Here is a 57671-nt window from a genome sequence, read left to right on the forward strand (position 1 = left end):
CTGAGCTGGGTGTGGTCGCAGAGACCAGAGAGAAGCGACTGTTTACTAAAAACACAGGTCCGTGCGAAGTCGTAAGACGATGTATACGGACTGACGCCTGCCCGGTGCTGGAAGGTTAAGAGGACCGGTTAATCACTTCGGTGGTGAAGCTGAGAATTTAAGCCCCAGTAAACGGCGGTGGTAACTATAACCATCCTAAGGTAGCGAAATTCCTTGTCGGGTAAGTTCCGACCTGCACGAATGGCGTAACGACTTCTCTGCTGTCTCAACCACAGACTCGGCGAAATTGCATTACGAGTAAAGATGCTCGTTACGCGCGGCAGGACGAAAAGACCCCGGGACCTTCACTATAGCTTGGTATTGTTGTTCGGTTCGGTTTGTGTAGGATAGGTGGGAGACTGTGATACATGCACGCCAGTGTGTGTGGAGTCGTTGTTGAAATACCACTCTGATCGTATTGGACATCTAACTTCGGACCATGATCTGGTTCAGGGACAGTGCCTGGTGGGTAGTTTAACTGGGGCGGTTGCCTCCTAAAATGTAACGGAGGCGCCCAAAGGTTCCCTCAGCCTGGTTGGCAATCAGGTGTTGAGTGTAAGTGCACAAGGGAGCTTGACTGTGAGACGTACATGTCGAGCAGGGACGAAAGTCGGGACTAGTGATCCGGCACCGGCAAGTGGAAGCGGTGTCGCTCAACGGATAAAAGGTACCCCGGGGATAACAGGCTGATCTTCCCCAAGAGTCCATATCGACGGGATGGTTTGGCACCTCGATGTCGGCTCGTCGCATCCTGGGGCTGGAGTAGGTCCCAAGGGTTGGGCTGTTCGCCCATTAAAGCGGCACGCGAGCTGGGTTTAGAACGTCGTGAGACAGTTCGGTCTCTATCCGCCGCGCGCGTAAGAAACTTGAGGAAACCTGTCCCTAGTACGAGAGGACCGGGACGGACGAACCTCTGGTGTGCCAGTTGTCCTACCAAGGGCACCGCTGGTTAGCTACGTTCGGAAGGGATAACCGCTGAAAGCATCTAAGCGGGAAGCCTGTTCCAAGATGAGGTTTCTCACCCTCTTAGCAGGGTTAAGGCCCCCTACAGACCATGGGGTAGATAGGCCAGAACTGGAAGCCCGGTAACGGGTGCAGGTGACTGGTACTAATCGGCCGAGGACTTACAACCAAAACAAACAAAGTTTGTCACGCATCCACTGTGCAATATCTGAAACAACACACAAACAAACAAATGATCAGCACTAATCATTGACTTGATTTGTGACGATGGTTGTTTCACATTGTTACGGCGGCTATAGCGGTAGGGAAACGCCCGGTCCCATTCCGAACCCGGAAGCTAAGCCTACCAGCGCCGATGGTACTGCACCCTAATCAGTGTGGGAGAGTAGGACACCGCCGAACACAATTTGCGAATACCCTGTATTCGATTCCAGTAATGGACTCGAATACAGGGTATTTTGCTATGTCCAGACCAGTTTGGTACATGAACTTGATGGGTGGCCGGCTACTGTGCTGTGGGGCTCGACGATCGTGATAGGTGCACGTTGGCCTTGCGAGAGCTCCTACCTCGCAACACATTTCGTCGGTGTTGTGTTGTCGGATGTGGGCATTGCCGGAGCAAATCGGCAGGCGACTGGCGGCTGGGTGCGGTAGCAGCATAGGGTGCGGAGAGACTTGGACGACTACAGGGGAATTGGTGGGGGCTTGATGCGGCGACTGTTGGCTATCGTGACCGGATTTATCGCGTTGATCGGAGTGTCCGGGATGACCGCCACAACCGCCAGTGCGGCCCCGCCCGTGGGGCTCGGTGGTGGTGCCGGGATTGTCATCGCAGACAACGCCGTGTGCACGCTGACCACCATCGGGCATGACCGCGCGGGACGGCTGGTGGGTCTGACCGCCGGTCACTGCGGCGGACGCGGGAGCGCGGTCAAGGCAGAGAAGAGCATGGGCTCGGGCGTACTCGGCGTGATCACGGAGTCCAACTTCCGCTGGGACTATGCCGTCATCGAGTTCGACAAGTCCAAGGTCACGCCCCAGCGCAGCTACCGGGGACTGACCATATCGGGTACCGGCCCTCGGCCGGTTTTCGGCCAGTCGGCCTGCAAGGCCGGCCGCACCACCGGCACCACGTGCGGCATCGTGTGGGGCAATGACCCGCAGGTACCGACATTCACCCTGAGCCAGGTCTGTTCCAACCACGGTGATTCCGGCGCGCCGATCGTGGTGGGGGACAAGGTCGTCGGATTGCTCAACGGTGGTCGCGTCATCCGCAACATCGGCGGCACCGGCCTCGAGATCGACGTGCCCTGCACCAACCCGAACTTCCCGATCCACAACCCCGCCATCAGCACGCCGATGACGACGATTCTGGACGACCTGAACGGCCGGAATATCGTGGGCAGCGGCTTCCGGTCGATCTGACGGTCAGGTCCGTTTCACCACGGCGGCGATGCCGGCGATCACGACGGCGATGCCGGCGAACAACGTGAGCCACAGGCCGAAACCGACCTCGAAACCCAACCCCCAGGTGTTCTCGGCGTCGAGGACGTCAAAGATGTCGATGACCGCGATCAAGGTGATCAGGGCGCCGGCCACAACAGCGATGATGCCGGCGGTGAGGTGTAGGCCCGAGCGCTTGGCGATCGCCGCACTGACCACCCCGAAGATCCCGGCGACCACACCGAGGGTCGCGGTCAGAACGCCATCGGTGGCCCCGGTATCTGAATCACCGATGCCGTTGACACTTACGGTGCCGGAGATCCACGGCAGGAACGCGGCGATGACGGCGAGGACCGCAAACCCTGCGATCGCCCAGCCGATGACGCGGACCGTGGAAGACACCGGTCCTGCCGAATCCGCCTGGGGCTGTGCGTACTGGGGCGCCTGTCCGTACTGAGGCCCCTGTCCGTACTGAGGTGTCGGCCCGGACTGCGGTTGGGCGCCGTAGGGATTCTGTCCGTATTGCGGCGCGGGTGGCCGTGATTGTTGTCCGTACGGCGGTGCCTGTCCGGGCTGGGATTGCCACGCCTGTGGCGGCCCGCCGTATTGCGGCTGTGGTGCGCCGTAGGGTTGCTGCGGCGGGGGCCCACCATACTGCGCAGGGCCCTGGCCCGATCCTGAATCGGCGGGCGGCGGAGTGGGTGGCGCCGAGGCGGGCCTGATGCGGGTCTGGTCGTAGGGGTCTGGCTGCCCGGGCGATTGCGTCATTGGATTTACCTTTTTCAGCTGATCGGATTCCTCACGGTAAACCCGTTCGGACCCTCATAACAGCATTATCTCCGCCGTTCGAGCGACACCAGACCTGCTTTTCATGCGGCTGATCGACACCCGGGAACACTGCTCACCCTGACGCCGTCACGGGGTGTCGGAATCGGAGGCCAGAGAACTCGGCAGTTGCCTCAGGATCAGATCGAGCACCCGAACGGCGCCGGCCTTGTCCAGCGGATCGTTGCCGTTCCCGCATTTTGGGGACTGCACACATGACGGACAACCCGATTCACAAGCGCAGTGCGACACGGCATCTCGCGTCGCGCGGATCCAGATCTCGAAAGCTTCGTGACCGCGGTCGGCGAATCCTGCCCCGCCGGGATACCCGTCGTAGACGAACACCGTCGGCAGTCCGGTATCGGGATGGAGGTTCGTCGACAGTCCGCCGATGTCCCACCGGTCGCAGGTCGCGACCAGCGGCAACAGTCCGATGGCAGCATGTTCGGCGGCGTGCAGGGCGCCGGGGAACATACCCACGGTGACGCCGACCGCCTCGAGGGCGTCGGGTTCGATCGTGTACATCACCGCCCGGGTCGAAAGGGTTTGGGCCGGCATGTCCAATTCGACCGAATCGAGGATCTCTCCGGTGTGCAGTTTGCGCAGATATCCGACGACCTGGTGGGTCACGTCGACCCTGACCAGGGCCACCGTCAGCGATCCGAACGTATTGGTCTCCATCACGTCGGTGATCTCGACCAGAGTGGTCTCTCGCGCGCTGGTGGTCCAGTCCGGTTCTTCCGGGTGAACCAGCGCCAGACCGTCTTCGAGGTCGAGCTCGTCGACGACGTAGCTCTCGCCGCGATGGATGTGAACCGCTCCCGGGTGCACAGTCGACATCGCCCGGCCCGAGTCGACGGTCCCGAGTAGCTGGGCAGTGGTCTCGTCGACGATCATCACCTGTCCACCGATACCGCCGCGGATGTCGACGTCGGCGTGCGGCTCGACGCCAGGGGCGACGTACCACCCCGCCTTGCGGTGCCGGATGAGCCCGCGGACGGCCAGGTCCTCGAGTAGTTCGCGTGCGCCGAAGGCATCGACCTCCGATTCTTTGAGCGGCATTTCTGCTGCGGCACAGAGCAATTGCGGTCCCAGGACGTAGGGATTGGTCGGGTCTGTGACCGTGGCTTCAACGGGCTTGTCCAACAGCGCTTCCGGATGATTGACGAGATAGGTGTCGAGCGGGTCGTCGCGGGCGACGAGCACCACCAAGGATCCCTCGCCGCGACGTCCGGCCCGGCCCGCCTGTTGCCAGAAGGAGGCGACCGTACCCGGAAACCCGGCCACCACAATGGCATCGAGTCCGCTGATGTCGACGCCGAGCTCCAGTGCGTTGGTGGTGGCGACCCCGAGAAGCTTCCCGTCGGCCAGATCGCGTTCAAGTGTCCGGCGATCGTCGGCCAGGTAACCCGCCCGGTATGCGGCCACTCGCGGAGCCAACTCCGGGTCGACCTGTTCCAGAATGCGTTTGGCCGACAACGCGGTGAGTTCGACGCCCCGCCGGCTGCGCACGAAGCAGAGCGTCCGTGCACCTTCGAGCACGAGGTCGGCGAGGATGCGCGCGGCTTCGGCGCCTGCTTGCCTGCGGACTGGGGCACCGTTCTCGCCGCTGATCCCGGGGATGAACGCGGGCTCCCACAGTGCGACGGTGCGCGCGCCGTGGGGTGAACCGTCCTCGGTGATCTCGGCACAGTCGGCTCCGATCATGCGGCTCATCGCGGCGCCCGGACTGCCGGAGGTGGCACTTGCGCCGATCACCACGGGGTCGGCCCCGGCCGCGCGGGCGATCCGTAACAGGCGTCGTATGACCAGTGCGGTATGTGAGCCGAATACGCCACGGTAATGGTGGCATTCGTCGACGACGATGAAGGCCAAACCTCTCATGAAATGCCGCCAACGGGCGTGTGAAGAGAGGATTCCGATATGGAGCATGTCCGGATTCGTGAATATCCATCGGGAATGTTCTCGAGCCCATTGCCGAATGGCCGGTTCGGTGTCGCCGTCGTATGCACAGGGCTGAAGATGTAAGAACTCTTTACGACCGGCCAGTAGCGAACTCACCGAACGCAACTGGTCGGAGCCGAGTGCTTTGGTGGGGGAAAGATAGAGAGCAGTTGCTCGCGGGTCTTCCAGGAGCCGGGTGAGGATCGGCACCTGGTACGCAAGGGATTTGCCTGAGGCGGTGCCGGTTGCCAGGACCACATGGCGTCCGGCGCGGGCGTGTTCCGCGGCGGCGACCTGATGGGACCACGGTCGGCGAATACCGGCATCGATCAATGCCTGCCGGACCGGGTCGCCGACCCAGGTCGGCCATTCGGTGAAACTGGCTGTCCTGCTGGGGATCAGGGCCTTGTGGGTCAAGGGTGATTCGTCAGGTCCGACGCCCGCCAGCGTGCGGGCGAGCAGTTGGGAGCCGAAGTCGGAGCTAGTCATCGATCCAGTTCATCACCTCGTAATATTACCTACTGTGAAGTGTCGATTGCGAAGTCGACCATGATTTGAATCAGTTTGACTTCCTGACTGTTGTGTACGCCCAGAACATGATTGACTTGTTGTGGTCGCAGCTTCTGGGGGGCGGTTCAAGATAACGGCCAGTCTCTTGGGATCGTGTTGCGAGCGTGGTACTGAAGGTCAGTGTGCGGGGGGCACCCGTAAACGGCGCCAGAAGGTATGGCGGTCGGAACCGGCCCGACGTGGGTAACTCCCCGTCGTATCCGGTGAAAGAAAAGGAATACAAGAATGGCACAGGGAACTGTGAAGTGGTTCAACGCGGAAAAGGGCTTCGGCTTCATTGCGCCAGATGACGGACCCGACGATGTGTTTGTCCACTACTCCGAGATCCAGGGATCCGGTTTCCGCACTCTCGAGGAGAACCAGCGGGTCGAGTTCGAGGTCGGTCAGGGAACGAAAGGTCCGCAGGCCACGGGTGTTCGAGGGTTGTAGCGGCACCCTTCATCAGATCGCCCCTCGTGGGCACTCCATCGAGGACCTTCGCATTGCGTGAAGTACCTCTGATTCATCTCCGGCACCACAACCCGGTGTCGGCGTCTTACCCCCGGTTTGTCGTGAAACGGCGTCGGGGGTCAGTCGTTTTCGGGTGAAAATACCGTACGGTTCTAACGTGGGTCAGCTGTCGATGTTCTCCGCGGAGACCGACGAGCCGTCGATTGACGATCTCGCCGGGATCTTGGCGACCGCCGGCCAGATCTCGGTGAACCCTCAGGGCGCACGTCTGTCGGTGGTGGTTCCCGATGACTGGCGTGCCCGGGCCCTGGCCGACGAGTTCGAGCGCTGCGGCGTCGCTGCGGAGATCTCGCTGTCGTCTGAGGGTTCCCCCCTCGTGGGGACGGTCACGACCCCCGAACTCGAGGATCTCTATCGCGCCTGGACGAAGGGTGCGATCAAAACGATGCCCCCGAACTGGGTACCCGGACCCCGCGCGCTGCGGCTGTGGGTCATCGCGGCCGGTCGTCGCGACGCCGAGCGGTACGTACTGGGCCTTGATCCGCACGCTCCCGACTCACACGGTTCTCTGGCGACTGCGGTGATGCGGGCGGGGATCGCGCCGACGCTGGTGGGCACACGCGGCGCCAATCCCTCGTTGCGGATCGCCGGAAAACGGCGTCTGACGCGTCTGATCGAATCGGTCGGTGAACCACCGGACATTCCGGGCGCGGCGGCACATTGGCCATTAATTTGATCAAATTTCTCGCAATTCACTATCTGAACTGCGAATACACCCTGTTCAAAGCTGGGGTGCCGACGGCCTGATCAGGCTCTTCTCGGGTGCCAGGCGGCATACTCGGATGCCACTACCGCTATACATAAGGTACAAACGGCCAGAAGAACCATGAAAGGTGCAGGCAACTACGGTGGCGGATTCAGATACAGCAGCTCGCGGGACAGGTAAGGCAGTGCGCCGTCTCGTGATCGTCGAGTCCCCGACGAAGGCCCGCAAGATCTCGTCGTATCTCGGCCCGAACTACGTGGTCGAGTCCTCGCGCGGTCACATTCGTGACCTGCCGCGCGGCGCGGCCGATGTGCCCGCCAAATACAAGGGACAGCCGTGGGCTCGGCTCGGGGTGAACGTCGACGAGAACTTCGAACCGTTGTACGTGGTCTCGCCGGACAAGAAGTCGACCGTCACCGAGCTGAAGGCTCTGTTGAAGGACGTCGACGAGCTCTACCTCGCGACAGACGGTGACCGCGAGGGTGAAGCCATCGCGTGGCATCTGCTCGAAACGCTCAAGCCCAAGGTCCCGGTCAAACGGATGGTCTTCCACGAGATCACCGAGTCGGCGATCCGTGCTGCCGCCGAAAGCCCCCGCGACCTGGACGAAGACCTGGTCGATGCGCAGGAAACCCGACGCATCCTCGACCGTCTCTACGGTTATGAGGTCTCGCCGGTCCTGTGGAAGAAGGTCATGCCGAAGCTGTCGGCGGGCCGGGTGCAGTCGGTGGCCACGCGGATCATCGTCGAACGCGAACGCGAGCGGATGGCGTTCCGGTCGGCCGAGTACTGGGATATCGCCGCCACGCTCGACGCCGGAGAATCGGCGAAGCCACGTAGTTTCGGTGCCCGACTGGTCAGTGTCGATGGGGCCCGGGTGGCCAGCGGCCGTGACTTCGATTCGACGGGTGGCCTGAAGAAGGACGACGTCACCGTTCTCGATGAAGCCCGCGCGGTGGCGCTGGCCTCGGGTCTGCAGGGTGCATCGCTCTCGGTGGCCTCGGTGGAGGAGAAGCCCTACACCCGCAAGCCGTATGCGCCGTTCATGACCTCGACCCTGCAGCAGGAGGCCGGCCGCAAGCTGCGGTTCACCTCCGATCGCACCATGCGGGTGGCGCAGCGGTTGTATGAAAACGGCTACATCACCTATATGCGTACCGACTCGACGACACTGTCGGAATCGGCGATCATCGCGGCGCGGAACCAGGCCCGGGACCTCTATGGTGCAGACTTCGTGCATCCGACCCCGCGGCAGTACACCCGCAAGGTCAAGAACGCGCAGGAGGCGCACGAGGCCATCCGTCCGGCCGGTGAATCGTTCCGGACCCCCGGTCAGGTTGCCTCCGCGCTGCAGTCCGACGAGTTCAAGCTCTACGAGTTGATCTGGCAGCGTACGGTCGCCTCGCAGATGGCCGACGCGCGCGGTACCACCATGAGTCTGCGGATCAGTGGCAACGCCAATACCGGCGAGACGTGTACCTTTGCCGCGTCCGGTCGCACCATCACGTTCCCCGGATTCTTGTCCGCCTACGTGGAGACCGTCGACGAACAGACCGGCGGCACCGCCGACGATGCCGAGAGCCGTCTGCCGAATCTTGTTCAGGGCCAGTCGCTCACCGCGACGGAGCTCAAGCCGGACGGACACACCACCAATCCACCGGCGCGCTACACCGAGGCCTCTCTGGTGAAGACGTTGGAGGAGTTGGGGATTGGCCGTCCGTCGACGTACGCGTCGATCATCGGCACCATCCAGGACCGCGGATACGTGCACAAGAAGGGGTCGGCCCTGGTGCCGTCCTGGATTGCGTTTGCGGTGGTCGGTCTGCTCGAGGCGTACTTCAAACGCCTTGTCGACTACGACTTCACGGCCACCCTCGAAGATGATCTGGATCAGATCGCCCAGGGCGCCGAGAATCGCACGGATTGGTTGACCGGCTTCTATTTCGGAAAAGAAGGCGCCGAAGGCCAAGAAGGTACCGGCCTCAAAAAGCTCGTCGGTGTGAACCTCGAAGAAATCGACGCGCGTGAGGTCAACTCGATCCGCTTGTTCGACGACGAACAGGGCCGCCCGGTGTACGTGCGGGTGGGCCGGTTCGGTCCCTACCTCGAACGCACGGTCACGCCCGAGGACGGGGGAGAGCCGGAGTCGCAGCGCGCCAATCTGCCTGACGACATCACCCCGGATGAGCTGACACTGGATCTGGCCGAAAAGCTCTTCAGCACACCGCAAGAGGGCCGTGTACTCGGCGTCGATCCGCTCTCCGGCAACGAAATCGTTGCCAAGGAGGGTCGTTTCGGGCCGTACGTCACCGAGATCATGCCGGAGCCCGAAGACGAAGGCCCAGAAGGCGGCACAGTGCCTGCCCTGACCCCGCCGCCGGCGCCGACTCCGCTCGACGAGGGCGTCACGCCGCTGGACGCACCCGGCGACACGTTGACCGCCACCGCAACCAAGAAGGCGACGGCCAAGAAGACTGCCAAGAAGGCAGCGAAGAAGGCCGGGCCGAAGCCCCGTACCGGGTCGCTGTTCAAGTCGATGGACATCGCGACGGTCACCCTCGACGATGCGCTGAAGTTGCTGTCGTTGCCTCGAATCGTCGGCAAGGACGAAGAAGGTCAGGAGATCACCGCGCAAAACGGTCGCTACGGGCCGTACCTCAAGCGCGGCACCGACTCTCGTTCGTTGACCTCGGAAGACCAGATCTTCGACATCACCCTCGAAGAGGCGTTGAAGATCTATTCCGAGCCGAAGCGTCGGGGGCGGGCAGCTGCCGCGCCGCCGCTGCGTGAACTCGGTACCGACCCCGTGTCGGAGCAGCCGATGGTGATCAAGGACGGCCGGTTCGGTCCGTACGTCACCGACGGTGAGACCAACGCCAGCCTGCGCAAGGACGACGACGTCGCGTCGATCACCGACGAACGTGCATCGGAATTGTTGGCCGACCGGCGCGCTCGTGGTCCGGCGAAGAAGGCCGCCAAGAAGACCGCCAAGAAGGCCGCGAAGAAGGCTCCGGCCAAGAAGGCCGCAGCAAAGAAGACGGCGGCCAAGAAGGCCACCGCCAAGAAGGCCCCGGCGAAAAAGGCCGCGGCCAAGAAGGCTGCACCCGAGTCGGATTGACGCCAGGAATGTCCCGCAGGCGGGTGTCGAGGGAGTATTCCCGTCGGCGTCCGCCTGCGGGACGAACTTGGAATCTAATAGTTGATGGCGTAGTTCGGTCTGGCCAAGCGGGTCTCGATCCCACGGCCGCGCAATTCGATGCCCTCGCCGATGTCCCAGTGTGCGGCCTCGGCGGCGGAGGCGAGATACACCGCGCGGGCTGATCCCAGGACCCGGCTCGGCTCGTATTTGGCCAGCTCGGTCAGCCGGGCGGCCTCGTTCACCGGGTCGCCGATCACGGTGTATTCGAAGCGTTGGCTCGAACCGATGTGTCCGGCGATGGCCTTGCCCGCCGAGACCCCGATACCGATGTCGGTGTCACCGAGGGCGGCGTCGAGTTCCTTGCGCAGGATGCGGGCGGCCGCAAGAGCTTGCCCGGCGAAGTCCTCCATGTCGAGCGGTGCGCCGAAAATGGCCAGCGCCGCGTCACCCTGGAACTTGTTGACGAAGCCGCCGTGCCGTCCGACCACATCGACGATCACCCGGAAGAACTCGTTGAGCAGGTCCACGACCTCCCGCGGAGGCAGGTTGACGGCCAGGCTGGTCGAACCGACGATGTCGACGAACAGCACGCCCACGTAGCGTTCTTCACCACCGAGCTCGGTGCCGCTTTCGATGGCCCGTCGGGCGACGTCCTCGCCCACGTAGCGGCCGAACAGGTTGCGCAGTTCCTGGCGTTCGCGAACGTCGGCGACCATCTCGTTGAAGCCGGCCTGCAGCAGGCCCAGATCGCTGCCGTCGTAGATGCGCACGGAGGTGTCGAGGTTGCCCTCACGCACCTCGTGCTGCGCGAGGGTCAGCTGCTTGATCGGGTCGGCAATCGCCGAGACGACACGCACCACGCCGATCGATCCGAACACCAGGGCGGCGCCGGCCATCCACAGGATGGGCCGTTGCAGGCCTTCGGCGTCGGTGTCGATGATGCCGGTCTTCTGGCCGACGACCAGCGCGATGATCACTGCCAGCGGGGCGGCCACGCTGATCACCCAGAACAAGATGATGCGCTGGGTGACGCTGGGCGCGGTGGCGGCCTCGGGATTGTTGGCCATCGCCGCGACGGTGATCGGGCGCAGGATCTTCTCGGACTGCATGTACCCCAGCACCGAGGTCACCAGGGCGCCGACAAACGACCCCAGGGCCACCACGATCGCGGTGCGACCCGACTGGGACAGGCTCAGTAACGAGAACACCACGCCGCCGACAAGCCACAGCCCGCCGTGGACGAGCATCAGGAGCAGCGGCAGTCGAAGTGCGCGCCGCCGGGCGGCTTCGTTGTCGGGACGGGATCGTCGCCGATGCCAGACCAGCACCGGCAGGGAGAGCCGAATCGTGGCGTAGGCACTGACCATGCCGGCCAGGACGAGATAGACGACGAAGACCAACTGGCCGACGCCGCTGATCTGGGAGAGGCTGACCGAGGTCTGTTCGGGGAGTCCGAAACGGAGAAAAGCAAAGGTGAACAGGGCTCCGGCGATGTTCGCCCGAAGCATGTCCAGCGCCAGCACCGGCCAAGGTGTGCGCACCAGCCAGCGCAACATGTGCCACGCATGTTGCAGCTGTGACTGTCTCTGTACCACGTGCATACGGTAGCTGGCCGCTTGCAGGAGTTAAGCATCGCTGTCCGGCCTTCGAGATAGGGTTGACCTGTGACAACAGTGTTCGATCGGCTCGTCGGCCAGCATGCGGTCGTGGGCGAACTCACATCTGCGGCCATCGCCGCAGCCCAGCTGGCTGCGATACGTGAGCGCGAGTCTCACGGTGAAGTTGCGGTCACGGACCACGATGGACCGCGACACGGCTCGTCGGCGATGACCCACGCCTGGCTCTTCACCGGCCCTCCAGGGTCGGGACGATCGATCGCCGCGCAGTGTTTTGCCGCGGCCTTGCAGTGCGAGCGAATCGATGCGCCCGGGTGCGGCCAATGTCATGCGTGTACGACGGTGATGGCCGGTACGCACTCCGATGTCCGGCGGATCGTGCCGGAGGGCCTCTCGATCGGTGTCAAGGGCATGCGGGACATCGTCCAGACCGCGGCGCGGCGGCCGAGTGTCGGTCGGTGGCAGGTGGTTCTCATCGAGGACGCCGACCGGCTCACCGAGGCGGCGGGCAACGCGTTGCTCAAGGCCGTGGAAGAGCCGCCACCGCGGACCGTGTTCCTGTTGTGCGCGCCGAGCATCGACCCCGAGGACATCTCGGTCACCCTGCGTTCGCGTAGTCGGCACGTGCCGCTGGTGATGCCCAGCGCGGCAGCCATCAGCGAGGTCCTCATCGCGCAGGACTCCATCGAGCCCTCTCTCGCGCAGTGGGCGGCCTCGGTGTGTGGTGGTCACGTCGGCCGGGCCCGTCGTCTGGCCACCGATCAACAGTCGCGCGACGAGCGCACGCAGGCCTTGGGGTTGGCCCGGGCCGCGACATCGAATGCGCGGGCATATCAGGCCGCCGAAGAGCTCGTGAAGTCAGCCGAGGCCGCCGCCAAGTCGATCAGCGCCAAGTTGGACGAGGCCGAGACCGAGGAAATGCGGATGGCACTGGGTGCCGGCGGCACCGGCAAGGGCGCGGCCGGGGCGTTGCGTGGCTCGGCGGGCATCCTGAAAGACCTCGAGAAGCGACAGAAGTCGCGGCAGACGCGTACCAGTCGCGATCTCCTCGACCGGGCGTTGGTGGATCTGGCCGCGCTGTTCCGCGATGCGCTCGCCGCGTCCTACGGGGCCGCAGTGGTTGCGATGCATCCCGACATGGCCGAACAGACCCAGGGGATGGCGCGGTATGCGACCCGCGAAGAGTTGCTGACCTGCGTCGAGGCGGTGCTCGAATGCCGGGAGGTGCTCGCGTTCAACGTGAAACCCAAGTTTGCCGTCGACGCGATGGTCGCCAAGATCGGGATGGCTCTGCGGCATTGATCGTTCGGGGGCAGTGACGCGCGCCGGCGCTCAGATGAATCGACTGAGTGCGTCGAAGAGCATGCCGTGATTCTCGATTGTGACGGCCTTCTTGACGGGGTCGTACTGCGTGATCTGTTGTACCCGACCGCCGTACCAGAAAAAGGTGTGGGGGCTGATGCTGCCGCCGGGTGCGTCGGCGGCCTGTCTGTGGGTGGAACCGATGATCTCTCGGAGGGCGAGGGTTGACTGCAGATTGGCGACCGGATGGAGCATCAGGAGATGTCGGTGCGGGACGCTGAAAACGACGCCGTGCTCGGCGCCGCCCAAGACGGTCTCGACCACGTTCTGCATGTTCAGAGCTTTTGACGCGATGAAGAACGACTCGCCCTGAAGTATGGTGATCGCCCTGGTGCCGTCCACCGAGAGCTCTTCGGTGTCAAAGGGTTCGGCGTCGGTGTTGCGCTGGCCGGCCTGGTACAGCAGGTCGAGGTCGCGTGATTCGACGGTGCGGTCGGTCAGCGTTTCGACCGTGGTCGGAAGGTCCCGGCACAGGTACACCACCAGATCGCCGACGAAGGGGCGCGCATAGTTGGTGGTCATCGTGGGGTCGATGGTGGTGTCCGGCTGCAGTCGGGTGCGCACTTCGGAGAGCAAAGCCGGTTCGGTCAGTTCGTCGGCCTGGGGGGAACGCAGCCCCTCGAAGTGCTGTTGGAAATGGAATGCGATGTAGCCGGCCCATTCGTCCTCGGGCAACCGCTGACAGGTGGTGACCACGTTCTGGAGGAAGTATCGCTCGGCGTCGGGGCCGACCAGGAAGACGTCGCCGTACTCGGGGTCGTCGACGGGAGTCACCTCGACACCGAGTTCGGCCAGTGCCGAAATCGACAAGGCCACCACTGTCCGTTCCGTGCTCTCGGTCATCGAACCTCCTCTGACAACCTTACTGATCAGGCCGGACAGCCCTGTTGATCAGGCCGAAGGCGTTCATCGTGGTGGTCGGCGGCTTTACCATCGAAGGAAGTTCACACCCCCGAAGATGCCCTGGAGCCGGCCATGATCGAGCTGCCAACGCCCGACGAATCCACGCTCGGTGACGTCGCTCAGCGGTTGAGAATCGGGCAGTACATCGACCACCGCTCGGAGCCGCTCGAATTCGACGTCGCCGCACCGGGGACGGCCGGTCTGTGGCGGGTTTTCCTTCGCGGCGAGCAGGGGCAGGCGTCGGCGGTGGTCAAGGTGTTACGCCATCCGGCGAAGTGGCCGGTGCTGGCCGAGTTGGCTCCACCGGTTCAAGAGTTCTTCTTGCGCACGTTTCCCTGGTCGCAGGACCCGGACGTGCTGTCAGAGGTGGCGGCACGCTGCCCCGAGGGGTTGCGGACGGTGACACTGTTGGGCACGCAGTGGCACGGTTCGCACATGCGATCGATGTGGCTGGAGGATCTCGGTGATGTCCAACTGTTCTCCACCGCAGGTGAATTCGAGAATGCAGCGCGCCTGTTGGGCGAGCTGTCAGGCAACCGGGCAGCAGCCGGATCGCCATTGTCGCAGGAGTTCGATGACGGGTTTGCGCTGTCGATGATCGCGCGCAGTCGCGTTCAGGAGTCGGACCTGATTCTGCTTGCCGAGATGCTGGCCGAACCCCGCGACACCCCAATCCCGACGGACCTCATCAACGACCTGCTGTGGGTCGGCGATCACATCGAACTCCTCCTTGCCGACCTGAATGAGCTCCCTCAGACGCCGGTGCACGGCGACGCTGCTCCGGACAACCTTGTTGCCGATCCGAGTGGCGGTGGGAGGACCGTGCTCATCGACCTGGCCCAGATGCCACGCCATGCGGTCGGATTCGATCTCGGTCAGTTGGTGTTCGGACGCCACAGTCCCGTGGTGGGGCTGGGGGAGGACGTCATCGAGCGGATCGTCGGCGAATACACCGCCGGGCTGGCCGCCGGGGGCGTGCCGGTCGACGTCTCGACGGTGTGGGCCGGCTTCGTCGGTTCCGCGGTGATCCGAAACGGGTTCGAGGTCGCAGGCGCTACCACCGACCTCGCGGAGAAGATCGCGGCGGCGCAGTATCTGGCCCAAAAGTCCTTTGACCTGGGCTTGGTCCCCCCTCGCGTTCCGGTCACCTGAGCCGGTTTGGTCCTCGGCGTGACCGCTGGATAGACTGGCTGGCGCTGCCTGGTGCAGCACGCCGCCTTAGCTCAGTCGGTAGAGCGCTTCACTCGTAATGAAAAGGTCGCGAGTTCGATTCTCGCAGGCGGCTCCACGAAGAATCCCTTCTCCTGTAGTGACAGGGGAAGGGATTTTTGTTTCGATCGCGGTCGAGTCCATTTCTTGTCGGCAGTCCGGGCCGTCCCCGGGTGGTTATCCGGGGACGGCCGTCATGCCCTGCAAGGCAATGGTCACGTATTTCTCGACGATCTGCGTGCGGGCCTCGGGGGATTCGGGGATGGTGACCAAGAGGGCGTACATGCCGAGTAGGTAGAAGACGCCGTGGTGAAAGACGTCGGTTTCTGGTGGCAGTTCGCCGCGGTCGCGGGCTCGTTCCAGCTCTTCGATCACCGCGATGATCACCGGGTGATGTTCCCACTCTTCCTGGGGCGGTCGAGTGGTCGAGAAGTGCAGTGCCAGAAAATCTTTGAACAACCTGCCGCCCAGTCGCTCTTCGAGGTCCTCGAGCTCGCGGACCATCTGGGTCAACGTGTCTTGAACGGTGTGGGGAGTGTCGAAGAACTTTGCCAAGCTGTCCGCAATCCGAAGTTCTTCGCGCCGTTCGAGTTCGAGCAGGACATGTTCTTTGGTGGGGAAGTGGAAGAAAAACGTCCCGTGTGCCACGCCGGCCGCGGAGACGATGGCACCGATGTCGGCCGATGCCATCCCGTCGCGCTTGAACTCCGTCACCGCTGCTTCCAGCAGACGTTCGCGGGTCGCACGTCGCTTGGCCTCGCGGGCCGACACCTTGTCCGTAACCGAAATGGTCCACCTCCTGCTCGACCCCCGGCACGAGTCTAGCGCATTCACTGACTTGAGTCAGCAAAGCGTGGTTTCCTCGACGCATGCAGTTCCTCGTCGAGGCCGAAGATCTACCGAAGGCGACCAACATCCGGACGCAACTCGTCGCGCTGTGGACGGGACCGGTGTTCGCGGTGGTGATGCTGATTGCATTTGCTGCTTTCCCGGGCTTCTGGCCGCCGATGCCGCCCACCATGCCGGCCGACGAGGTCGCGGCGTTCTATCGCGACAACACAGCCTGGATCCGGTTCAGCATGGTCACCTACAACCTCTGTGGCGTGATGTTGCTGCCGTTTTTCCTGGTGATCGTGGTGCAGATGAAGCGGATGGCGACGCAAAGCCATGTCTTTGCGTACTGCTACCTCACCGCGGCGGTCAGCGGTGCGACCATTTTCGCCCTGTCGAACATCTTCTTCCTGGTCGCAGCGTTCCGGCCGGATCGCAACCCGGAATTGGTCCTGCTTCTCAACGACCTTGCCTGGATCACGTTCATCGCGCCGATCGGCATGGTGGTCGCCCAGTTCTTGCTCCTGGCGATCGCTGTCTACTTCGACAACGGACCCGATCCGGTTTTCCCGCGGTGGGTGGGTCATTACTCGCTTGCGACCGCGATCGCCATGCTTCCCGCCGCCGGTGCGGCAGTGACCAAGACCGGGCCGCTGGCCTGGGACGGTCTGCTGTCGTTCTGGCTGCGCAACGGCGCCGTCGCCGCATTTGTGGTGGTGATGTTCTTCGTGCTCCGCGCAGCGCTGCATCGCCAGGCCGTCGAGGAGGGTGTGGCCCGATGAGCATCCTGTTGTCCAGGCGGGGACCGCCGGGCGCCGGCCGCTCCGAACCGGTGGGCAAGCCGGACGTCTGGATCGTCTACTGGATCTTCCCGGCGTTCTACGCGATCTTCGGGGCGGTGTTCGTACTACTGGCCAGGGTCACCCCGCCGCCGCGCCCTGACGTGAATGATCAACAGGCGGTGGACTTTTTCCGGGCCCACGCCACCACCATCCAGATGGGATTCACGCTGCTGCTGGTGATCCTCGGCGGTGCGGCACTGACCAACGGCCTGATTTTCTATCACATGAAGCGGATGTCGTGCGGGTCGGTTTTCGCTTACGGCTACATGGGTGGCATGGCCGTCGGAGCAGTCCCGGGATTCCTGCTCGTTGCGGTCGTCTTCCTGACTGCAACCTTCCGTGCCGATCGGGATCCGCAGCAGCTGGGGATGCTGTACGACCTCGGTCTGTTGTCGTACAACGGATCATTGGGATGTTTCACGGCCGCCTACTTTGCGCTGGCTGTGGCAATCCTCTACGACAAGAACGAGATCTTCCCCAAATGGTTTGCTTACGTGACCATTTGGCAGATCGTCACCGAGGTCATCGCAACCCAGATGTTTGTCTTCGAATCGGGGCCCTTCGCCTGGAATGGCTCGATCTCATTCTGGTGGGCGGTGGTGGTCTTCAGTGTCTGGCTGGGCGGGATGATCGTGCTGCTGCGGATCGCCACCGCGAAGGAGCCCGTCGATTCTCCGCCGCTGGACTGACAACCAAGGACTTGACCAGTGACAAAACCTCTGTCGCCCACAAAGATCTCCCCGAACGAACGGGACGGACACCTGCCCGGCGATGGCCACATGTGGGTCATGGTGCTCGGCGACATGGTCATCTTCGGTGGCTATTTCATCGTCTTCATGGTGCACCGGTCCATGTCGCCGGATGCCTATCTGGCATCGCAGCAGCATCTCGACATCAACCTCGGTGTGATCAATACGATTGTGCTGCTGACGAGTTCATGGTTCATCGCGCACAGTGTCCACGCCACGCGAGCCGATGATCCGGATCGTGCGATACGGCTGGTCTGTGCCGGTGGCGCTCTCGGGGTCGTATTCGTTGGCATCAAGGCATACGAGTGGTGGTCGAAGATCTCACAGGGTTACACCAATTCTGATGAATTCTTCTCGTTCTACTACGTGCTCACCGGCGTGCACCTTCTCCACGTGCTGATCGGCCTGGTGGTGTTGGGAGTTGTCGTGCGCGACCTTCGCAACCCCCGGCGCCGACGGATCTCGACGGTGGAATCCGGCGCCACCTACTGGCACATGGTCGACCTGCTGTGGGTTGTCATTTTTGCGTTGCTCTACGTGATGAGGTGAACCGGTGACCGCGACAACTGATCGGGCCGGCCGCGGCGATCGATCGACCCGTGCCATCAATTACGCGTGGATCGTGTTGTGTGGCATCACCATCGGATCTTGGTGGCTGGCACCAGGACATGCCGGCGGTTCGGCCTCCGCCGGTGTCGCGATCACGGTCACCGTGATCGCGCTGGGTTTCATCAAGGGCCGGCTGATCATCCGGTACTTCATGGAGGTGCGGTCGGCGCCGAGATGGCTGCAGGTGGCCACCGACACCTGGCTGTTTGTTCTCTGGGCCGCGATCCTGGTGATCTATCTGGTCTAGTGGTGTCAGCAGGTGCTTGGTGCCGGGACTCCCCGGAACCGTTCATCGAGATAGTTCAACGCCGCGGGTGCGCCCAAGACCGCAGTCGTCAGGTGGTCGGGGCTCGGGATCTGGGCGGAGTAGACCTTTGCCCCCGCGGCGCAGTAACGCCGAATGGTGTTCTCGATCGCCACGACCGGGATCAGTGCGTCATCGGGGGCATGCCATTCGAACATCGGGATGGTCGGGATGCCTTCGTACAGTTCGACGCTGTTCTCGTCGAGCACGGCGCGAGCTCGCGGGTCCGAGGCCAGGGATTCCGACGTCGCGACCATTCGTGCACTCAGGCCGGCTCCGCCCGCGAGGATGTCGTTGGTGCACCCGTTGGCCATCTGATTGCGCAACGCCAAACCTCTGGTATTGAGCTGTTCGCTGATGGGCAGCCGGTCGGGATACTCCCGCTCCAGGCCGAGGGCCGCCGCAAACGCCAGTCCGAATGCCGGATGGGGTTGCAGACCAAGACCTTCGGCCATCTGGGTGAGGTTCATCGGCACACCACCCGCAGCGGCACCGGCGATGTCGAGGTCCGGCGCGTAGGAGGGCTGCAGAGCCGCCGCCCAGGCGGTCGCCATCCCGCCGCCGGAGTATCCGACCATCGCCACCGGGCTCTGGCGGGTATTCGACTGCGGTAGCGCTTGGACGGCCCGGATGCTGTCCAGGGTGATCTGTCCGCCGAGTTTGGCGGCGCCGTAGGCGCTGTTCGGACCGAGGTGGTCGGGCAGGACCACGCTCCAGCCACGGGCGAGTGCCACATTCAGGCCGGGTGCCTCTCGGATCACGAGATTCGGGTCGGAGGTGTACAACTCCTGCGACACAGCGCATTTGGTGCCGAGGCCGTTGATGATGTGTTGATAGGACAACAGTGGCCCATTGTTCTGGTGGCTCCGGGGGGTGAGCAGGGTGGTCGTCGCCGCGATCGGGTCGCCTTCTGAACTCGTGGACCGGAATTTGATGAGAGTGACTGTGGTGTCAGGGAAAGCGGGCAAACCAGGCATGGGACGGCTCGCGAGAACATCACCCGGTGCCTTGTCGGCGAGATCCGGGGGCTGGCTGTAGAACCGGTCCGGCAGCGGCGTGGGATACAGCGGTGCTGCTCCGGCCGGTACGGGTGACAACAGCGCTCCGGTCAGCGTGGCGATGCACAGGATCAGTGTTGTCGCCGACAGCCGGTGCCGGCAGGTGGTGTGTGAACGCGGCATGAGTGCGGTCCCCCCGGGGTGGTCTCATGGGTGGCGACTTCGCGCACAGGTTAACTGAGATTAATGTTTGTTTGCGGCGCTTCGAGTGAATTACTCCAGTGGCTAGACTGCATTGTTTGGTTCTGCGGTACCGCTGAGCAAGGGGTAGTTCATGAGTGTTCTTGTATGTTTCCACGCGCATCCCGACGACGAGGTGTTCGGGACCGGCGGGACCATGCGCCAGGCCTCCGAGGCCGGCCATCGGGTTGTGCTCGTCACCGCCACCGACGGCGCGGCCGGAGAATTCCCGGCAGGCATCTTGGCCGAGGACGAATCGCTGATCGAGCGGCGGCGTGATGAGCTGGCGAAGTCGGCGGAGGCGTTGGGTGTGAGTCGCGTTGTGATGCTGGGCTATTCGGATTCGGGCATGGCCGGAACGCCCGAGAACGACAATCCCAGGGCGTTCGCCAATCTGCCGGTGGAGGCATCGGCTCAGGCGCTGGCAGCCGTGCTTGCCGAAGAGGGTGCCGATGTCGTGACCTTCTACGACAGCTACGGCGGCTACGGACACCCCGATCACATCCAGGTGCACCACGTGGGGTTGAGGGCCTCACAGATCGCCGGGACGCCACACGTGTACGAGAGTGTGACGAACCGGGACCACTTCCAGGCGCTGGTCAAGGCCAACGACCAGTGGGATGCCCAGGACGCACCCAACATCGACAAGATCGGCGTCCCGGCAGATCAGATCACCACCGAGATCGACGTGGCCGAGTTCATCGAGGCCAAGCGGGCGGCGATGTTCGCGCATGCCACGCAGGTCGGCGACTTCGGGCCGTTCCTCGACATGCCCATCGACGATTTGCGGGCGGCCTTCGGCCTGGAGTGGTTCCGCCGCGTCGGCGAAACTCATCACTCCGGGCCGAAGGAGACCGCGCTACCCCTCTAGCCGGACCGTGAGTTCTGCGCCGGTGGCGGCGATGACGTCGTCGGCGGTCACTCCCGGTGCGAGTTCCTTGAGCACCAGCGTGCCGTCGCCGACGATGTCGATGATGCCGAGGTTGGTGATGATCTGGTCGACCACACCCTGGCCGGTCAGCGGCAGGGTGCAGGTCTCGAGGATCTTCGGGTTGCCGCCGCGATCGGTGTGCTCCATCAGGACGATCACGCGGGCGGCGCCGTGGACGAGGTCCATCGCGCCTCCCATGCCCTTGACCATCTTGCCGGGGACCATCCAGTTGGCGAGATCACCGGTTTTGGAGACCTGCATGCCGCCCAGTACCGCGGTGTCGATGTGCCCGCCGCGGATCATGCCGAAGGACAGGGCCGAATCGAAGAAGGCCGCACCGGGATTGACGGTGACCGTTTCTTTTCCGGCGTTGATGAGATCGGGGTCGACGGCGTCATCGGTGGGGTAACCGCCGGTGCCGAGGATGCCGTTCTCCGAATGCAATGTGACGCGCACATCGTCGCCGAGATACGTCGGGATCAGGGTGGGCAAACCGATGCCGAGGTTGACGTATTCACCGTCGATCATCTCGGCGGCCGCGCGGGCGGCCATCTGGTCTCGGGTCCATCCGGTGACCGTGGGGGCAGACATCACTTGGCTCCTTCGGTTGCGACGGTGCGCTTTTCGATCTTCTTGTCCTGAGGCCCGGTGTGCACGATCCGCTGGACGAACACACCCGGTAGGTGCACCGCACCCGGATCGATCTGCCCCGGCTCGACCAGACGCTCGACCTGCGCGATGGTGATCTTGCCTGCCATCGCGGCCAGGGGGTTGAAGTTCATGGCGGTCTTGTTGAAGACGAGGTTGCCGTCGGTGTCACCGAGTTCGGCATGGACGAGTGCGAAGTCGGCGTTGATGCCTTCTTCGAGGACGTACCGCTTGTCACCGAAGACGCGGGTCTCCTTGGGCGGGGACGCGATGGCGACCGAACCGTCGGCTGCGTAACGCCAGGGCATGCCACCGTCCGAGATGGGGCTGCCGACGCCGGCGGGTGTGTAGAAGCCGGGGATCCCGGCCCCGCCGGCCCGCAGGCGCTCGGCCAACGTGCCCTGCGGGGTCAGTTCGACCTCGAGTTCACCGGCGAGATACTGCCGGGCGAACTCTTTGTTCTCGCCCACGTAGGACGCGGTGACCCGCCGGATCCGGCCCAGGCCCAGCAGGATGCCCAGGCCCTGGTTGTCGACGCCGCAGTTGTTGGAGAACACCTCGAGCTCGGCGGCCTTCGTCTCCGCCAGGGCCTCGATCAGTGCGTCGGGGATTCCGCACAGTCCGAATCCGCCGACGGCCAGCGATGCGCCGTCCTTGATGTCGGCGACTGCGCTCGCGGCCGACTCGTACACCTTTGAACTCACCATTTCTCCCATTCGCTTCATCGGGCAATCGACAACGTTCACAGAGCAAACGCTGACGATGTCGGGTTTCAGTCAACAACGTCGCAGCTCGGGGGATCAAGTGAACCGGCGAAACGCTCGGAAACTGTTCGCGGAACGATCGGTGGCGTCAGGTACGTTCATCAGATGAACGCGATTTCGCCGACTCGCTCGCATGTGGTCGCCCGGGTCGGAGCGCTCCTGCGCGCGGTGGGTTCGGCCGAGCCGGGTGGCGCCTCGACCACCGAGTTGGGCAAGGCCACCGACCTGGCACGGCCCACCGCACACCGGCTGCTGACCTCTCTGGCCGAGGAAGGCCTGATCGACCGTGACCTCGAGACCGGCCGATGGCGACTCGGGCCCGAGTTGTATCTGCTCGGTGTGGGCGCGGCCAATCGCTACGACATCAGCGATCAGGCCCACGATGTGTTGATCACGCTCGCCCGGGAAACCGGGGAGAGCGCCTTCCTGTCGGCCCGGCGCGGTGACGAGACCGTCTGCCTGCTCTGGGAGGAGGGTAGTTTTCCGCTCCGGTCCCACGTGCTGCACGAAGGGATCCGGTTCCCCTTGGGGGTGGCCTCGGCGGGACTGTCGATCCTCAGTCATCTCCCGGATCGCGACGTCGACGACTACTTCTCCCGGATGAGGCCCGAGAAGGATTGGGGCCCAGCGCATTCAGAAGAAAACATTCGGGAGCGGATCAGGTCGACCAAACGGACCGGCTATGGGGTCAATCCGGCGCTGATCGTGGACGGCAGCTGGGGCATCGGTGCGGCGGTGTTCGATCGGACCGGACGTCCGGCCTGGGCCCTGAGTCTGACCGGGGTGCAGACCCGCTTTCGCGATGATCGGATCCACGAGATGGGGGTCCTGCTGCTCGAGCAGGCACATCTGTTGTCCGGCAGGCTCAAATCCTGACAAAGTCAATACTTTGAATCGTTCTGATCAACAGCCGCTCTGATCAATTGTTCCGGCGCTGGATATCTCTATATTCAGTGCCATGGCAAACCGGCCCCGGTCTTACCTTGTGTGCGCATCGCAGCGCAGTGGCAGCACACTGCTCGTCGAGTGCCTGCGGTACACCGGTATCGCCGGTGAGCCCGAAGAATACTTCCAGTATCTGCCCAGTACGTCGCGCGCACCGCAGCCCCGGCAGTGGTTCGCCGGTGTCGACGATCCTCAGATACTGAAACTGCTTGCGCCACTGGAACCGGGTACCCCGACCACGGAGACCAGCGACGAGTGGCGAACCCGGATCTCCAGTCACGGCCGCACCGGAAACGGTGTGTGGGGCGGCAAGTTGATGTGGAATCAGACGCCATTGGTCATCGAGCGTGCAGCCGGCCTGACCGGGCGCAGCGGGACCGGATTGCGATCGGCGCTGCGTGACGTCCTCGGCGAGGATCCCCTGTTCATCAAGGTGAATCGGGAGGATCCGGTGCCGCAGGCGGTCTCGTTCTGGCGGGCGGTGCAGACCCAGGTCTGGCGCGGTCAGGCGCCGCCGGCACTCGACGACACCGCAGAGTACAACGCCGACGGCATCGCACATCTGGTGTCCATCCTGCGTGACCAGGAAAAGGGTTGGCGTGAATGGTTCGCCGACGAGTCGATCACGCCGATCGAGGTGAACTATCGCGATCTGGCCCGTGAGACCACAACGGTCATCGCCGGAATCCTGACCGCGCTGGGCCTCGATCCGGCCTCCGCGCCACCTCCGGTCCTGGAACGGCAGGCCAACGGCCGTTCGAATGAGTGGGTACAGCGCTATCGCGAGGACGCAGAGCAGAGGGGACTGCCCACATGAGCAGCAGTGCGGGGATCGCCGGCGACATCACACACGTGGACGAACTGCGGATACTCGAAGCCGAGGCGGTGCACATCATCCGGGAGGTGGTGGCCGAACTCGAACGACCGGTCCTGCTGTTCTCTGCCGGAAAGGATTCCATCGTCCTGTTACGGCTGGCGGAGAAGGCTTTTCGACCATCGCCGCTCCCGTTTCCGGTCCTGCACATCGACACCGGTCACAACTTTCCCGAGGTCATCGATTTTCGGGATCGACGACTCGCCGAGGGTGGGCATCGGCTGATCGTGGGATCGGTGCAGGAATCCATCGACCGCGGCCGGGTGCAGGAGGTCGGCGGCCGCGCCGGATCCCGTAATCGCCTGCAGACCAGGACCTTGCTCGACGCACTCGAGGCGGGCGGGTTCGATGCCGCGTTCGGTGGTGCCCGCCGTGACGAGGAACGGGCGCGGGCCAAGGAGCGGGTGATGAGCTTCCGCGACGAGTTCGGTCAGTGGGACCCGCGGTCCCAGCGGCCCGAGCCGTGGTCCCTGTACAACGGCCGGATCCGGAAAGGTGAACAGGTTCGGGTGTTTCCGTTGAGCAACTGGACCGAACTCGACATCTGGCGGTACATCGAACTCGAAGGTCTGGAGCTGCCGCCGATCTACTTCGCGCACGAGCGAGAGGTGTTCGAGCGCGACGGCATCCTGCTCGCCACCTCGGAATACACCAATCCGGCCGACGAAGAGATCGCCCGGGTCGAGTGGGTCCGGTATCGGACCGTGGGCGACCTGACCATCACCGGTGCAGTCCGTTCCCGGGCGACCACGATTGCCGATGTGGTGAAGGAGATCTCGGCGTCGACGGTGTCCGAACGTGGTGAGACCCGCGCCGACGACCGGACCTCGGTCGCGGCCATGGAGGACCGCAAACGGGAGGGATACTTCTGATGACTCGCCAACTGTTGCGGCTCGCCACCGCGGGATCGGTCGACGACGGCAAGAGCACCCTGATCGGGCGCCTGATGCACGACACCGACAGTCTGCCCACCGACCATCTCGAATCCGTGACCGACACCGAGGGGGTTGCCGACCTCGCCGCCCTGTCCGACGGACTGCGGGCCGAGCGCGAGCAGGGCATCACCATCGATGTCGCCTATCGCTTCTTCTCCACGGCCACCCGCAATTTCATCCTGGCCGACACGCCCGGTCATGAGCGGTACACGCGAAACATGTTCACCGGCGCGTCGAATGCCCACGTGGCAGTGCTGCTCGTCGACGCCCGCGCCGGCGTGGTGCGTCAGACCCGCCGTCATGCCCGGATCGCGACGCTCCTGGGCGTCCCGCATCTGGTGGCCGCCGTGAACAAGATCGACCTCGTCGACTACAGCCAGGAGCGGTTCGACGAGGTCGAAGCCGAGTTGCACACGCTCGCAGCGCGACTCGGGGTCAAGGGGCTCACAGTGGTCCCGTTGGCGGCGAAGATCGGCGACAACGTGGTCACCCGTTCGGCCAACACGCCCTGGTACACCGGTCCGACGTTGCTGGAGTTCCTCGAAGGTGTCGAGTTGAGCGCACCGGCCCCGCTGCCCACCGAGGTCCGTCTTGCCGTGCAGTGGGTTTCGCGACCGGACGACAGGCAGCGGCGACGCTACACCGGACGATTGGCGGCCGGAACCCTGCAGGTGGGGGACCCGATCCTGGTGCTGCCCTCGGGATCCCGAAGCACCGTCACCTCTCTCGACACCTTGGACGCCGACCGCACCATTGCGGTGGCGCCGCTGTCGGTGTCGGTGGAACTGGCCGACAACATCGACGTCGGCCGCGGCGACATGATCGTCAGCGGCGCCGGCGACGCGCACCTGCCGGTGTCCGCCCGCGAACTCGACGTAACGGTCTGCTGGTTCTCGAAGACCCCGTTACGGGCCGGAGACCGGATCGGGCTCAAGCAGGCCACCCGGACCGTGCGTGCGACGGTGCAGGAGATCAGCGGTCGACTCGATCCGGAAACGCTTGGCGAAGAACAGAATCCGGTGGAACTCGCGCTCAACGACGTCGGAACCGTGACCCTGCGCACCAGTTCGATCGTGGTGGCCGACCCGTATTCGACGAACAAGGATGTCGGGGCGTTCATCCTGATCGACGAGCACTCCAACGACACCGTCGGAGCCGGCACGATCACCGAGGCCCGGGTGGTCAAACCCGGTGAACGCAAACGCAATGACATCAAGTGGCATCCGTCGGCACTGGAACGAAACCACCGCTGGAACGCTGTCGGCCAACGGGGCGCGGTCATCTGGCTGACCGGACTGCCGGCGTCGGGCAAATCGACGGTGGCGGTTGCGCTGGAACGGGAACTGGTCGAGGCCGGGCGGGTGGCGTACCTGCTCGACGGCGACAACGTCCGTCACGGACTCTCCGACGACCTCGGCTTCTCGGCGGGTGATCGGGCCGAGAACATCCGTCGGGTCGGGCATCTGACCCGATTGTTCGCCGACGCCGGGGTGGTGGCAATCGCCTCGCTCGTCTCACCGCTGCGTTCGGACCGGGAGATCCCGCGGGCACTCAGTGCGGCCGCGGACCTGCCGTTCATCGAAGTGCACGTGGCCACCCCGCTGGCGGAGTGCGAGCGCCGCGACCCGAAGGGGCTGTACGCGCGGGCCCGCGCCGGTGAACTCAAAGGGCTGACCGGAGTCGATACCCCGTACGAGGCCCCGGAGAACCCGGACCTCGTGATCGACACGACCGGCGCGGATTCGGATGCGCTGGTGCAGGAGATCCTCGGCATCCTGGCCGGTCGCGAGGGGCAACGATGAGTTCGGGCGGCAGTTCTGGTCTACCGTCGTATGACTCGAATCATCGCGGACATCTCGGTTTCCCTTGACGGCTTCGTCACCGGGCCCGGCGCCGGCCCGGACGACGGGCTGGGCGTTGGCGGCGAGGCCCTGCACACCTGGGCGTTCTCCGACGATCCCGACGACAAACGGGTTCTGGGTGAAGGGACCGCCCGGTCGGGGGCTGTTGTCATGGGTCGGCGGCTCTTCGACGTGGTGGACGCACCGGGTGGTTGGGACGACGATGTCGGGTACGGCGCCGGGGAGGTCGGCAAACCCTCGTTTGTGGTGGTCACGAGTACGCCGCCCGCATCGATGCGGCTCACCGACCTCGATTGGACGTTTGTCACGACGGGTCTGTCCGACGCCGTCGCTGCGGCACGGCGACGAGCGGGGGACCTCGATGTCGTCCTCATGGGCGGCGGTGCCACGACAGGTTCGGCGATCGCAGCGGGGTTGGTCGACGTGCTGAGCCTGCACCACGCGCCGGTGATCCTGGGTGCCGGGACGCCGTTGTTCGCCGGCGGCCCCACGCGCACGTTGATGCGGCAAAGCGTGACCCCGACCTCGACAGCGATACACGCCACCTACCAGGTCGTCTGATCGCAGCGGCTACGCTCTGGGATCCGTCCGGAGGAGGCCGTGCAGCACCACGTCGTGGCGTCGGCCGTCCTTACCCAGTGCCGCCGACCGCGCGACGCCTTCTTCGACGAACCCACACTTGCCGGCCACCGCCCGCGAACCGGCGTTCTCGGCGTAGGCGTCCAGGCACACCCGGACGGCCCGGATCTGCCAGGAGTAGTCGATGAGTAGTCGGGTCGCGCGGGTGGCGATGCCCCGCCCACGTGCCCACGGGGCGACCGCGTACCCGATTTTGGTGATCGCATCGTCGTCTTCGGAGTGCAGGCTGCACAGGCCGAGGAAACTGTTGGCGTCATCGACGATCGCCAGATCGAACCCCGGCCAGACCCGCACCGACCGACTCTCGACGAAGTCGCGGGCATCGGCTGCGGTGTACGGACTCGGCACCATCGTGAACGCGACGGTCAGCGGATCCTGGCTCGCGGCGTGCACGGATGGGATATCGGCACTGGTCAGAGGCCGCAGGGTGATCACCCGATCGGTCAATGTCGGGATATGACGTGGCCAGTCCATATGCTTCAACCTAGTGCGCAGAGGCCTCGTTTAAGGTTCTAACCGAACTTGATGGCGAGACTCGCAACCGACGGATGGGATCTGAATGCTGCTGGCCGCATGGGTCACGGTGGTCACGGCAGTGATCATGATCGTGCCCGGCGCACTTGTCGGCCGACGGATGTCGTTGCCCTGGCCGGTGGCCGTGGCGGCGGGGGCGCCCCTCACCTTCGGGATGGTCGGCCTGTTCACGGTGTTGTATGGCGTCGTCTCGATCCCGTGGAATCTGCTCACCGCGCTGCTCATGGTGCTGGTGTGCTGGCTGATCGCGTGGGGCTGGGACCGTGGTGCTCGCCGCCTGGGATGGCTCGCGCCGACCCCGGTCGCCGATACGCCAGGTCCGAGCCGTCGGTCGCTGCTGCTGATGGCCGGGGGTGTGCTGCTGGGCGCGGTGATCATCATGATGTCGTCGATCCGGCGACTCATGGGCACCACATTCCTCGGTTTGAACAACGTCTCGCAGGTATGGGATGCGCTCTGGCATGCCGACGCGCTGCGCTGGATCCATCAGACCGGCGATGCGTCCGCGCTGCACATGGGCGAACTGATGAACTACGACACCGGCGGGTTCAACTACTACCCCAACACCTGGCATTCGCTGGGATCTCTGCTGTACCCGCTGACCGGCGCCAACACGGTGGAGATCTACAACGTCTACTCACCGGCGGTGCTGGCGTTCACCCTGCCGATCAGCATCGGGGCGCTGGCGTACTGGCTCGGCCGGAGCCGGCTCGATCCCGACCGGGCCGCGGTATTCGCGTCCCTGGCCGCTGCGATCACCGCCGTGTTCCCCTCCCTTCCGTACGTCGAGCTGGCCTTCACGGCCGTTCCGAACGCGGTCGGTGTGTCGCTGGCGCCGGTCACCGCGGTGCTGGTCGCCTCGGCGATGACCGATCGGCGTCGGATACTTGCTGCTGCACTGGCGATCGCGGGTACCGCCGCGACACATCCGTCCGGCCTGGTCGTCGTCGCTGCCATCGTCGGGCTGTGGTGGGTCTTGCAGCGGTTGTGGGCACCCGTTCGCGGCAGGCTGGGTGACGTCGCCGGGCTGGCGGCGATCGGTGCGGCCGCGCTGGTGCTGATCAGCCCGGTGATCATCGGCACCCTCAAGATGTCGGACAACAACGAGCTCTCCGGATACGGGTTCCGCGATGCGGACGCGACCGCCGGTGGCGCGCTGGCCCGCGCGGCTTTTCAGGGCACCGATCTGCTCGAGAGCAACTATCCGCTGATCTACCTGCTGGTTCCGGCCGCGATCGGTCTGGTCTGGATGGTGTGGTCCAGAAGCTGGGGCATGGTCGCGGCGTGGATCGTGTTCGTCCTGACCACTGCCAACGCCATCTATGACTTCGGGGGATTGCCGTCGGAGTTGCTGGGCACCTTCGGCGGATACTTCTACAATTCGCCGCACCGTCTCACCTTCGTCGTGTCGATGTTCACCGCGGCGGCCGCGGGAATCGGTGTGGGCGTCGTGGTCTTGTGGGCGGCGGGTCTACTGAGCAGACGGGAACGGTTCCGCGGCAACGTCTTGGTGATCCCGGCGGTGACGATGGTCGGGTTGCTTCTGGTCCTCGGCGCCGGGGTCTGGCGTTACGCCGACAACGGCAAGATCGCCACGCAGTATCGGAGCGAGCTGCGCATCGGCGTCGAAGATGTCGAGGCCTACAAATGGCTTGCGCAACAACCCGATGCGCGCGACACGGTGATCCTCAACAACCTGGATCAGGGCACCGGCTGGATGTATCCGGTGGCAGGTCTGACGCCGCTCTTCCCGTTCTATCGGGCCAACGATTTCAGTGCGCGGCAGACCGAGCTCCACTGGAATGTGGCCAAGATCGGCAGTGACCCGGAAATCGATCAGATCGTGCGGGATCTGAACATCCGCTACGTCATCGACGCCCCGCCGAGTTATTGGCCGTTCCAGCAGGGTCCGCCGCGACCGGACGAGGGCATCTTCGGAGACCCCTATCTGCAATTGCGTGAGTCCGGGGCGCCGGGATTGCGGGAGATCTATCGCCAAGGCAATGTGACCATTTTCGAGGTCACCGAAGAAGTACGGAACGGGACGCGGTAATGCGCACATTGGTCACCGGCGGCGCCGGTTTCATCGGATCGACGCTGGTCGATCGGCTTCTCGACCAGGGACACGAGGTGGTCGCCGTAGATGACTTCTCGCGGGGGCGCCGCGAGAATCTTCAGGCCGCGATTGCACGTGGTGCCACGGTGGTCGAGGGTGACATCACCGTCGTCGATCTCAATGAGGTTGTCGCACAGGCCGAGCCGGAGGTCATCTTCCACCTGGCCGCGCAGATCGATGTCCGGGCGTCGGTGACCGATCCCCTGCATGACGCTCAGGTGAACGTGCTGGGAACGATCCGGCTCGCCGAGGCGGCCCGGCTGGCCGGTGTCCGCAAGATCGTCTTCACGTCATCGGGCGGTTCGATCTACGGATCGCCCGAGCACCTGCCGGTGGCCGAGACCGCGGCATTGGCGCCGATGAGTCCTTATGCCGCGGCCAAGGTCAGCGGCGAGATCTACCTCAACATGTACCGGTCGCTATACGGCCTCGACTGCACCCACATCGCGCCGGCGAATGTCTATGGGCCACGCCAGGATCCACACGGTGAAGCCGGTGTGGTCGCGATCTTTGCCAAGCACCTTCTTGCCGGCACGACGACCAAGTTGTTCGGCGACGGCGGCAACACCCGCGACTACGTGTACGTCGACGACGTGGTCGCCGCATTCGTGTTGGCGTCCTCCGAAGCCGGTGGTGGGCAACGCTTCAACGTCGGCACCGGGGTGCAGACCTCCGACCGGGAATTGCACACGATGGTCGCCGCTGCCGCCGGCGCGGCCGACAATCCGACCTTCGAACCGGCCCGCCTCGGTGACGTCCGGGATTCGTCGATCGACGGATCACTGGCCGGCGAGGTGCTCGGCTGGAGCCCGGCGGTGTCGTTGACCGAAGGCATCAAGCGGACCGTCGACTACTTCCGATAGGCCAATCCCACCCAAAATTCGCGCCACCTGCCTGCATTCGCGCCAGTTGCAACCGGCGCGTACGCAGGTACGTGGCGCGAATTCAGGTAGGCGGGTCAGTCGACCACTTTTTCGGTGGTGGCGTATTTGTTTTCGGTGGCTTGTTTGAGGGGTTGCCACCACCCGGGGTTGTTGCGGTACCAGGTGATGGTGTCGGCCAGGCCGGTGCGGAAGTCGAGATATTGTGGTTGCCAGCCGAGTTCGGTGCGTAGGCGGGTGGAGTCGATGGCGTAGCGCAGGTCGTGGCCGGGGCGGTCGGTGACGAAGTCGAAGGCGTCTGTGGGTTGCCCGGTCAGTTCGAGGATGGTTTCGATGACGGTGCGGTTGTCGGCTTCGCCGTCGGCGCCGATCAGGTAGGTTTCGCCGATCTGGCCTTTGTCGATGATGGTCCAGACGGCGTCGTTGTGGTCGTTGACGTGGATCCAGTCGCGGACGTTGGTGCCGGTGCCGTAGAGCTTGGGGCGGATGCCGGAGAGCACGTTGGTGATCTGGCGGGGGATGAACTTCTCGACGTGTTGGTAGGGGCCGTAGTTGTTGGAGCAGTTGGAGATGGTCGCTTGCACGCCGAAGGAGCGGACCCAGGCGCGCACGAGCAGGTCGCTGCCGGCTTTGGTCGAGGAGTAGGGGCTCGAGGGGTTGTAGGGGGTGGCTTCGGTGAAGCGGTGCGGGTCGTCGAGTTCGAGGTCGCCGTAGACCTCGTCGGTGCTGATGTGGTGGTAGCGGACGCCATGTTTGCGGACCGCTTCGAGCAGTGAGAAGGTGCCGACGATGTTGGTGTGGACGAAGCTGGTGGGGTCGGCCAGGGAGTTGTCGTTGTGGGATTCGGCGGCGAAGTGGACCACCAGGTCGGCGTCGGCGACCAATCGGTCGACGAGTTCGTTGTCGGCGACGTCGCCTTTGACGAACTCGATGCGGTCGGCGACCGGTGCCAATGATTGTGCGTTGGCGGCGTAGGTCATCGCGTCAAGGACGACTATCTGCGCATCTGGCCTGGTGGCCAGGGTGCGGTGCACAAAATTGGCGCCGATGAAACCGGCGCCACCGGTGATCAGTACCCGCATTTGCTGCCTCCATTCGCTGGTGCAACCCTACCGACCGGCTCAGTTCTGGGCAGTGACAGGACCCGCACCCTATGGTGTGAACCATGCGCGGAATCATTCTGGCCGGGGGAACCGGATCGAGGTTGCATCCGATCACTCAGGGTGTCAGTAAACAGCTGGTGCCGGTATACGACAAACCGATGATCTATTACCCGCTGACCACCCTGATGCTCGCGGGAATCCGGGACATCCTGATCATCACCACACCCCACGACGAGGCCGCGTTCCAGTCTCTCCTCGGCGACGGCTCCCAATTCGGTCTGTCGCTGACCTATCAGGTGCAGGCCAGTCCCGACGGACTCGCGCAAGCATTTGTGTTGGGCGCCGATCACATCGGCAACGATTCGGTGGCCCTGGTCCTGGGCGACAACATCTTCTACGGTCCCGGTCTGGGTGAACAACTCAACCGTTTCCAGAGCATCGACGGCGGTGCGGTCTTCGCTTACTGGGTCCGCAACCCCGAAGACTACGGCGTGGTCGATTTCGACGCCCAGGGCAAAGCCGTTGACCTGCAAGAAAAACCCGAACACCCCAAGTCCAACTATGCCGTGCCGGGCCTGTACTTCTACGACAATGACGTCGTCGAGATCGCCGCCGGTCTGCAGCCCAGTGCCCGCGGCGAGTACGAGATCACCGACGTCAACCGTACCTACCTCGACCAGGGCCGCCTGCAGGTCGAGGTCCTGCCCCGCGGCACCGCCTGGCTCGACACCGGCACCTTCGACTCGCTGCTCGATGCCGGGAACTTCGTGCGTACCGTCGAACAACGCCAGGGGCTGAAAATCGCTGTCCCAGAAGAAGTTGCCTGGCGCCGCGGATTCATCGACGACAACCAACTCGAAGCCGTGGCGAACAAACTGCTCAAATCCGGGTACGGCAGTTACCTCTTGGGCCTACTGCAGCGCGGCAAAGACCACTGACGACATGGAACACTGACCTCATGCAGATTGAACCCCTGTCCATCGACGGTGCCTTTGTGATCACCCCGAAGATGTTCGGTGACCCCCGTGGACTGTTCATGGAATCGTTCCGCGCCGACCTGCTCACCGAAGCGATCGGCCATCCCTTCGACCTGCAACAGGCCAACCTGTCGGTCTCCGCGGCCGGCGTCCTACGCGGAGTGCACTTCGCCGACGTCCCACCCGGACAAGCCAAATACGTCAGCTGCCCCAAAGGCGCCATCTACGACATCGTCGTAGACATCCGCGTGGGCTCACCGACATTCGGCCACTCAGAAGGCGTCCTGCTCGACGACGCCAACCGCAAAGCCCTCTACGTCGGCGAAGGACTCGGCCACGCCTTCGTCAGCCTCGAAGACGACTCGGTCGTGACCTACCTGTGCTCAGCCGGCTACAACCCAACCGGCGAACACGGCATCTCACCGCTGGACCCCGCACTGAACCTCAACCTACCCAGCACCGCCCGCGACGGCAGCCCACTGACCTTCACACTCTCCGACAAAGACACCGCCGCACCAACACTGGCCCAAGCCCGGGACTCCGGTCTACTACCGGACCACGGTGAGGTCACCGCCTTCTTGCAGGCACTGGCAGATCCGACCCTCGGCTGACGGTTTCTCCGAATCCGCCTCACAGCAGGCGGGCGAGTCGCTTCTTGCGCAGGTTGTTGGTGACGATCCACGCGATGTCGGGGTCTGAATCATCAAGGCGCTGAAACTCCGCCAGGCCAGGCCGGGGATCGGCCGCCACAGCCACGCTCCAGCAGTAGCCGAGTGCCTGCCGGAGGGTGCGTACCCCCGGGTCCCGGCGAGTCTGCAGCGACCGCGCCGCCAAATGTGCCGTGGCACGTTCGCAGGCCTCGATCGCCACCGCGGCAGCCGCCGGGTCACGCAGCAGTCGAGGCTCGCAGATCGCGGCAATGGCTGCCCGCTGCACCAGAGGGTGCGAATCGTCGACCCACTGTTTGACGATTTGGTGCAGGGCAGCCGGGTCTTTGTCGCCGAGGCGCTGCAGCCCGATGGCGACCCCTTCGCGGATCCGCCACCGGTCTTCGGCGGCCAAAGCCCGCATGCGCGCCGCCACGTCATTCTCCGCGGCACGAGCGCCGAGGCAGACTGCGCCGCAGAACATCCGGTACTCGTCACCGCTGCTGATCAGGGCGTCGACGAGCTCGTTGGCGGCGAGGTCCGCCAGGGCCATTGCCAGTTCGATGTTGCCCCGTGGTCCTGGAAGCCCCGAGTTCTCATCCAGGAATGCGGGCCACGACGACCTGTCCAACTGGTTCAGTTGTTGCTGCCAGTCGGCTTTGCTGACCATACGGAGACCTCCCGCGATGAATCCGGTACCGGAGCCCGCCACACTATTCAGTTTTCAAGGATCGCGCAGTACGCAGCTTCCGCTGCGTTGCTTTGCATCTGGAATCAAGCAGATCTGGGATTGCCTGCCTAGGCGGCGGTGAGTTCGGTGGTCAGGGTGCGGCGGGCGTTGGATCTGATCGGGGTCCTGCTGGCATCGTCCGGGGCGATGAACCACGGGTGTCCGTCGCGGTTGATGAACACCTCCCACCCGCGGTGGTGGATGTAGCGGTGGTGTCGACGGCAGAGCAGGACCATGTTGATCATGCTGGTGCCACCGCCGTGGCGCCAGAAGTCGATGTGGTGGGCATCCGTCCGGCCGGGAGGGCAGTCGCACCCGGGGAACGCGCAGCCTCGGTCGCGGGCGATCAACGCCTTGCGGATGGCCGGCGTCACGGTCCGTTGATCGCGGCCGACATCGAGTGGCACAGCGTTGTCATCCATCAGGATTTTGGTGATCACCGAATCACAGGCCACCATCTGCGCCGTCGATGCTGATGCGGGTCCGGTCCATTCGAAGGCCGGTGCCAACGCGGGAGCCTTGGCGCCCGGGATGCCACGTAGTTGCAGCTCCTGCAGGTGTTCCGGGGTCACCGTGACCACCACATGCGGTTTGGCGCCGCCCCGTGTCGGACGATCTTCCTGATCGAGATACGAATCAAGCAGGCGTTCCAGAGCATCGGCACGGATCTGGGCATTCGATCGGCGATCCGGTGAACCATCGGGTTCGGGTACCGGCCTCGATAAGGGATCGAGCGCGACACGAAGTTTCTCGCCCAGCAGGTTGTCCAGGTCCAGGGTGCCGTGGCTGCGTCCGTCGTCACCGTTGCCGAGGGTGAACTCGTTGAGCTCGTGGTTCTCGGCATCGGGGATCGGCTTGTCCGGCGGCGACAACACGATCGCCATCTGCCGCGCCCGTGCCGACACCGCCGCCGGACTCGCCATCAAGGCCTCGGTCAGTAAACCGCGCACACAGTCAGCGCGGTCCTCGCCGGCCAGATCCGGGTTCCGACGCTCAATGTGGTTGAGCCCTTTGATGATCGAGTCCACATGCTCACCCGACAACGCTCCGTCCACACCGTAGGCCGCTACTGAGGGGTTGTCGCCGAGCGCCTTACCTACCCGCACATAGCGATGGGCTGCTACCGGCGCCACCCCCTCCTTCTGGAGCAGTCTGGCGGTGGATCGCTCACCCGACTTCTGCGCCAACCCGCGCCGGTCGACTTCACCGACCAGTCGGAAAAGTATCTGTTCCACAACATGATTGAGTCGTATAACCGCCACCGTGCGAGCTGAAATCTCAGCATCATCTCCGGCGACCACAGCCGCATCCCCGGCAAGATCTGACAACCTGGCGAACATTCCCCCGAAGTCCATGAGTCGAGTTTACGCCGCCAGCGCTGGTTCGCACAAGCTTTCGAACAGACTTTATTTCGCTGTGGCGCACTATCTTTCGACAGACTCACGGCTGGGGCCGAGTAGTGTATCGAGGTGGTCTGACAACAGTCGCGAGGTGGCGGATGTGAAGGAACCTACTCGTTTGATGGCTTCACAACTGCAGTCGGGACGAGGTGCAGAGTCGATCGAGCAGTGTGTTGTCGTGGCTGACGAGCGCGATGGCCGTGCCGGCGTCGGATAGTTGTCGGAGCAGGTCGACGACGGCGGTGGTGGCGATGGGATCGAGCATCGCGGTGGGTTCGTCGCAGAGTAGAAACGCCGGTTCCCCGACGAGTACCCTTGCGAGGCAAGCACGTTGGAGTTGTCCGCCACTGACCTGGGTTGGAAATCTGGTGAACAATTCCGGATCGAGTCCGACGCGGTCGGCAACTGCGATGAGATCAACGCTGCGTCCGGCGATGTCGGCGGGCTCGGTGATGATCTGGGAGAGTGTCCAGCGCGGGTTGCAGACCATTCTCGGATGCTGGTCGAGCATGGCCAACGATCCGGGCGCGGTCTCGGGTTCGCCGTCGTAGGAGATCGATCCGGAATCGGGTATCTGTAGCCCGGCGATGACGCGGAGCAGGGTGGTCTTCCCGCTGCCCGACGGCCCGATCACGCCGGTGATCTCACCTGAGCGCAGCTCCACGTCGACGTTCTCCAGGATGGTCTGGTCGCCGAATCGAACCGAGATCGACTTCGCTTGCAGGAAATGGCTGTTCACGCTGAGATCCCATCGAAGAACTGGCTGACATAGGTGTTGTCGATGCGCAGCACCGACGTCGGTGTGCCGTCGGCAACGATCCGGCCGGATCGCATCAACGCAACGGAATCGCAGATCTTCTGTGCAAAAAGACTTCTCACGTCGTGGGTGATGACCAGAACCGCTGCGCCGGTGTCTGCGATCGAGCGCAAGAGTCCCCAGGTCGCCGCCGCGAGGTCGGGGTCGAGCGCGGAGGTGGGTTCGTCGGCCACCACGACCGACGGGTTGCCGGCCAACGCGGCAGCAATCGCGGCGCGCTGTGCCATGCCGCCGGACAGCTCGTGTGGAAACAGATCCAGCGCCGAAACCGGGAGTTCAACGAGTTCGGCCAACTCCTCGGCACCGCAGTTGCCATCCAAGACGCGAATACACTCTTCGATCTGAGAGCCCACAGTCCGCACCGGGGTGAAGGAGGTGGCGGGGGATTGTGGAATCAGGCCGACATGGCGTCCGCGGATCTGGCGCCAACGCTTCTCGTCGTTCGGCGCGATTGCCTCCCCGCCGATCTCGACGTCACCGCTGACCTGGCACCCGGGCGGGAGGAGGCCGCAGAGCGCCACTGCGACAAGGGACTTCCCGCACCCGGATTCGCCCATGAGCGCGGTCACCTCGCCGCGGCCAAGGGTCAGATCCACACCGGCAAGTCCGGTCACACTCGGTGACCCGCGACCGCCCCTGGTGGCGATCTCCACCTTCAGATCGCGGATGAGGGCACCGGCGCTCACCAGATCACTCCCGGTGGCGGTTCCATTCGTCGCCGTAGCCCGGACGCGGCGGCCGCAATGGCCAGGGCGGTGAGGACGAGGGCTCCGGCGGGCACCGCCAACGTCCACCAGGCGCCCAGCATCACGTCACCGCGTGCCTGCCCGAGAAGTGTGCCCAGACTGGCCCGGTCCGGCGACAGCCCGACCCCCAGAAACGACAGTGTCGATTCATGCCACACCGCATGGGGCAACAACATCACCATCGCCACCAGCGCCTGACCGCCGACGGCGGGCAGCAGATGGCGCCGCGCGACAAACCAGCGTGAGGCACCGGAGAGCCGGGCCGTGTGCACCCAACCGGACTCGGCGTTGGCCAACAACTCCGCGCGGACGACGCGCGCCACGGCCGGCCAGTGGGTCAGGGCGATGGAGGCGATGATCGCGAGCGGCTCGCCACGCCACATCGCCGCGATGACGATCCCGACCACAAGATGCGGGAGGGCGTTGAACCCGTCGACCACACGCATGACCACGGCATCGATCCAGCCACCCGCGGTTACGGATAGCAGGCCGATCACAATCCCGAGAACTGTTGCCACAACGGCACATATGGCTGCCATGAGCAACGAGATCCGGAGTCCTTCGGCGGTTCGGACCAGCAGGCTGTAGCCGGAATGATCGGTCCCCATCAGATTGTCGGCGCCGGGGGCTCGGAGGGATTTGCTGAAGTCGGCCACCTGATCACCGGCGAGCACCGGGATCAAGATTGCGAAGAGTGCGATGGCCGCGAGGAGCAGCCATGGCCAATGTCGGTGCGTCCGGTGCCTGATCAGGCTCTGTGTACTCATGCTGCCATCCCGATCCGTGGATCCAGTGCGGTGGCGGCGGCGTCGGAGAGTGCGGACCCCACCAGCACCGCGAGTGCCGATCCGACCGCCAGTGCGGCCATCAATGGAAAGTCCAGTGCGGCAGCAGAGTCCACCAGCACAGAGGCGACCCCGGGCCATCCGAAGATCGTCTCGACGATCGCCGCGCCGGCGATGACCTCGGGAAGCCGCGTTCCCAACAATGCAAGTGTCGGGGCCACGGAGGTGGGAAGGACGTGTCCGCGCATCAGGGCCGCGCCACCGATTCCGCGTGCGCGGGCGGCGTGGACCGCATCGGAGCCGATGGATTCGACGACTGCCGCGCGGGTGGTGAGAAGTAGCCACGGAATCTGCGAAAGTGTCAGGGCCACAAAGGGCAACACCGCGTGTACGAGTATTCCGGATGCGGTGTACGGATCCCCCGGTTCACGGGCCCCGGAGGTGGGGAACCAGCGCAATCCCACCGCCAGTACCGACACCAGGACGAGGGAGACGACAAACGGGGGAACCGACGCGAACAGTGCCGAACCACCGGAGCAGAGTTTGTCGATGAGGCCGCCACGGCGCATCCCGGCGACCGCGCCGAGACCGACGGCGATGAGCGTGGCGGCGAGCAGTGCGGCCGCGGACAGCCCGACGGTGAAGGGCAGTCTGCCGGTGAGAACCTCGGCCACGGGCAGGGATTGGGTCGATGACCAGCCCAGATCGCCGTGCAGCACATCGCGGATCCACTGCCACCACGCGTCGTACCAGGATTGATCGGTGTTGTAGGCGTCGGCGGTGGCCCGGCGCTGCGACGCGGTGGCGTTCTGGTAGTTGTCGCCCAGATAGGCGGCCAGCGGATCGAACGGCGAGAGCGATGCGAGCAGGAAGATGGCAGCGGAGACCGCGATGGTCACCGGGATCGCAATCAGGGCACGAAGTCCCAGCAGGCGCATCGCCGGGACCAGCCTTCGTCTGGCGGTGTTCACCGCTTCCAGGCCGTGATGTTCCACCAGGGGCCCCACATCACGCCATGGGAGTGTGGTTCGAGGATGGGTGCGCTCTGCTGCCAGCCGAGGTCGCCGTATGCGTAGGTGTGGTCGAGGAAGGCCAGGAACACCGACGACGGCTGCGCCATGTAGATGGCCTGGATCTCTCGGTACCGGGCGTCGTTCTCCGGTGTGGTCGGCGATTCGCGGGCCTGCTGCAGGAGTTCGTCCAGCCCGGGCGCGGTGAAGTTGCCCGGATTGGAGTAGGGCGACGAGTCCGGGACACGGGTGTGGAGTGTGTTGTAGACCTGAGAGTCGATGCTGTACGGCGTATCTCCGCCGCCGAGCAGGACCGCCGAAGTGTCCATTCTGGTCTCGATGTCGTCCCAGCTGCTGCCCCGTGGTGTGACCTCGATGCCCAGCGGCTGCATGGCGGCGGCAAACGCGACGGCAAGATCGCGTCGCAGGGTGTCCTGCGCGTTGTACAGCAACTCGAATGATGCTTGGACGCCGTCCTTTTCGCGGACGCCCCCGTTGGTCTCGATTCGCCAGCCGGCGGAGTCGAGGATCGCCGCGGCCTGTGCCGGGTCGTGCTCGAACACCGCATCCGGGTTGTAGGCGTCCCCGTAGACGTCGGCCACCGGGGTGCTGGCCGGCCGGCCGTGACCGGCCAGGACATCGGTGATCATCGCATCGCGGTCGACGCCGTGGTTCATGGCCAGGCGGGCTCGCGGATCGGTCGTGAAGGTGTTGCCTGCGGGAAACGACACCCCCCGCCAGTCGGCCGACCGGACCCCGACCGTCTCGATGCCGTCCCGGCCATCAAGGGCGGCGAGCATCTTGGGGGGCAGGGGACCGCCATCGACCTCGCCGGTCGAGATCTGCGCGGACCGGCTGTTGTCGTCGGGGCTGTGGGTGAAAACCAGTGTGCTCACCTGTGGTAGCGGCCCCCAGTAGTCGGAGCGGGCGATCATCACCGCCTGGTCGGCGTCCAGGCTTTCGAGCTCATAAGGGCCGGTACCAACGGGTTTGGTGTTCAGCGCCCAGTCGGCGGCCGGTGCATTCTCGATCATCTCCGAGGGTGCGATACCGAGCAGGAGGTACGGCGACGGATCGGAATCGGTGTTCATGGTGACTGTCACGGCATCCGGTCCGTCGGCGGCAACCTCCACGATGGGTTCGAGTCCGGCCGAGATCTCGGATGCGACAACCGGATTGCGTACCGCGTCATAGGTCGCGACCACATCCGCCGCGTCGAACTCCGAACCATCGGAGAAACTGACATCCGGGCGCAGGGTGAGCCGCCACTGCCGCGGCGCGACGAGTTCTGGGGCGCCGCCGGCGAGTGAGGGGACCAGTGCGGGCAGCGTGGTGTCGGTATCCGCCTGCGGTCTCAGTAGTCCCTCGTACAGCGGTGATATGCCCAGCGCGCCGTATCCCGATACCGGGTTGTAACCCCCGAGCGGACCGCTGTCGGCGAGCACGATGCGGGTCGAGTCCTCAGCCGACGGTGACGAACACCCGGTCAGGACCAGGGTCCCCGCGGTTGCAATCAATGCCAGACGCACGAACACCGTGGAACCCCTCGCCTCGATATGTGTCTGGACAGACACATTTGATGTGTGCCGTAGCCTAGCATCGTGAGCCATCCGAAGGGTGACATCGACGACTGGGCCAAACGGTTTGCCCTGCTGTCTGATTCCACCCGGCTGCGCCTGCTCACCCACATGCACGAACACCCCGGGGCAGTGGTGGCCGAACTCGCCGAGGCGGCGGGGATCACTGAGAACGCTGCGTCGCAATCCCTGCGGGCGCTACGGGATCAGGGCTGGGTGACCACCACGAAGACCGGTCGTTCCGTGCAGTATCGGGTGGTGGCCGACGCCATCGTGCACCGGATCCTTCATGACGTCATGGGTGCCGAGCACCCGCACCATCACTGAGCCGGATCGGCGGGGGGCTGCTGCGGTTCGTGTTTGTTCTCGTTCGCCGCGTTCTGCAGCGCCACCGAACGTGCCAGCCGCGCATATTTGATCTCGATATCCCGGAACCGCAGGTAGGTGCTGATCGTGGTGAAGGCGAATGCGACCACCAGTCCGTACAACACCAGGTCGGTGCCACGTCCGACGCCCACCCAGCCCGCGATCACCGTCAGATCGTCCGGCCGCAGCAACGCGTAGACGCCAAACGCCAGGAACGCCAAGAAGATCAGCTTCACCCACGCCGAGGCCCGGGCACTGCCGCGGCGGGTGATGAAGTAGCCGACCATCAGTAGTACGGCGAGGATCAGAAGTATCTGGATGACCAGCATGGGGTGCTACCGCCTCATCCGGCCACCGAGCAGGCCGTCGCTCAAGATGTTGACACCGTTGAGCAGCGACTGGCCCTTGGCCATCGAATACTCGGTGTAGAGGATGGTCACCGGTTGTTCGGCCACCCGCCACTTGTACTCATCGATGAGCGCGACGAACTCCGACGCGTGGCTCATCCCGTTCATGATCAGGTCGAGTTGACCGGCCACCGTGGAATTGAAGACGCGCAGTCCGTTGTGGGCGTCGGTCAGACCCATCCGGCGGGTCCGGGGACTGAGGAAGACGATGGTGCGCAGTGCCATCCGCTTGATCACCGGGACGCTCTTGCTGCGGTCTTCGGCAAAGCGGGTGCCGATCACGATGTCGAGTGGCTCGTTGCGCAGCTGTTCGAGCATGGCGACCACATCGTCGACCTGGTGCTGTCCGTCGGCATCGAACGTCACGAAGTATCGGGCTCCGGGCTGCGCCCTCGCATATTCGACACCGGTCTGGATCGCGGCGCCCTGGCCGAGGTTCACCGGGTGACGGACGAGATCGGCACCCGAGGCCCGAATCTCGGAGACGGAGTTGTCCTTGCTGCCGTCGTCGACGCAGACGATGTTCGGGAACGTCTTCTTCGCCGCGGTGATCACCGATCGGATCACCGGTTCCTCGTTGAACACCGGAACGATCAGCCAGACGTCGGAATTGCCGGTGCCGGCGGGTGAGACAGTGATGATCACACCTCCACGCGCACATCGACAAGGTACCGAAACAGGTCCCGGACAACCCAACCGCTGTCGGGCCGATAGGCAGTCTATCGGTCTCGCCGCTGTACGCTGCGGAGCGTGCCAGCTGTCGACGTCATGTTGCCGTTCTACGGTGACGTGGATCAACTGAAAGCCGCGGTCCGTAGCGTGCTGGATCAGACCTTCACGGACTTCCGGCTGGTGGTGGTCGACGATCAGTACCCCGACCCCGAGCCCGCTCGCTGGCTGCAATCACTCGGTGACGTCCGGGTGCACCACCTCCGCAACGACGTGAACCTCGGCGTCAACGGAAACTTCCGGCGTTGTGTCGACCTCGTCGAGGCTCCCGCGTTCACACTCATGGGCTGCGACGACATGATGGCGCCCGAACATCTGGCCACGGCGCTGGACGCACTCGAGGCGCATCCGGCTGCGGCGGTCGTCCAACCCGGTGTGCAGGTCGTCGATGTCGACGACTCCGTCGTGCAGCCGCTGGGTGACCGGGTGAAGGCCCGGATGACACCCCAGGCGCCGGCCGTCCTACAGGGTGAGGCGCTGGCCGCGAGTCTGTACCGCGGCAACTGGACGTACTTCCCGTCCCTGGTCTGGCGGACCTCGGCGGCCAAACCGATCGGCTTTCGGCCCGGGCTCGAGATCGTGCTCGACCTGGCCCTGCTGGTCGACATCGCGCGGTCGGGCGGTGCGCTGGTCCTCACCGACCGCGTCACCTTCTCCTACCGCAGGCACACCGGCTCGGTGAGCTCGCTGCAGGCCGTCGACGGCAGGCGTTTCGACGAGGAACGCGCCTTCTTTTCGGGCGAGGCACAGCGGTGTGTGGAGATCGGCTGGCCCGATGCGGCCCGTGCCGCGCGCCGCCACCTGACCTCCAGGTTGAACGCGGCGACCCTGGTGCCCGCAGCATTACTCGGCAGGCAGTGGCCGGTTGTCTCCGTGCTCGCGCGGCACGTTGTCCGCTGAGGCCGACCGCGCGGCCCACAGGTGCACGGCCATCCCGATCAACGGCCCGGCGATGAGGGCGACCGAGACCCGCACCTCGAGGTCGGCCGGTACGAACAGCAGGGCGACGCTCGCGGCGGTGGCCACCCACCAGCCGGCCGCGTAGAGACGGTGCTGCCCGACGGCCAGCGCCATCGCACCGGTCAGCGTGAGCACCGCCATCGCCACCGCGCCAATGGTCAGCGCGGCGATGGTGACACCCGAGAGGCGGTAGTCGCCGCCGAAGACGGTCTCGAGCAGCCACGGACCGACCAGCCAGGCCAGGGCCGCGCCGATCACGCCGACCCCGGTCACGATCAGCAGCGGGGTCATCAATGACGCCACCACCCGGTGGCGATTCTCGACGAACCGGCTGATCAGGACGCCCTGAAAGCTGTTCAGTGGCACCAGCAGTGGAGCCCGGGTCAGGGTCACCGCCAGGATCACGGCCCCGGCAACAGAGTCGAGGTCGCCGGAGGTGGACAGTTTGATCAGCACCGGGAAACCCATGACGAGGGCGGCACTGGCGAGCGCGGCGGCCATGGCCGTGAAGGTGTTTCGGGTCAATTCCCGGACCGCGACATCGCCGCGGGCACCCAGTGCCTCCCGGGCCGGCCGCAGGCACAGGACGACAATCGCCGACGACACCGTGCCCGCCACGGTCATCACCAGGAACGCGAACAAACCCCAGCCGGCGATGACGGCAATGATGGTCAGTGCCAAGCGGATCAGCGCATCGACGATGAGCAGTGCGGCAAAAGGTCCCCACCTGCCGAGTCCGGACAGGGCACCGCCGAGACCGGCGTAGACCCCGAACGCCGCGACACCCGCGGCGAGCAACAGCACCGATTCGATGCGGTACCACTCAAATACCGCTCCGGCCCAGCCGATCGACGTCGCCGCCACGACCAGGGCCAAGCCGATCCCGACCGCCGCGTTGAGCGGCATCAGCCGTGCGGCCTTCTCGCCCGCGTCCGCGATCCGGGCGCCCCGGATCGCGCGGGTCGTTTCCTGGAGCTGCCCGTTCTGGGTCCCGGTGACCAGTCCGTACGCGGCCCAGAACACCGCGAATGCCGCGTAGCCGTCGGCACCGAGGGCGCGGGCCGCGAGGAGCAGTACCAGATAGCCGGACACCGCGGCGATCACGGTCGCCAGGGCCACCCGACTCATCTAGACACCCGGGTACGCCGGCAGCGGCTTCTCGTCGAGCCAGCGCTGCCACAGTTCGTTCAGCGGCTCCGGGCTGTGTTTGGCGGCGAGGCCGGTGAAGTCGGCCGAGGTGACGGAGCTGTAGCGGTAGTCCCTCGTCCACTCCCGGAGAAGATCGAAGAAGTTGTTGTCGCCAAGTCGTTTTCGCAGTGCATGCAGAGTCAGTGCGCCACGTTTGTAGACCCGGTCGTCGAACATGTTCTTGGGTCCCGGATCGCCGATCACCAGATCCATGGGGGATGCCGCCAACCGCCCGTAGTATTTACGGGCCTGGGCCTCGGCACTGAGCCCGCCCGAGGCCTCCGACCACAGCCATTCGCTGTAGCAGGCGAATCCCTCGTGTAGCCAGATGTCTTTCCACCGACTCAGCGTCAGTGAGTTACCGAACCACTGATGAGCCAATTCGTGGGCGATCAGTCGCTCGGACGATCCGGAGCCGTCGCAGTGGTTGGCGCCGAAGATCGACATGCCCTGGGCCTCGAGCGGGATCTCGAGTTCGTCGTCGGTGACCACCACCGAGTACTCCGGGAACGGATAGGGCCCGAACAGGTCGACGAACACCTCCATCATCGACCGCTGCTTGACGAAGTCGAGGTCGAATTCTTTGCGCAGCCGCGGCGGGATCACCGCGTGGATGGGAACGGGCTTGGTGCTGAGTGTCTTTCGGGTGTACGCGCCGATCTGAACGGTGGCCAGGTAGGACGCCATCGGCTCGATCTGCTCGTACACCCAGGTGGTCTGAGCGGCCTTGGTGCGCTTGCTCTTGAGGACGCCGTTGGCGATCGCCATGAAGGGACTGTCGGTGGTGATCGAGATCCCGTACGCGGCTTTGGAACTGGGATGGTCGTCGCAGGGGAACCAGGATGCGGCGCCGTTGGGCTGGCCGGCGACCAGCGAACCCTCGGTGAGCTCTTCCCAGCCGACCTCGCCCCACTGGCCGCGGATCGGCTTCGGATTGCCGGCGTACTTGATGACGATGATCATCCCGCCGCCGGCCGGCAGATCGGTGGCCAGCGTGATGGTGAGTTTGTGACTGCGGTGTGTGTAGCGGGCCGGACGCTTGCCGTTGACGGTGACGCGTTCGACCTTGAGGGCCGATGACAGGTCGATACTGAAGCGGCTCAGGTTGCTGACGGTGGTCGCGGTGATGGCGGCGACACCGGCGAGCCGATTGGTCGCGACCTTGTATTCGAGGTCGAGGTCATAGCGGGAAACCCGGTATCCGAGATTGCCGTTGGCTGGCAGATACGGGTCGATTCCATCAGATGGGTCACCCAATATCGACTGTCCTGACCGTGAGGATCGCCTGCCGCATTTACCTGGCACAAATCCTCCTGTTCGGTTCCGATCTGCATCGTCGATCGAGTTCAATGGCTCCGGGGTGGGCATCTGAGACGTTGCAACGGCAATTCGTGATCGCTCGTGACGTTACATGGCCACCCTGGCGATGGTGTCTCAAGACCCGTGGGCACACGGCCGGCGAAGTCGACGTACTTTCTTTCGAGGATAAGGACCTACAGTCATGGTTACATCGAGAAGCTTCGCATCCCTGATCGCACGTGTGATCCTGGGCATAATTTTCATCTTCCATGGGTGGCAGAAGTTGAGCACCAACGGAATCGATGCCACCGAGGCGTACTTCAGGTCGCTGGACATCCCTGCGCCCGCTGCCGCGGCCTGGTACTCCGCGCTGGTCGAGTTCGGTGGTGGCATCCTGCTCATCCTGGGTGTACTGACGCCACTGGTCTCGCTGTTGTTGATCGCCGATATGATCGGCGCAATTTTCTACGCCCACATCGACAACGGATTCTGGAACGCCGACGGCGGGTATGAGCTCCCGCTCGCCCTGATCGCCGGACTGGTGGCCGTCGGACTCGCCGACACCGGCCGTGTCGGAGCCGACGGTTACCTGATGAACCGCCGCCGACGTCGCACCCGGGTGTAGCAGCACTAGTTCCACGGTGCGATCGGATTCCCTTGCCAGCGGGTGGAATCGGGGACCACATCGCCTCGCATGACCAGTGAGGCGGGTCCGACGGTGGCACCGGCTCCCAGCCCGGAGGCCGGGAGCGCGACGCAGTGTGGTCCGAGTGTGGCGCCGGGCCCCAGGACGACCTCGTCCATGGCCATCACCCGGTCATGGAAGAGGTGCGTCTGGACAACGCAACCGCGTTGCACGGTGGCGCCGTCGCCCAGGGTCACCAGATCGGCCTCGGGTAGCCAGTAGGTTTCGCACCAGACGCCCTTGCCGATGTGGGCGCCGAGCATCCGCAGCCAGACGTTGAGGATGGGTGTTCCGGTCGCCGCGTTCGCGAACCAGGGCGCGGCGACCGTTTCCACGAAGGCATCCGAGAGTTCGTTGCGCCAGACGAACGAGCTCCACAACGGATATTCGGTGGCCCGGATGCGGCCGACGACAATCCATTTGGCGGCGGCGGCGATGCAGCAGGCGGCGGCGCCGGCAATCAGCAGCACCAGCCCGCTGACGAGGGCCGCCACGTAATAGTTGGTCTCCACGACGACGTACTGCAAGGCGATCAGAACCAGTAATCCCAGGCCGAAGCTGACCATCACCGGGATCAGTCGCATCGTCTCCACCGTCGCGCGGGCGATCTTCAGTCTCGTGGGGGGATCGAATGTCCGGGACGTGTCGGTGCGGGCCGCGGACCGCCGCAGACGAACCGGTGGACTGCCCAGCCAGCTCGATCCCGATTTCGCCTTGCTCGGTGTCGCCGACAGGACGGCGACCAAGGAGTTCTTCGGGACCTTGCGGCCGGGGCCGGTCATGCCGGAGTTACCGAGGAAGGCACGTTTGCCGATCTTGGCCTCGTCGATGTGCATCCATCCGCCGCCGAGTTCGTACGACGCGACCATCGTGTCGTCGGCCAGGAACGCGCCGTCGCCGACGGTGGTGAACTTCGGGATCACCAGGGCGGTGGAGATCTCGGTGCCCTTGCCGATGTCGGCGCCCAGGATCCGGAACCAGACCGGGGTCAGCAGCGAGGCATAGAGCGGGAACAGAAAGGTCCGGGCCGAATCCATCAACCGCTCGGTCGCCCAGACCTGCCAGCCGACCCGGGAACGCACCGGGTGATAGCCCTTGTGCATTCCGATCGACAGCAACCGCACCAGGACCACGGTGATCACGGCGAACACCAGCAGGCTCAGCAGTGTCGCGGCGGGGAGCAGTGCCATCGCGCGCAGCGTCACCGACTCGAGGTCGTCGGCACGGCCCGCCCAACTGCCGATGATCGTCAGGCCCGCGGCCAACGAGACCAGCGGAACCCCGGCCAGCAACACCGACGACACCCCGAAGACAGGCACCCAGTAGCTGCGCCTCGCGGGCCGTTCCTCCGGCCAGGGGCGCTGGGCCTTACCGGTCTTGACCGCAGGCGAACCGGCCCAGCGTTGGCCGCCCTTGACCCGGCCCATCACGGCCGAACCCGGTGCGATCTCGGCGCCCGCGCCAATTCTCGCTCCCGGCAACAGCGTTGATCGCGAACCGATACTGGTGCCGGCACCGATCTCGATCTCGCCGATGTGGACCACGTCCCCGTCGATCCACCAGCCGGACAGGTCGACCTCCGGCTCCACCGAGCAGCCGTCGCCGAGTGTGATCATGCCCGTCACCGGCGGCAACGTGTGCATGTCGACGTCACGGCCGATCTGGGCGCCGAGCGAACGGGCGAAATAGATCATCCAGGGGGCTCCGGACAGATTCGCGGCACCACTGGCCTCGGTCAGGCGTTCGGCGATCCACAGCCGTAGATGGACCGATCCGCCGCGCGGATGATCCCCGGGTCGGACCCCGACCAGCAACAGACGGATGCCCGCCGCGGCGGTGAGCATCCGGCCCAGTGGGGTGATGAAGATGATGAAGGCGGCCAGAACGATCCACCAGTTCAGCGGCTGGATCCAGGACGAATCGAAGGCCGCCGACAGGACGTTGTTCACGATGGCCAACCAGGTCGCCCATTGCAGACCGGTCAAGGTGGTCAGCGGTACGGACAGCGCGACCTGGGCCAGTCCGGTTCGGCGCGGGGTCGGCTCTACGATCCGCGGTTCGACCACCGCGCCCGGGTTGAGGTCGTCGAGCATCTGCGCCAGTGAACCGAGCCGGGGGTGGTCGTAGAGGTCGGCGACGGTGACGGTGGGGAATCGCTGGCGCAGAACGGTCACCAGTTGGGCGGCCGCGAGCGAGCCGCCGCCTTCGGAGAAGAAGTCGGCCTTCGCGTCGGTGATACCGACGCCGAGCACCGTTGCCCAGTGCCCGGCCAGCCAGGCCTCGGTCGCACTGAGGTCGCCGCCGGCGGCCTCGCCGTCACCGGAGGGCAGCGGCCAGGGCAGTGCGTCGCGGTCGACTTTGCCCGAGGTCCGGGTGGGCAGGTCGTCGACCAGCACCAGGCGCGGGATCAGCGCGGCCGGCAAACGATCGGTGAGCTGATCGCGGGCCCGGGCCACGTCGAAATCAGGGTCGGTCGAGACGAGGTATCCGACCAGCAGTGAATTGCCGGCCGCCGATTTCCGGACGGCCGCGGCCGCACCGGCGACCCCGGGGAGATGTTGCAGGGCGTTGTCGACCTCGCCGAGTTCGATGCGGCGTCCGCCCACCTTGACCTGATCGTCGGCGCGGCCCATGAACACCAGGCCTTCGGGCTCGAACCGGACCAGGTCGCCGCTGCGGTACGCGCGTGCCCAGCCCAGGGTCTCCATCGGTGAGTATTTCTCGGCATCTTTGACCGGATCCAGATAGCGGGCGAGTCCGACCCCGCCGATCACCAGCTCGCCGATCTCACCGACGTCGACCTGTTTCTGTTCTCCGTCGACCACGGCCAGATCCCAGCCGGCCAGCGGCAGTCCGATCCGGACCGGCCGGCTGCCGTCGAGCCGGGCGGCGCACGCCACCACGGTCGCCTCGGTGGGGCCGTAGGTGTTCCACACCTCGCGTCCGTCGACGGCCAGCCGCTCGCCGAGTTCGGGCGGGCAGGCCTCACCGCCGAAGATCAGCAACCGGACCGCTTCGAGGGCTTCCGGGGGCCAGAGGGCGGCCAGCGTCGGGACCGTGGAGACCACGGTGATGTCACGCTGGACGAGCCACGGGCCCAGGTCCATGCCCGAGCGCACCAGCGAGCGGGGCGCGGGGACCAGGCAGGCGCCGTGCCGCCACGCCAGCCACATCTCCTCGCAGGACGCGTCGAAGGCGACCGACAACCCGGCCAGCACCCGGTCGCCGGGACCGAGCGGTTCGTCCTGCAGGAACAGCATGGCCTCGGCGTCGACGAACGCCGCCGCGTTGCGGTGGGTGACGGCCACACCTTTCGGCGTGCCGGTGGAGCCGGAGGTGAAGATGATCCAGGCGTCGTCCCCGATGGTCGGCGGGGTCGGGTTCGCAACGCCCGCACCGCCGGACAGACCGAGATCGGCGGGCCGCCTCAAGCCGTCGGCGCCCAGAACCGCCGCCACCCGGGCCTCACCGAACACCAGGGTGGCCCGCTCCGGTGGATCGTCCGCATCGACCGGCACATAGGCCGCACCGGCCGCGAGGGTCGACAGGATTGCCAGGTACAGCTCACGGGACCCCGACGGCATCCGGATTCCGACACGATCACCGCGCCCGATCCCTCGCGTCCCGAGCCAGGCCGCACCTTCGTTCACCAGATCCATCAGTTCGGCGTACGTCAGAATCGTGTCGCCGTCATCGATGGCCGGCGCATCCGGATGTGCCGACGCGGTCTCGGTCAGTACATCGATGAGGGTCCGTGCGGCTGGTGCCTGCGCAGACCTGCTGAACTGCGCGAGGGTCGGAGCTGTCACCAAGGGCCTTTCTGTCCACATTCGTCCGAACAAGTGTTGCAGTCCAGTCGTGGACTCACGATGCAACGAGACCACATCGGCCCGTCGCCAGGCATATCCAGGTCGGACCTATTGCTCGGCGGGCGGTGTAACTTCGCCAGAGGTTTGTCTAGAATTCACTGATCACAACGATTTGCCCTGGTCGCCGCGAAGGGGACTCGAGATGTCAGTGACTAGACATGCCCGGCCGAGCCTGCGGTCGTACCCGATCTGGATGGGCTCGCGGCTCTTCGTGAAGCCGATCCTCGCGCTCTGGCCCATCGGGGCCCTGGGGCTGCGACCGCTATACCTCATCGATGAGATCTTCGCCCTCGGACCGAAGGCAAGAACTGTGGCGCGCGAGCAGATCACCTTGGCCGGCCGACCGGTGGAATTATCGGTGCCGGCCCGCCCGAGTGGTCGTGATGAAACTGCCGCCGTGCTGTATCTGCATGGTGGGGCCCTGGTCGTGTGTGGTCTGGCCACACATCGGGCGATCGCCGGGCGGCTGTGTCAGGACACTGACCTGCCGGTGTATTCGCTTGCGTACCGGCAACTTCCGGAAGCCGGCGTGGGAACGTCCGTGGCCGACGCCTATCAGGCCTATCGCGAACTCGTTGTCGAACTAGGGTACAAACACGTTGTGGTTGCGGGTGATTCGGCCGGCGGGTTCTTGGCAGGCAAGATCGTCGAGTTTGCCCATCGTGACGGATTGACCTCCCCCACGGCCTATCTCGGGTTCTCGCCGTTGCTCGACCTCGACCTCGGCGCGAATCCCGACCGTTCGAGTCGTAGCGACGCGTACCTCCCGATCCGAAAACTGGCCGCACTGCGACCGCAATTCGACAAGGGCCCACACGAACTCGACGGGGCCAGGCGGATCGTGGATGTACCGCACCACGCGTTCCCGCCGACCATCGTCATCACTGCCGAGGACGAGATGCTCGAGCCGGACGCGCTGGAGCTGGTGGAGTCGCTGGCCGCAGCCGGCGTGACGTCGCAGATGCACAGTTATGCCTGGCAGGTTCACGCCTTCCCGGCGCTCGCGGGGCGCCATCCCGAGTCGCTGCGCGCGATCGCGATGGCGGCGCGGTTCGCCAAAGACGCGGTCGCAACGGCCGCGCGTGGCGGGCAGGCCCCGTTGCGCGGTGTCAGCTGACAACTGTTGGCACAAACTTCCGAATCTGTTCCATCGCTGCTAACGTCGGATTCATGACCGACGCAATCGACACGGCGGCCGCCACGTCAGAGCCCGATGATGCGCGCCCGGAGATCGTTGGCGCACCACTGGGCCCGGGCTCTCTGACCTGGCGTTACTTCGGTGACAACCGGGTCACACTGCTGGGTCCGCGGCCCGGCGTGCTCGAGAACATGCTGCCCGAACTCGGCCAGGCCGTGTTGGAGCATTCGGTGTTCTTCTCCGATCCCTTTGCCCGCATCAAGCGTTCGTTACCGGGGATTTACGGCACCGTCTACGCACCCGAGGGTTCGAGTGCCGGCCCGACGGTTCGCGATTTCCACCTCGACATCAAGGGAAAAATGCCCGATGGCGAGCGCTATCACGCGCTCGATCCGGAGACCTACTACTGGGCGCATGCGACGTTTGTCGACATCGTCCTGCAGGCCACCGACCGCTTCATCAAAAAGCTCAGTGATGCCGAAAAGGAACAGATCTACGCCGAATCGGTCACCTGGTATCGCCGTTACGGAGTCAGTGAACGGCCCGTTCCGGCGACGTACGCCGACTTCGTGGCGTATTGGGACCACATGGTCGACGATGTCCTCGTCCCGCACAAGACGGCGCGCTACGGCGTCGGTTTCGTCACCAAGGGTTATCCGTTGCCGCCCGGCATGAATCCGCTTGTGTGGAAGCTGATCTCACCGATCGTGAATCCGTTTGCCGCATTCATCACCACCGGGGGACTGCCGCCGCGTTCGCGTCGCCAGTTGAACCTGCCGTGGAGTGACCGGAAGGAACGCAACTACCGGCGCTTCTGTGCTGCCGTCCGGGCCATCGATCCGATCTACCGGAAGCTGCCCGTCACAGTCCGCTACAACAAGTTTGCGCTGAAGGGTTTCGCCGAGGCGGGTGTGCGGCCCTGAGGGGTGGCTGTATTCACTTGACCGGCGCGGAGTTGTTGTCCGAGAACTGGGTTCGATACAGCTCGGAGTAACGCCCGCCACGCGCGAGCAGATCGAGGTGCGTGCCACGTTCGACCACGCGGCCCTCTTCCAGGACGAGTATCTCGTCGGCCGCCCGGATGGTCGACAGTCGGTGAGCGATCACCACTGATGTCCGGTCGGCCAGCGCTTCGCCCAGTGCTTCCTGCACCGCGGCTTCCGAGGTGGAGTCGAGATGAGCGGTCGCCTCGTCGAGGATCACCACGGACGGTTGTGCCAGCAGCAATCGTGCGATGGTCAGGCGCTGCCGCTCACCGCCGGAAAGGCGGTATCCCCGCTCTCCGACAACGGTGTCGAGGCCGTCGGCCAGGCCGGCCACCAAGCCGTCGAGTCGGGCGCGGCGCAACGCGTCCCAGATGTCCTGCTCGGTGGCGTCGGGGCCGGCGAACAACAGATTCGCGCGGACCGTGTCGTGGAACAGATGTCCGTCCTGGGTGACCAGCCCGATCGAGCGATGCAGCGATCCGCTCTCGATGTCCCGAATGTCTGTGCCGCCCAGCAGGATCGAACCTTCGTCGACGTCGTACAGTCGCGTGGCCAGCTGTGCCACCGTTGACTTCCCGGCGCCGGAACTGCCGACGAGGGCGACCATCTTGCCGGGTGGCACCGTGAACGACACATCGTGGATGACCTCTTCGCCGCCACGGGTGTCGAGGATCGCGACCTCTTCGAGCGAGGCCAGTGAGACCTTGTCGGCCGACGGGTACGCGAAACGGACGTGGTCGAAGGTCAGCGATTGTGGTCCGGCCGGGGCGGTCACGGCGTCGTCCTTGTCGGTGATCAGCGGCGGCAGATCGATGACCTCGAACACGCGCTCAAAACTGACCACTGCGCTCATGATCTCGACCCGGGCGTTGGCCAGTGCGGTCAGCGGTGCGTACATCCGGGTCAGCAGCAGGGCCAACGACACCACGGCGCCGGCGTCCAGATGTCCGTTGACCGCGAGGTAGCCGCCCAGGCCGTAGACCAGTGCCAGTGCCAGCGCCGAGACCAGTGTCAGCGAGGTGACGAAGATGCTCTGGGCCAGTGAGCGGCGGACGCCGATGGCCCGGACCTTGTCGGCCCGGATGGCGAACTCGTCGGATTCGTGGTCGGGGCGTCCGAACAGCTTGACCAGGGTCGCGCCCGGGGCCGAGAACCGCTCGGTCATCTGGGTGGACATCAGGGAGTTGTATTCGGCGGCCTCCCGGGACAGCGCTTGCATCCGCTTGCCCATGCGCCGGGCGGGTACGACGAACAACGGCAGCAGGATCAGTGTCAGCAGGGTGATCTGCCAGCTGATCGTCAGCATCACGGCAACCGTCAGTGTCAGCGTGACGATGTTGGACACCACCCCCGAAAGCGTGTCGGAGAACGCCCGCTGCGCACCGATGACATCGTTGTTGAGTCGGCTCACCAGGGCGCCGGTCCGGGTCCGGGTGAAAAATGCGACCGGCATCTTCTGGACGTGGTCGAACACCGCTCGGCGCAGGTCGTAGATCAGACCCTCGCCGATGGTGGACGACAACCAGCTCACCACGAGTCCGGCCCCGGCCTCGGCGAGCGCGATCAGTGCGATCAGAACCGACAGCCACACCACGGTCGACGCGACACCCCCGTCGACGACCTGGTTCACCACCTGCCCGGCCAGGATCGGCGTGAGCACGGTCAGGACCGCGACCACCACACTCAGGATCATGAACACGGCGAGCTTGCCCCGATGTGGCGTGGCGAACGCCAGGATCCGGCGCACCGTGACGCCTCGGTTGCCCCGCTGCCTCTCCCGGTCGAGGTCGGGCCCGTTCGCCGACCGGTACATCGTGCTCCAGGCCACTGACTCCATGCTCATGCCGTCAACTGTAGAAGTTAAAGCTCGCTTGAAGTCAAACCGCTGGTGAGGTGCTGTTCTCATCGGCCTGTGAGTGCTCCCGCCGACGCATTGTGGTCAACTGGAATCAAAGGTGCACATAGTGACGAGGGAGACACGGTGGTTTTGCGACTCGGGTACAAGGCTTCGGCGGAACAATTCAATCCTCGTGAGTTGGTCGAGATCGCGGTGGCCGCGGAAGAGCACGGCATGGATTCGGTTGCGGTCTCGGACCATTTCCAGCCGTGGCGACACAACGGAGGCCATGCCCCGTTCTCGCTGGCCTGGATGGCCGCGGTGGGTGAGCGCACCAACCGGGTGCAGATCGGTACCTCGGTGATGACCCCGACATTCCGGTACAACCCGGCGGTCATCGCCCAGGCGTTCGCCTCGATGGCGTGCATGTATCCGGGGCGCATCATGCTCGGTGTCGGAACCGGTGAGGCACTCAACGAGTACGCCACGGGATTCCAGGGTGAATGGCCCGAGTTCAAGGAGCGGTTCGCGCGGCTGCGAGAAGCGGTCAAGTTGATGCGTGAGCTGTGGACCGGTGAAGAGGTCAACTTCGACGGCGAGTTCTACAAGACGCAGGGCGCGTACATGTACGACATCCCCGAGCAGCCGGTGCCGGTGTACATCGCCGCCGGTGGTCCGGTGGTGGCCCGCTATGCCGGTCGCAGCGGTGACGGTTTCATCTGTACCTCGGGCAAGGGCATGGAGCTCTACACCGAGAAGCTGATCCCGGCGGTGAAGGAAGGCGCCGAGAAGGCAGAGCGCAATTTCGAGGACATCGACCGGATGATCGAGATCAAGATCTCGTACGACCCCGATCCCGAACTGGCACTGGAGAACTGCCGCTTCTGGGCGCCGTTGTCGCTGACGCCGGAGCAGAAGCACAGTGTGAACTCGTCGACGGAGATGGAGCGCCTTGCCGACGAGCTGCCCATCGAGCAGGTCGCCAAGCGCTGGATCGTCGCCTCCGATCCCGACGAGGCCGTCGAGAAGGTCAAGGCGTACACCGATGCGGGCCTGAACCACCTGGTGTTCCATGCCCCCGGCCACGATCAGGCCCGGTTCCTGACCAACTTCCAGAACGATCTCGAACCCCGCCTGCGCAAGCTGGGCTGACCCGCCCCCCCGACACCGAAAGTGTGCCCTTTTGGCGAACAAAACCCCAGGTGGGGGCCGCCAAAAGGGCACACTTTTGGGTTTACATGCGTGAGTAGCGGGCCATCGCGAAGCTGTACAGGCCGTATGCGGCGATCCCGAGTGCTGCGACAACCAACAGGAACTGGCCGAACGGTGCCTCGCCGAGGGTCTTGACCGCACCGTCGATCCCGGTTGCCTTGGACGGATCCGACTTGATCGACGCGACGATCACGAGGATCCCGGCACCCACCAGGACCAGCCCTTTCGCGGTGTATCCGACGACACCCAGCGGGGTGACGACGGAGCTTTCGGAAATCTTGAGGTCGTCGAGGAAGTTCTTGGTGACGCCTTTGTAGATGTGATATCCGCCGATGGCGATGATGATCAGTCCGACCACCACGAGCAAAGTCTTACCTGCCGTGTTCTCCATCAGCCGCGCGGACAGGCCGGCGTTCTGTTTGCCGCTCGATTGGCCGCTTCCACGGGCGAACTGCACCGCCGAGATGGTGAACCCGATGTAGACAACCGCCACACCGGCCGACTTCGCGCGATCGAAGAGCCCGGACATGCCCGAATCGCCGCTGCCCGGTTCGCTGGCATGCTGGCCGACGATGGTCTCGGCGATGCGCCAGAGTGCCATGGCGGCGAAGGCCACGGCGGCGATCCACAGCACCACCGCGCCGCCGGATTTGTCGGACAGCGTCCCCAGGGCCCCTGATTGGTCGGCGCTGCCGCCGGACCCGAACGCCAGCCGCAGGATGATGTAGGCGATCAGCAGGTGCAATAACCCGCTGACGACGTGGCCGCCACGTGCGGCCCGCTCGAAGAGATTGCTGTCGGTGGCTCGATCCACCGCACCGGATACTTGGTTGTTGGCCATGAGTCACCTCACCACACTCGGGGCCGGCGTGGGTCAGGCCGCCAGCGGAGTTGCGACGCGCTCGCGTAGAAGTTCGAGGATCCGCTGCACCGCGGGGTTGCCGCGGACGGCCTGACGCGTTCGTACCGAAATGGTCCGCATCGGCGTCGGGTTGATCAGCGGCCGACTGACCACGCCCGGCGGCAATATCCCGGCGCCCAGCGCGGGCAGCACCGTGACCCCGACACCGGCCGCGACAAAACTGATCGCGGTCGGATAGTCGTGGGTCTCGATGTGAAAGCCGGGACTGAAACCCACCACCGAGCAGGCGTCGAGGAGGGCCTGTCGGCACGGCCCGCGGGAGACGTCGTTGTCGACCCACTGCTCGTCGCGCAGGGTATCGAGGTCGATCTGTTCGCGTCCGGCGAGCGGATGGTCGTCGCGCAGCACCACCACATAGGGCTCGGCGAGCAGCTGCTCGACGTCGTAGCCACGCAGCGACGTGGAGGCGGCGCCCTCGACATAGATCTCGACGTCCGGGTCACCCGAATTGTCGTGTGCCAACTCGACCAGCCGCAGATCCACTCGCAGGTCGGGGTATTCGCGGGTGAGCGTCGCGATGATCGGGGGGATCCAGGCGGCGCCCGCCGAGGAGAAATAGCTGACGGACAGACTGCCCACCCGACCCGAGCGCAGGTCGGCGACGAGGGATTCGAGTTCGGCAAGACGCTCGAGAACCTTGGCGGCCTCACCGGCAACCGTCAGCCCGACCGCAGTGGGTTTGATGCCCCGGCCATCCTTTTCCATCAGCGTCAGGCCGGTCTCTTTCTGCAGGGCCGTCAGGTGCTGACTGATCGCCGACGGGGTGTATCCGAGCGCTGTGGCCGCTTCGTTGATGGAACCGGCAGCCACCACGGCTCGGAAGATTCGCAAACGATGGACGTCCAACATCCCCTCAATGTACAGCTGTACTGAAATGACAACAAGTAAAAGTCACTTGTGCTTACGGGTGGCATGGGTGAAAGTAGGAGTCATGAAGGCAGGCAGGTCGTGAGGGCAGCACTGGCGAACAACCTGGCGGTGGTCGCCGCCGCGGTGACCGTCCTGCTCTGGGCATCGGCGTTTGTGGTCATCCGGTTCGTCGGGGAGAGCTTGTCCCCGGGCCCGATGACCGTGGCGAGGCTCGGTGTCGGTTCGGTTGTCCTGGTGATCATCGCCCTGCGTTACCGCCGCCCGCTTCCCCGGGGCAAGGCGCTGTTGCTGGTCATCGGCTACGGGCTGGTCTGGTTCGCCGGCTACACCGTGCTCCTCAACTGGGCCGAACAGCATCTCGATGCCGGGACCGCGGCCCTACTGGTGAACTTCGCCCCGATCCTGGTGGCGGTCTTTGCCGGCCTCTTCATGGGCGAGGGCTTTCCGCGGCAACTGGTGATCGGCATCCTGGTGGCATTT

52 protein-coding genes, 1 tRNA gene and 2 rRNA genes (1 of these 55 running past the window's edge) are annotated in these 57671 nt (G+C 64.7%); 30 read left to right on the forward strand and 25 right to left on the reverse strand.

From position 1 onward, the window contains the following. From AC51GR_RS21890 to AC51GR_RS21900, 3 genes are all read left to right on the forward strand, one after another. Positions 1-1172: ribosomal RNA gene (locus tag AC51GR_RS21890) — 23S ribosomal RNA — on the forward strand; the annotation flags it as partial. A gap of 115 nt (positions 1173-1287) precedes the next feature. Further along, positions 1288-1404: ribosomal RNA gene (gene rrf, locus AC51GR_RS21895) — 5S ribosomal RNA — on the forward strand. Between the two features lie 363 nt (positions 1405-1767). Continuing rightward, positions 1768-2427: a S1 family peptidase gene (locus AC51GR_RS21900; RefSeq protein ID WP_496326769.1), complete on the forward strand. Its 660-nt coding sequence runs from the start codon at positions 1768-1770 to the stop codon at positions 2425-2427. 3 nt (positions 2428-2430) lie between these two features. Here the strand turns inward: AC51GR_RS21900 and AC51GR_RS21905 are convergent, their stop codons facing one another. Together AC51GR_RS21905 and AC51GR_RS21910 are read right to left on the reverse strand one after the other, a co-directional pair. Beyond that, the gene (locus AC51GR_RS21905; RefSeq protein WP_496326770.1) at positions 2431-3213 is read right to left on the reverse strand and encodes a hypothetical protein; all 783 of its coding nucleotides are present in this window, start codon (positions 3211-3213) and stop codon (positions 2431-2433) included. A 147-nt stretch (positions 3214-3360) separates the two neighbouring features. Then, positions 3361-5703 (reverse strand): DEAD/DEAH box helicase, encoded by a 2343-nt coding sequence (locus AC51GR_RS21910; RefSeq protein WP_496326771.1) that lies wholly within the window; start codon positions 5701-5703, stop codon positions 3361-3363. A gap of 306 nt (positions 5704-6009) precedes the next feature. On the opposite strand from AC51GR_RS21910, the gene AC51GR_RS21915 reads away from it, so the two are divergent. The 3 genes from AC51GR_RS21915 (at position 6010) to topA (ending at position 10118) form a co-directional block, all read left to right on the forward strand. Further along, positions 6010-6213 (forward strand): cold-shock protein, encoded by a 204-nt coding sequence (locus tag AC51GR_RS21915; protein WP_020109852.1) that lies wholly within the window; start codon positions 6010-6012, stop codon positions 6211-6213. Positions 6214-6391: 178 nt separating this feature from the next. Further along, the gene (locus tag AC51GR_RS21920) at positions 6392-6970 is read left to right on the forward strand and encodes a hypothetical protein (protein ID WP_496326772.1); all 579 of its coding nucleotides are present in this window, start codon (positions 6392-6394) and stop codon (positions 6968-6970) included. A gap of 172 nt (positions 6971-7142) precedes the next feature. Continuing rightward, on the forward strand, positions 7143-10118 hold the full coding sequence (topA, locus tag AC51GR_RS21925) for a type I DNA topoisomerase (RefSeq protein WP_496326773.1): 2976 nt from the start codon (positions 7143-7145) through the stop codon (positions 10116-10118). A gap of 74 nt (positions 10119-10192) precedes the next feature. On the opposite strand, the gene AC51GR_RS21930 is transcribed toward topA, so the two are convergent. After that, entirely contained in the window at positions 10193-11740 is a 1548-nt protein-coding gene (locus tag AC51GR_RS21930; RefSeq protein WP_496326774.1) for an adenylate/guanylate cyclase domain-containing protein, read from the reverse strand. Between the two features lie 63 nt (positions 11741-11803). Between AC51GR_RS21930 and AC51GR_RS21935 the strand changes: the two genes are divergently transcribed. Continuing rightward, positions 11804-13057 (forward strand): DNA polymerase III subunit delta', encoded by a 1254-nt coding sequence (locus AC51GR_RS21935; RefSeq protein ID WP_496326775.1) that lies wholly within the window; start codon positions 11804-11806, stop codon positions 13055-13057. 30 nt (positions 13058-13087) lie between these two features. Here the strand turns inward: AC51GR_RS21935 and AC51GR_RS21940 are convergent, their stop codons facing one another. Next, positions 13088-13960, reverse strand: a complete 873-nt coding sequence (locus tag AC51GR_RS21940; protein WP_496326776.1) for a hypothetical protein — start codon at positions 13958-13960, stop codon at positions 13088-13090. A gap of 132 nt (positions 13961-14092) precedes the next feature. Between AC51GR_RS21940 and AC51GR_RS21945 the strand changes: the two genes are divergently transcribed. Together AC51GR_RS21945 and AC51GR_RS21950 are read left to right on the forward strand one after the other, a co-directional pair. Then, complete coding sequence (locus tag AC51GR_RS21945; RefSeq protein WP_496326777.1) at positions 14093-15172, forward strand: phosphotransferase; 1080 nt, start codon at positions 14093-14095, stop codon at positions 15170-15172. A 60-nt stretch (positions 15173-15232) separates the two neighbouring features. Continuing rightward, positions 15233-15308 (forward strand) — tRNA-Thr (locus AC51GR_RS21950). Positions 15309-15406: 98 nt separating this feature from the next. Here AC51GR_RS21950 and AC51GR_RS21955 read toward each other — a convergent pair. Further along, complete coding sequence (locus AC51GR_RS21955) at positions 15407-16000, reverse strand: TetR family transcriptional regulator (RefSeq protein ID WP_496326778.1); 594 nt, start codon at positions 15998-16000, stop codon at positions 15407-15409. A gap of 98 nt (positions 16001-16098) precedes the next feature. On the opposite strand from AC51GR_RS21955, the gene AC51GR_RS21960 reads away from it, so the two are divergent. From AC51GR_RS21960 to AC51GR_RS21975, 4 genes are all read left to right on the forward strand, one after another. After that, a complete protein-coding gene (locus AC51GR_RS21960; RefSeq protein ID WP_496326779.1) occupies positions 16099-16842 on the forward strand; it encodes a hypothetical protein in 744 nt (247 codons plus the stop codon). After that, complete coding sequence (locus AC51GR_RS21965; protein ID WP_496326780.1) at positions 16839-17591, forward strand: hypothetical protein; 753 nt, start codon at positions 16839-16841, stop codon at positions 17589-17591. The genes AC51GR_RS21960 and AC51GR_RS21965 overlap by 4 nt, the downstream gene beginning before the upstream one ends. Before the next feature lie 90 nt (positions 17592-17681). Next, complete coding sequence (locus AC51GR_RS21970; protein WP_496326949.1) at positions 17682-18200, forward strand: cytochrome c oxidase subunit 3; 519 nt, start codon at positions 17682-17684, stop codon at positions 18198-18200. 4 nt (positions 18201-18204) lie between these two features. After that, a complete protein-coding gene (locus AC51GR_RS21975; RefSeq protein ID WP_496326781.1) occupies positions 18205-18507 on the forward strand; it encodes a cytochrome C oxidase subunit IV family protein in 303 nt (100 codons plus the stop codon). A 5-nt stretch (positions 18508-18512) separates the two neighbouring features. On the opposite strand, the gene AC51GR_RS21980 is transcribed toward AC51GR_RS21975, so the two are convergent. Further along, positions 18513-19745 (reverse strand): lipase family protein, encoded by a 1233-nt coding sequence (locus tag AC51GR_RS21980; protein WP_496326782.1) that lies wholly within the window; start codon positions 19743-19745, stop codon positions 18513-18515. 151 nt (positions 19746-19896) lie between these two features. Between AC51GR_RS21980 and AC51GR_RS21985 the strand changes: the two genes are divergently transcribed. Next, on the forward strand, positions 19897-20673 hold the full coding sequence (locus AC51GR_RS21985) for a PIG-L family deacetylase (RefSeq protein ID WP_496326783.1): 777 nt from the start codon (positions 19897-19899) through the stop codon (positions 20671-20673). Here the strand turns inward: AC51GR_RS21985 and AC51GR_RS21990 are convergent. Further along, positions 20662-21324, reverse strand: a complete 663-nt coding sequence (locus AC51GR_RS21990) for a 3-oxoacid CoA-transferase subunit B (protein WP_496326784.1) — start codon at positions 21322-21324, stop codon at positions 20662-20664. The genes AC51GR_RS21985 and AC51GR_RS21990 overlap by 12 nt on opposite strands. Next, positions 21324-22088, reverse strand: coding sequence for a CoA transferase subunit A (locus AC51GR_RS21995; protein WP_496326785.1), 765 nt, complete (start codon positions 22086-22088; stop codon positions 21324-21326). The genes AC51GR_RS21990 and AC51GR_RS21995 overlap by 1 nt, the downstream gene beginning before the upstream one ends. Positions 22089-22250: 162 nt before the next feature. Between AC51GR_RS21995 and AC51GR_RS22000 the strand changes: the two genes are divergently transcribed. From AC51GR_RS22000 to AC51GR_RS22020, 5 genes are all read left to right on the forward strand, one after another. After that, a complete protein-coding gene (locus AC51GR_RS22000; RefSeq protein ID WP_496326786.1) occupies positions 22251-23021 on the forward strand; it encodes an IclR family transcriptional regulator in 771 nt (256 codons plus the stop codon). 82 nt (positions 23022-23103) lie between these two features. Further along, positions 23104-23907 (forward strand): trehalose 2-sulfotransferase, encoded by an 804-nt coding sequence (gene stf0 / locus AC51GR_RS22005; protein WP_496326787.1) that lies wholly within the window; start codon positions 23104-23106, stop codon positions 23905-23907. After that, a complete protein-coding gene (gene cysD / locus AC51GR_RS22010; protein ID WP_496326788.1) occupies positions 23904-24836 on the forward strand; it encodes a sulfate adenylyltransferase subunit CysD in 933 nt (310 codons plus the stop codon). The genes stf0 and cysD overlap by 4 nt, the downstream gene beginning before the upstream one ends. After that, positions 24836-26701, forward strand: coding sequence for an adenylyl-sulfate kinase (gene cysC, locus AC51GR_RS22015; RefSeq protein ID WP_496326789.1), 1866 nt, complete (start codon positions 24836-24838; stop codon positions 26699-26701). The genes cysD and cysC overlap by 1 nt, the downstream gene beginning before the upstream one ends. Before the next feature lie 30 nt (positions 26702-26731). Then, positions 26732-27322, forward strand: coding sequence for a dihydrofolate reductase family protein (locus AC51GR_RS22020; RefSeq protein WP_496326790.1), 591 nt, complete (start codon positions 26732-26734; stop codon positions 27320-27322). 9 nt (positions 27323-27331) lie between these two features. Here the strand turns inward: AC51GR_RS22020 and AC51GR_RS22025 are convergent, their stop codons facing one another. Continuing rightward, positions 27332-27874 carry a GNAT family N-acetyltransferase gene (locus AC51GR_RS22025; RefSeq protein ID WP_496326791.1) on the reverse strand — a complete coding sequence of 181 codons (543 nt, stop codon included), beginning with the start codon at positions 27872-27874 and terminating at the stop codon, positions 27332-27334. An 85-nt stretch (positions 27875-27959) separates the two neighbouring features. On the opposite strand from AC51GR_RS22025, the gene AC51GR_RS22030 reads away from it, so the two are divergent. Both AC51GR_RS22030 and AC51GR_RS22035 read left to right on the forward strand, forming a co-directional pair. After that, a complete protein-coding gene (locus AC51GR_RS22030; RefSeq protein ID WP_496326792.1) occupies positions 27960-29987 on the forward strand; it encodes a DUF6541 family protein in 2028 nt (675 codons plus the stop codon). Then, on the forward strand, positions 29987-30913 hold the full coding sequence (locus AC51GR_RS22035; protein WP_496326793.1) for an NAD-dependent epimerase/dehydratase family protein: 927 nt from the start codon (positions 29987-29989) through the stop codon (positions 30911-30913). Before AC51GR_RS22030 ends, AC51GR_RS22035 begins: the two co-directional genes overlap by 1 nt. 95 nt (positions 30914-31008) lie before the next feature. Here the strand turns inward: AC51GR_RS22035 and rfbB are convergent, their stop codons facing one another. Further along, the gene (rfbB, locus tag AC51GR_RS22040; RefSeq protein WP_496326794.1) at positions 31009-32013 is read right to left on the reverse strand and encodes a dTDP-glucose 4,6-dehydratase; all 1005 of its coding nucleotides are present in this window, start codon (positions 32011-32013) and stop codon (positions 31009-31011) included. An 83-nt stretch (positions 32014-32096) separates the two neighbouring features. Between rfbB and rfbA the strand changes: the two genes are divergently transcribed. Both rfbA and AC51GR_RS22050 read left to right on the forward strand, forming a co-directional pair. After that, positions 32097-32972: a glucose-1-phosphate thymidylyltransferase RfbA gene (gene rfbA / locus AC51GR_RS22045; protein WP_496326795.1), complete on the forward strand. Its 876-nt coding sequence runs from the start codon at positions 32097-32099 to the stop codon at positions 32970-32972. 20 nt (positions 32973-32992) lie between these two features. Next, positions 32993-33622 (forward strand): dTDP-4-dehydrorhamnose 3,5-epimerase family protein, encoded by a 630-nt coding sequence (locus AC51GR_RS22050; RefSeq protein ID WP_496326796.1) that lies wholly within the window; start codon positions 32993-32995, stop codon positions 33620-33622. A gap of 19 nt (positions 33623-33641) precedes the next feature. On the opposite strand, the gene AC51GR_RS22055 is transcribed toward AC51GR_RS22050, so the two are convergent. The 7 genes from AC51GR_RS22055 to AC51GR_RS22085 form a co-directional block, all read right to left on the reverse strand. Next, the gene (locus tag AC51GR_RS22055) at positions 33642-34328 is read right to left on the reverse strand and encodes a HEAT repeat domain-containing protein (RefSeq protein WP_496326797.1); all 687 of its coding nucleotides are present in this window, start codon (positions 34326-34328) and stop codon (positions 33642-33644) included. A 128-nt stretch (positions 34329-34456) separates the two neighbouring features. After that, a complete protein-coding gene (locus AC51GR_RS22060) occupies positions 34457-35743 on the reverse strand; it encodes an HNH endonuclease signature motif containing protein (RefSeq protein WP_496326798.1) in 1287 nt (428 codons plus the stop codon). Positions 35744-35915: 172 nt separating this feature from the next. Beyond that, on the reverse strand, positions 35916-36527 hold the full coding sequence (locus tag AC51GR_RS22065) for an ABC transporter ATP-binding protein (RefSeq protein ID WP_496326799.1): 612 nt from the start codon (positions 36525-36527) through the stop codon (positions 35916-35918). Further along, positions 36524-37291 (reverse strand): ATP-binding cassette domain-containing protein, encoded by a 768-nt coding sequence (locus tag AC51GR_RS22070; protein ID WP_496326800.1) that lies wholly within the window; start codon positions 37289-37291, stop codon positions 36524-36526. Before AC51GR_RS22070 ends, AC51GR_RS22065 begins: the two co-directional genes overlap by 4 nt. After that, positions 37288-38118 carry an ABC transporter permease gene (locus AC51GR_RS22075; protein WP_496326801.1) on the reverse strand — a complete coding sequence of 277 codons (831 nt, stop codon included), beginning with the start codon at positions 38116-38118 and terminating at the stop codon, positions 37288-37290. Before AC51GR_RS22075 ends, AC51GR_RS22070 begins: the two co-directional genes overlap by 4 nt. After that, positions 38115-39074 carry an ABC transporter permease gene (locus AC51GR_RS22080; protein WP_496326950.1) on the reverse strand — a complete coding sequence of 320 codons (960 nt, stop codon included), beginning with the start codon at positions 39072-39074 and terminating at the stop codon, positions 38115-38117. The genes AC51GR_RS22075 and AC51GR_RS22080 overlap by 4 nt, the downstream gene beginning before the upstream one ends. 29 nt (positions 39075-39103) lie before the next feature. Then, positions 39104-40756 (reverse strand): ABC transporter substrate-binding protein, encoded by a 1653-nt coding sequence (locus AC51GR_RS22085; protein WP_496326802.1) that lies wholly within the window; start codon positions 40754-40756, stop codon positions 39104-39106. Between AC51GR_RS22085 and AC51GR_RS22090 the strand changes: the two genes are divergently transcribed. Then, complete coding sequence (locus AC51GR_RS22090; protein WP_496326803.1) at positions 40748-41050, forward strand: ArsR/SmtB family transcription factor; 303 nt, start codon at positions 40748-40750, stop codon at positions 41048-41050. The two genes, AC51GR_RS22085 and AC51GR_RS22090, sit on opposite strands and share 9 nt — an antisense overlap. Here AC51GR_RS22090 and AC51GR_RS22095 read toward each other — a convergent pair. Continuing rightward, a complete protein-coding gene (locus AC51GR_RS22095) occupies positions 41044-41418 on the reverse strand; it encodes a DUF2304 domain-containing protein (protein ID WP_496326804.1) in 375 nt (124 codons plus the stop codon). The genes AC51GR_RS22090 and AC51GR_RS22095 overlap by 7 nt on opposite strands. A gap of 6 nt (positions 41419-41424) precedes the next feature. Further along, positions 41425-42141, reverse strand: a complete 717-nt coding sequence (gene ppgS / locus AC51GR_RS22100) for a polyprenyl-phospho-N-acetylgalactosaminyl synthase PpgS (RefSeq protein WP_496326805.1) — start codon at positions 42139-42141, stop codon at positions 41425-41427. A gap of 123 nt (positions 42142-42264) precedes the next feature. On the opposite strand from ppgS, the gene AC51GR_RS22105 reads away from it, so the two are divergent. Next, on the forward strand, positions 42265-43125 hold the full coding sequence (locus AC51GR_RS22105) for a glycosyltransferase family 2 protein (protein WP_496326951.1): 861 nt from the start codon (positions 42265-42267) through the stop codon (positions 43123-43125). Here the strand turns inward: AC51GR_RS22105 and AC51GR_RS22110 are convergent. Beyond that, positions 43069-44313, reverse strand: coding sequence for a polysaccharide biosynthesis protein (locus tag AC51GR_RS22110; protein WP_496326806.1), 1245 nt, complete (start codon positions 44311-44313; stop codon positions 43069-43071). The genes AC51GR_RS22105 and AC51GR_RS22110 overlap by 57 nt on opposite strands. After that, entirely contained in the window at positions 44314-45678 is a 1365-nt protein-coding gene (locus AC51GR_RS22115) for a M1 family metallopeptidase (protein WP_496326807.1), read from the reverse strand. Between the two features lie 196 nt (positions 45679-45874). On the opposite strand from AC51GR_RS22115, the gene AC51GR_RS22120 reads away from it, so the two are divergent. Then, on the forward strand, positions 45875-46297 hold the full coding sequence (locus tag AC51GR_RS22120) for a DoxX family protein (protein ID WP_496326808.1): 423 nt from the start codon (positions 45875-45877) through the stop codon (positions 46295-46297). A gap of 5 nt (positions 46298-46302) precedes the next feature. On the opposite strand, the gene AC51GR_RS22125 is transcribed toward AC51GR_RS22120, so the two are convergent. Next, a complete protein-coding gene (locus AC51GR_RS22125) occupies positions 46303-50187 on the reverse strand; it encodes a Pls/PosA family non-ribosomal peptide synthetase (RefSeq protein WP_496326809.1) in 3885 nt (1294 codons plus the stop codon). A gap of 181 nt (positions 50188-50368) precedes the next feature. Between AC51GR_RS22125 and AC51GR_RS22130 the strand changes: the two genes are divergently transcribed. Continuing rightward, entirely contained in the window at positions 50369-51343 is a 975-nt protein-coding gene (locus AC51GR_RS22130) for an alpha/beta hydrolase (protein ID WP_496326810.1), read from the forward strand. 53 nt (positions 51344-51396) lie between these two features. Next, positions 51397-52287 carry an oxygenase MpaB family protein gene (locus AC51GR_RS22135; RefSeq protein ID WP_496326811.1) on the forward strand — a complete coding sequence of 297 codons (891 nt, stop codon included), beginning with the start codon at positions 51397-51399 and terminating at the stop codon, positions 52285-52287. Positions 52288-52300: 13 nt separating this feature from the next. Here AC51GR_RS22135 and AC51GR_RS22140 read toward each other — a convergent pair whose 3' ends face one another. Continuing rightward, positions 52301-54193, reverse strand: a complete 1893-nt coding sequence (locus tag AC51GR_RS22140) for an ABC transporter ATP-binding protein (protein WP_496326812.1) — start codon at positions 54191-54193, stop codon at positions 52301-52303. 138 nt (positions 54194-54331) lie between these two features. On the opposite strand from AC51GR_RS22140, the gene fgd reads away from it, so the two are divergent. After that, entirely contained in the window at positions 54332-55339 is a 1008-nt protein-coding gene (gene fgd, locus AC51GR_RS22145) for a glucose-6-phosphate dehydrogenase (coenzyme-F420) (protein ID WP_496326813.1), read from the forward strand. An 82-nt stretch (positions 55340-55421) separates the two neighbouring features. On the opposite strand, the gene AC51GR_RS22150 is transcribed toward fgd, so the two are convergent. Both AC51GR_RS22150 and AC51GR_RS22155 read right to left on the reverse strand, forming a co-directional pair. Next, a complete protein-coding gene (locus tag AC51GR_RS22150; protein ID WP_496326814.1) occupies positions 55422-56240 on the reverse strand; it encodes a DUF1206 domain-containing protein in 819 nt (272 codons plus the stop codon). Positions 56241-56273: 33 nt separating this feature from the next. Continuing rightward, entirely contained in the window at positions 56274-57170 is an 897-nt protein-coding gene (locus AC51GR_RS22155; RefSeq protein WP_496326815.1) for a LysR family transcriptional regulator, read from the reverse strand. Between the two features lie 63 nt (positions 57171-57233). Here AC51GR_RS22155 and AC51GR_RS22160 point away from each other — a divergent pair, with 63 nt between their 5' ends. Continuing rightward, positions 57234-57671, forward strand: partial view of a DMT family transporter gene (locus tag AC51GR_RS22160; protein ID WP_496326816.1) — the beginning only. 510 nt of this gene lie beyond the right edge of the window; the window shows 438 of its 948 coding nt (coding positions 1-438); it begins with the start codon at positions 57234-57236; the stop codon falls past the right edge of the window.

The organism is Williamsia sp. z71 (genome assembly GCF_059553375.1).

Bases quoted from the DNA above. Each gene is read 5' to 3' on its own strand.
- AC51GR_RS22085 (WP_496326802.1), bottom strand. From the start codon at position 40,756: ATGGCTCACGATGCTAGGCTACGGCACACATCAAATGTGTCTGTCCAG.
- AC51GR_RS21910 (WP_496326771.1), bottom strand. From the start codon at position 5,703: ATGACTAGCTCCGACTTCGGCTCCCAACTGCTCGCCCGCACGCTGGCG.
- AC51GR_RS21945 (WP_496326777.1), top strand. From the start codon at position 14,093: ATGATCGAGCTGCCAACGCCCGACGAATCCACGCTCGGTGACGTCGCT.
- AC51GR_RS21960 (WP_496326779.1), top strand. From the start codon at position 16,099: ATGCAGTTCCTCGTCGAGGCCGAAGATCTACCGAAGGCGACCAACATC.
- AC51GR_RS22055 (WP_496326797.1), bottom strand. From the start codon at position 34,328: ATGGTCAGCAAAGCCGACTGGCAGCAACAACTGAACCAGTTGGACAGG.
- AC51GR_RS21905 (WP_496326770.1), bottom strand. From the start codon at position 3,213: ATGACGCAATCGCCCGGGCAGCCAGACCCCTACGACCAGACCCGCATC.
- AC51GR_RS22155 (WP_496326815.1), bottom strand. From the start codon at position 57,170: ATGTTGGACGTCCATCGTTTGCGAATCTTCCGAGCCGTGGTGGCTGCC.
- AC51GR_RS21985 (WP_496326783.1), top strand. From the start codon at position 19,897: ATGAGTGTTCTTGTATGTTTCCACGCGCATCCCGACGACGAGGTGTTC.
- cysD (WP_496326788.1), top strand. From the start codon at position 23,904: ATGAGCAGCAGTGCGGGGATCGCCGGCGACATCACACACGTGGACGAA.
- AC51GR_RS21930 (WP_496326774.1), bottom strand. From the start codon at position 11,740: ATGCACGTGGTACAGAGACAGTCACAGCTGCAACATGCGTGGCACATG.
- AC51GR_RS22000 (WP_496326786.1), top strand. From the start codon at position 22,251: ATGAACGCGATTTCGCCGACTCGCTCGCATGTGGTCGCCCGGGTCGGA.
- AC51GR_RS21980 (WP_496326782.1), bottom strand. From the start codon at position 19,745: ATGCCGCGTTCACACACCACCTGCCGGCACCGGCTGTCGGCGACAACA.
- AC51GR_RS22035 (WP_496326793.1), top strand. From the start codon at position 29,987: ATGCGCACATTGGTCACCGGCGGCGCCGGTTTCATCGGATCGACGCTG.
- AC51GR_RS22030 (WP_496326792.1), top strand. From the start codon at position 27,960: ATGCTGCTGGCCGCATGGGTCACGGTGGTCACGGCAGTGATCATGATC.
- AC51GR_RS22140 (WP_496326812.1), bottom strand. From the start codon at position 54,193: ATGAGCATGGAGTCAGTGGCCTGGAGCACGATGTACCGGTCGGCGAAC.
- AC51GR_RS21970 (WP_496326949.1), top strand. From the start codon at position 17,682: ATGTGGGTCATGGTGCTCGGCGACATGGTCATCTTCGGTGGCTATTTC.
- AC51GR_RS22135 (WP_496326811.1), top strand. From the start codon at position 51,397: ATGACCGACGCAATCGACACGGCGGCCGCCACGTCAGAGCCCGATGAT.
- AC51GR_RS21940 (WP_496326776.1), bottom strand. From the start codon at position 13,960: ATGACCGAGAGCACGGAACGGACAGTGGTGGCCTTGTCGATTTCGGCA.
- AC51GR_RS22075 (WP_496326801.1), bottom strand. From the start codon at position 38,118: ATGAGTACACAGAGCCTGATCAGGCACCGGACGCACCGACATTGGCCA.
- AC51GR_RS22060 (WP_496326798.1), bottom strand. From the start codon at position 35,743: ATGGACTTCGGGGGAATGTTCGCCAGGTTGTCAGATCTTGCCGGGGAT.
- rfbA (WP_496326795.1), top strand. From the start codon at position 32,097: ATGCGCGGAATCATTCTGGCCGGGGGAACCGGATCGAGGTTGCATCCG.
- AC51GR_RS21990 (WP_496326784.1), bottom strand. From the start codon at position 21,324: ATGTCTGCCCCCACGGTCACCGGATGGACCCGAGACCAGATGGCCGCC.
- AC51GR_RS22110 (WP_496326806.1), bottom strand. From the start codon at position 44,313: ATGAGTCGGGTGGCCCTGGCGACCGTGATCGCCGCGGTGTCCGGCTAT.
- AC51GR_RS22025 (WP_496326791.1), bottom strand. From the start codon at position 27,874: ATGGACTGGCCACGTCATATCCCGACATTGACCGATCGGGTGATCACC.
- AC51GR_RS22095 (WP_496326804.1), bottom strand. From the start codon at position 41,418: ATGCTGGTCATCCAGATACTTCTGATCCTCGCCGTACTACTGATGGTC.
- AC51GR_RS21900 (WP_496326769.1), top strand. From the start codon at position 1,768: ATGACCGCCACAACCGCCAGTGCGGCCCCGCCCGTGGGGCTCGGTGGT.
- AC51GR_RS21915 (WP_020109852.1), top strand. From the start codon at position 6,010: ATGGCACAGGGAACTGTGAAGTGGTTCAACGCGGAAAAGGGCTTCGGC.
- AC51GR_RS22130 (WP_496326810.1), top strand. From the start codon at position 50,369: ATGTCAGTGACTAGACATGCCCGGCCGAGCCTGCGGTCGTACCCGATC.
- cysC (WP_496326789.1), top strand. From the start codon at position 24,836: ATGACTCGCCAACTGTTGCGGCTCGCCACCGCGGGATCGGTCGACGAC.
- AC51GR_RS21965 (WP_496326780.1), top strand. From the start codon at position 16,839: ATGAGCATCCTGTTGTCCAGGCGGGGACCGCCGGGCGCCGGCCGCTCC.
- AC51GR_RS22150 (WP_496326814.1), bottom strand. From the start codon at position 56,240: ATGGCCAACAACCAAGTATCCGGTGCGGTGGATCGAGCCACCGACAGC.
- AC51GR_RS22125 (WP_496326809.1), bottom strand. From the start codon at position 50,187: ATGTGGACAGAAAGGCCCTTGGTGACAGCTCCGACCCTCGCGCAGTTC.
- AC51GR_RS22120 (WP_496326808.1), top strand. From the start codon at position 45,875: ATGGTTACATCGAGAAGCTTCGCATCCCTGATCGCACGTGTGATCCTG.
- AC51GR_RS22050 (WP_496326796.1), top strand. From the start codon at position 32,993: ATGCAGATTGAACCCCTGTCCATCGACGGTGCCTTTGTGATCACCCCG.
- stf0 (WP_496326787.1), top strand. From the start codon at position 23,104: ATGGCAAACCGGCCCCGGTCTTACCTTGTGTGCGCATCGCAGCGCAGT.
- AC51GR_RS21995 (WP_496326785.1), bottom strand. From the start codon at position 22,088: ATGGTGAGTTCAAAGGTGTACGAGTCGGCCGCGAGCGCAGTCGCCGAC.
- AC51GR_RS22020 (WP_496326790.1), top strand. From the start codon at position 26,732: ATGACTCGAATCATCGCGGACATCTCGGTTTCCCTTGACGGCTTCGTC.
- AC51GR_RS22080 (WP_496326950.1), bottom strand. From the start codon at position 39,074: ATGCGCCTGCTGGGACTTCGTGCCCTGATTGCGATCCCGGTGACCATC.
- rfbB (WP_496326794.1), bottom strand. From the start codon at position 32,013: ATGCGGGTACTGATCACCGGTGGCGCCGGTTTCATCGGCGCCAATTTT.
- AC51GR_RS22105 (WP_496326951.1), top strand. From the start codon at position 42,265: ATGTTGCCGTTCTACGGTGACGTGGATCAACTGAAAGCCGCGGTCCGT.